Raw genomic sequence first — 56621 nt, 5'->3', positions numbered from 1 at the left:
ACGGCGAAGGAGGTCGATCTCGTGTGCGTCCTTGACGGCGCGCAGGCGATCGGACACTGGGCCGACATCGACGAAAGCGGCAGCCGGAAGCGCGGCCCGGAGCCGCGTCGCCGTGTGTTCGGTGAAGCCGTAGGAGCGGGCGTCCACGCCGAGGCGGCCGTCCGCCAGCCCGCGCCGGCGCAGCGCTTCGGCGACGACCGCGTAGGGGTCCTCGTCATCGGCATAGCCGGTCACGTCGGCGAACCAGACCGCGGCGCGGCAGGGCGGAGCGTCCAGCGCGCGGAGCACGAAGAGGGGCTCGCCCTCCAGCGGCACGATCGCCGCGCGGTACATCGTTTCCGAAACGGTGTAGCCGGTGATCCAGGCCAGCAGCTCCGCATGATCGACCAGCATGGCCGCGCAGCCCTGCGCCTTCAGCACGGCCCGGAGCGCCGCCAGCCGGGGCGCGAAGATCCCGCTCATGCCGTTTCGCAGATATCGAGGATGGTGAGGAGATAGATCCGCACCATGTCCAGGAAATCCGGAATATCGACGCGTTCGTCGGGCATGGTGTTGTAGCGTCCGCCCGGACCGCAGACGATGCCTTCCATGCCGCCGATGGCGAGGAGATGGCCGGCATCGGTGCCGTAATAGCCGGGCGGGGTGACCGCGCCGGTCGGCTGCTCGGTGCCGCGCACGCGCCGGTAGGCTTCGTTGATGGTGGTCACGATACGGCTGTCGCGCTTCACCTCGAAGGGCGGCATCGTCTGCCGGCCCTGCAGCCGCTCCGGCGTCAGCACGGTTTTCAGGCCCGGGAAGCGCTTCTCGAGGGCGTCGAGTTCCGCCTGCATGTCGGCCAGCGCCGCTTCCTCGTTCTGGCCGGGAGCGTAGCGGCCGGAGCCGGAAAGCTTCACGTAATCGGACACCTGGGCCGGGCGCCATTCCTCGAAGGCACGGCTGAGCGCGCCGCGCACCACGCCGACATGGACGCGGTTGATCTTCTCGTGCTCCGGCGACAGCGCGCCGCTGAACTTCATCGCGTTCAGCCGGGGGATCAGGTCGCAGGCCGCCATGATGGCGTCCACCGCTTCCTCGCGCTTGGAGAGGTGACGGGTGTTGCCGATCAGCTCGATGATGAAGGTAAAGGCCGCGGCGTGCATCGTCATGGCTTCGAGGTCGGTCGGCTCGGAATTGACGAAGTAATCCGCCCGCAGGCCCTGCCGCATCAGCGCGGCGGTGCCGACGCCGCCTTGCAGTTCGCCCACCACGAAGGTGAGGATCACGTCGCCCTTCAGCTTCACGCCGGCATCGACCAGTGTCTTCACCGCGCAGAAATAGGCGGCGTCACCGGCCTTCATGTTGGAAACGCCGATGCCGTAGATGAACTTGTCGTCGATCTTTCCTTCCCAGGGATCGACGGTCCAGCCTTCGGTGACCGGGTTGGTGTCGACATGGCCGTTGAAGAGCAGGCTCTTGCCGCCGCCCGTGCCCTTGAGACGGCCGACCGCGTTGACCCGCTCGCCTTCCACCGGCGTCAGCTCCGCATCCAGGCCGAGCTTGCGCATCTCCTCGGCCATGAAGCTCGCGAGCACGCGCTCGCCTTCGGTCTGGCTGTAGCTCTTGTGCTGCACCATGCGGCTCAGGAAGGCGAGGCATGCCTTCTCGTCGATGGAGCCGAGGAGTTCTTCGTGGGTCATGGGATCAACCGTTGGAAACGAGACTGGAAGACGCGGCCATCAGCTCGCGCGTATAGGGATGGGTGGAGGCGGCGCCGACATCCTCGGCGTTGAGGAGGTCCACCAGTTCGCCACCGCGGATGACGGCGAGGCGGTGGGCGATCTGGCGCACGAGGTTTAGATCGTGCGTGATGAACATGTAGGCCGTGCCATGGGCGCGCCGGAGTTCCAGCAGCAATTCGATGATGGAGGCCTGCACCGACACGTCGAGCGGCGCCGTGATCTCGTCGCAGATCACCAGCCTCGGCCGTGCGGCAAAGGCGCGGGCGATGGCGACGCGCTGCTTCTGGCCGCCGGAAAGCTGGTGCGGATAGCGCCGCGCAAAGTCGGCCGGCAGCCGCACCTGCTCCAGAAGCTTCGGCACGTCCTTCACGTCGCCGCCATAGAGACGCAGCGGCCGTTGCAGGATTTCGCCGATGGTCTGGCGCGGATTGAGCGAGGCGTCCGGGTGCTGGAAGACGATCTGGATGCCGGCGCGGTACTGCCGGTCCATCTGGCGTTCGTGCTCGACCCAGCGGCCGTCGTAGAGGATGCGGCCGGTGAAGCGGTTGATGCCGGTGATCGCCTTGGCGAGCGTCGACTTGCCCGAACCGGACTCGCCGACGAGGCCCAGGATCTCGCCCTTGCCGATGGACAGGCTGATGCCGCGATTGCCGGCGACGCGTTTGTCGCGGAAGAGCCGCTTGCGGCCATAGGTGACGGCGATGTCTTCCGCCGTCAGCAGCGGTTCGCCCCCGGCGGGTTGGTCGTCCACCAGCCGATGCTCGGGCGTCGGCACGGCGGCGACGAGGCGCTTCGTATAATCGGCCTGCGGCGCGGTGAAGATGCGGCGTGCGTCCCCCTGTTCGACGATGTGGCCACGGTCCAGCACCGCCACGCGGTCGGCCACCTTCTGCACCAGCGCCAGGTCGTGGGAGATATAGAGGCCGCCCACGCCGGTCTCGTCGCGGAGACGCCGGAAGAGCTCGAGGATGCGGTTGCCGGTGATGACGTCGAGCGCCGTCGTCGGCTCGTCGAAGATCACGAGTTCCGGCCGGCAAGCAAAGGCGGTGGCGATGCCGACGCGCTGCTTCTCGCCGCCGGAGGCCTCGTGCGGATAGCGGGCCATCAGCGCTTCGGGGTCGCGCAACTCCACCCGGCGCAGGGCCTCGACGGCCTCGCGGTGCGCCTCGGCCCGACCCATGCCGCGGTGCTGCTTCAGCACTTCCACGATCTGCCGACCGAGCGTCAGCGTCGGGTTCAGCGAAGTCGCGGGATCCTGGAACACCATGCCGATGCGCCCGCCCCGGACTTCGAGGAGCTTGGCCGGGCCCATCGCCCGCAGGTCGTCGCCGCGCAGGCGGATGGTCCCGCCATCCTCGCGCGCATTGGAAGGCAGCGCCCGCATGATCGCCCAGGCGAGCGAACTCTTGCCGGAGCCGGATTCGCCGACGAGGCCGAGGACCTCGCCCTCGCCGACGGCCAGGTCGATGGCGGAGAGAACGGTCGTTTCCGTGCCGCGCGTGCGATAGGCGAGCGAGTAGTTCGCGATGTCGAGGAGCGCCGTCACGTCTCGTTCCTCGGGTTCATGGCGTCGCGGAGACCGTCGCCCAGAAGGTTGAAGCCGATGGCCGCGACCGCGATGGCGGCGCCCGGCGCGATGATCATCCACGGCGCCTGATGCAGGTAGACGCGCGCGTCGGAGATCATCAGGCCCCAGTCTGAGGCGGGCGGCTGCGCGCCGAGGCCGAGGAAGGAAAGCGTCGCGAACAACATGATGGCGAAGGCGACGCGGATCGTCGATTCCACCACGACCGGCGCGGTGACGTTGGGCAGCATCTCACGGAACACGATCCACGCGCCGCTCTCGCCGCGTGCGACCGCGGCGTTGACGTAGTCCATGCGCCGCGCGGTCAGCGCCACGCTGCGGGTGATGCGCGTCATGCCGGGCGCGAAGGCGACGGCGATGGCGAGCATGGCGTTGAGGTCGCCCTTGCCGAGCGTGCTGACGACGAGAAGCGCCAGCAGCAGGCCGGGGATCGCCATGACCGCGTCGACCGTGCGCATGATGAACTCGTCCGCCCGGCCGCCGAGATAGGCGGAAAGCGTGCCGAGCAGGGCGCCTGCCAGCGTGCCGGCGAGCGTCGCGCCCACGGCCATGGGGATGGTGGTGCGCGCGCCGGTGAGGATGCGGCTGAAGACGTCGCGGCCGAGCTGGTCGCCGCCCAGCCAGTGCGCCGCGCCGGGTTTGGCGAAGCGGCCCATGAAGTCCATCTTCTCCGGGTTGACCGGCGCGATGGAAGGTCCGAACAGGACCACGAGGACGAGCAGCAGGATCAGGACCAGCCCGGCCAGTCCCTGCGGCGTGCGGATGAGCCGCGCGAAGGTGTCAGTCATACTGGATACGCCTGTCGAGAAGGGCGCAGACCATGTCCGCGATGAGGTTGGCGACCGCGTAGGTCGCCGCCATGATCAGCGCGCCGGCCTGAATGGCGGGCAGGTCGCGTGACTCGATCGCCACGATGAGCTGTCGCCCGATGCCGGGAAGGGCGAAGATCTCCTCCACCACGATGATGCCGCCCAGGACGTAGCCGACGTCCAGCGCCACGATGGTGACGACGGGGATCAGCGCGTTGCGGAGCGCATGGCGAACCAGCACCACCCGTTCCGGCAGGCCCTTCAGCCGCGCCGCGCGCACATAGTCGCTGTGGAGGACGTCCACCATCTCCGAGCGCACCATGCGGGAAACGTGGGCGACCAGCACCAGCGACACCGTGAGCACGGGCAGCACGAGGTGCTTCAGCCCCTCGATCGGGTGCTCGGCCAGCGGCACGTAGCCGGTGGCGGGCAGAAGCTGCAGCCAGTCGGCCAGAACGATCAGGAGCACCGTCGCCGTCACGAATTCCGGCACGGAAACGCCGAGATAGGAGATCAGCCCGACGCCGACATCGGCGGCGCGGCCGCGACGCAGCGCCGCCAGGATGCCGAGCGGCACGGCGATGACCAGCATCAAGGCCAGCGACAGGACCGTCAGGATCAGCGAGCGGCCGAGCGCGGTGAACATCATGGGGCCGACCGGCTGGCCGGTACGGATCGACGTGCCGAAATCGCCATGGAGCACGCCGCCCAGCCAATGGGCGAACTGCACCAGCACCGGCTGGTCCAGCCCCAGCTTCACGCGGAGCGCGGCGAGCGCCGCCGGCGTCGCGTTCTCGCCCAGCACCGACTGGGCGGCGTCACCCGGGAGGACCTGGGTGATGCCGAACACGACGACGGACACGATCAGCAGCGTATAGACGATCAGCGCCAGCCGCTTGAGGAACCAGGACAGCGACAAAACTCAGCCCCGCTTGGGAGCGTTCGCGCCGAGCGAGACGTAGTCCAGCCGGAACACGGCGCCGCGCGGATGCAGTTCGTAGCCTTCGACATAGTCGCGGCGCGCGGCGAGCAGGTCGAAGAAGACCGGGATGACGGAGGGCACTTCCTTGTTCATCAGCTCCTGCGCCTGGCCGTAGAGCTCCTTGCGCTTGTCCCCGTCGGAGGTGGTGCGGGCCTCGGCGATCAGGCCGTCGAACTCCTTGTTGTTCCAGCGCGTCTCGTTCCAGGCGGCGTCGGACGTGTAGAGCAGGGAGAAGATGGCGTCGGCGGTCGCCTGCATGTTGTAGAAGCCGACATAGAACGAGCCCTTCTTCCAGACCTGATCCAGATAGGTCGCGTGCGGCATGGTCTGCACGTTGATGCGGAAGCCGGCGGGCGTGGCCATTTCCCGCACCGCGATGCCGAGCTGCGTGCGCGTGCCCGGCTTGTCGGAGGCGATCAGCGTCAGGTCCACGCCATTGGGGAAGCCGGCTTCGGCCAGCAGCTGCTTGGCCTTGTCGTAATCCGGCTTCTTGAGCGGTTGCTCCTTGTAGAAGGGGTAGGCCTGGTTCAGCGGGCTGTCGTTGCCCGGCGTGCCGAAGCCCTGGGCGATGAAGCCGACCAGCGCCTCGCGGTCCACCGCGAGCGCCAGCGCCTGCCGGACGCGGACGTCGGAGAAGGGCTTCTGGTCGCAGCCCATGTTGATGTTGAGGAACTGCCCGGAGGGCACGCGCAGCGGCACCACGCCGCTGGCATTCTGGTAGCGCTGGTACTCTGCCGCGTCGGTGGAATAGACGAGGTCGATATCGCCGGAGATCAGCGCCGAGGTGCCGGCGGACTGGTCGGGGTAGACGACCACTTCCACCCGGTCGAGATGGGGCCGGCCGGGCTCGTAATAATGCTCGTTGCGCGTCACCACGATCTGCCGGTCCGGCTCGTAGGAGACGAGCTTGAAGGGGCCCGTGCCGACCGCCTCGCGGGATAGCCGGTCCAGCCCGCCAGAGATGATGGCGGCGGGCACGACCTTGGCGTTCGGGTAGGTGAGGATGACGGGCAAGTCGGCGGAAGCGCCGTGCAGCGTGATCACCACCTTGTCGTCGCCATCGGCCGCAACCGCCTCGATCGCGCTGATCCCGGCGCGGCCGGGCGAGGCGGTCTTGGGATCGAGGATCGCCTGGAAGCTCGCGACCACGTCTTTCGACGTGCAGGGCGAGCCGTCGGTAAAGACGAGGTTCGGGCGAAGCGTGAAGGTCCAGGTCTTCAGGTCGTCTGAGGCCTGCCACGACTGGGCGAGGTCGGCCTCGGCCGTCATGTCGGGCTTCAGCCGCGTCAGGCCGCTGTAAAGCAACTCGGCGACGAGGTACTCCGGATTCACGCGCACCATCAGCGGGTTAATGACGCTGACCGCCTGATCGACGGAAACGCGAAGCGTGCCGCCCTTCGTGGCGGGGGCGGGAGCGGCGGCAAGGGCCGGCAGGGAGCCGGCCAGCGGCATGGCGCCCAGGGCGCCGAGGGCTGCGGCGCTGGCCATGAAGCGGCGGCGGGAAAGGCTCAGAAAGGTCATTGCTGCGCTCCATCTTGGGCAGTCGGCATGAGGTCGGGTGCGAAGTCGGCGGCGAGATAGGCCAGGATGCTGGTGGCCAGCGCCTTCACGTCGGTCAGGGTCGTGAATTCGTCGGGAGCGTGGGTGTTGTTGTCCGGCCGGGTGAGGCCGCCAAGCAGGATTTCCCGCAGGCCGGTCCTCTGGACGAAGCCCATGTCGGAAGAGGTCGAGGATCCCCATGGCCGGAATTCGGTGAAGCCGAAGCCCTTCGCCAGCGCCGCCTGCCAGCGCGGCCAATGCGGGCCACTGGGGTCTTCCACGGGAATGAGGTGGCCGGTGGTCTCCATGTCGTAGCCGAGCGCCGGACTTGTCTCCATCGCACGGTCGATGACGTCCTGGAGCTCCGCCAGCACGTCTTCGAAGCGCTCTTCCGGCGCATAGCGACGATTGACGAGGATCTCGGCGACGGCCGGCAGGGACGAGCCCTTCTGCCCGGCATGGACGGCGGCGACGGTGAGCAGGCCGTGAAGCGGGCGTTCGCCGTAATGCGGCGGGGCCGGCATGGCGGAAGCGCGGGCCGCGACGGCCGGCTTCAGAGCATTGAGCGCGTTGAGGAGCGGCAAAGCGGCTTCCAGCGCGTTGACGCCGTTGCCGGGATCGCCGCTGTGCCCGCCGCGCCCGCGAACGCGGATAAGGAGGTCGATCGAGCCGAAGCAGCCGGCCCAGATGCGGGGCGCCGCGCCGCCATTGAAGCTGAGCAGGTGACCTTCGACGAGACCCTGCTCGGCGAGATAGCGAATGCCGGGATAGGCGCCGCCTTCCTCGTCCGTGCAGAGGAGCAGCGCCGGATCGTAGGCAAGCTCCAGCCCGGCGGCATCGGCGGCGCGGATCGCCGCGAGCGCCGCGGCGACGGTGCCCTTCATGTCGGCGGCGCCACGGCCGGTCAGCCGGTCGCCATCGCGCGTGAGGCCGAGCGGCGGCACGCTCCAGCCTTCGCCAGGAGGAACGGTATCGGTGTGGAAGTAGAGGGAGCAGACCGGTTTCCCGGTGCGGCGGGTGGCGATGAGATTGACCCGCTCGCCCCGCGCTCCCGGCGCGCGCCAGAGCTCTTCGGGCACGACGACGCGGCGATGTTCGAATCCGGCGGGCGCGGTCGCCGCCTGGATCAGATCGGCGAACGATCCGTAGTTTTCACCCGGCGGATAGCTGGTATCGACGGCCAGCATCCGGCCGAGCTCGGCCTCGACCGCCGCATCGTCATGGGCGATCAGCGCAAGGGCCTTGTCGAAGGCTGCGGAAAGGGCGGCTGGCAAGAACGGGTGCTTTCTCTTTAGGCAGGGTTAAACTATATTCTTTATATGAATGACCGGTCCAGCACTCTTGTCAATCCAGAGCGTCCCGTTCCCCTTTACGAACACGTGAAGCGGCAGGTCTCCGAAGCCATCCTGGTCGGGGAATGGCCGGCGGGCTTCGTGCTCCCGAACGAGGCGGAGCTTGCGCGGCGCTTCGGCGTGGCTGTGGGCACGCTGCGCCACGCGCTGGCCGATCTCGTCGCCGAAGGCATGCTGGTCCGCCGCCGCAAGACGGGAACGGCTGTCACCGGGCGCACGCCCGCTCACAGCCTTCGCTTCTTCTACCGGCACTTTCGGCTGCGCGGGCCGGCAGGCGAGCTTCTGCGCTCCCACACGCAGATCCTCTCCGTCGTTCGGACGCTCGCGGATGCGCGGCAGGCGGCGGCGCTGGAACTTCCGGCCGGCACGGAGCTGGTCAGCCTCACCCGGTTGCGCTCGGTGGAAGGCCGCCCCGTGATGCACGAGGAACTTTCGCTCCCGGCCGCGCGCCTGCCGGATTTCCCGGAGCGTCCGGAAGACGTGGCGGAGCTGCTCTACCTGTATCTGCTGGAGCATTACGGCATCCGCGTCACGGCGGTGCGCGAGCAGGTGACGGCGGAACTCGCCGACGCGGTCGATGCGGCGCGGCTGGACTTGGCCCTTCCCGCCGCGGTGCTTGCCATCCACGAAGTCTCGTTCGACCATACGGGTGTTCCCGTGGTGGCGGGCTGGCATCGTGCGGTGACCGACAAGTACTGCTACATCAACGAGATCAGCTGAAAGCCGGGCGCCGGTTCTAGAGCGAGGCGGCGGCCCGGCAGGACTGGTCGTAATGGCTGGAAAGCGCCCGGATATGGCTGGCGAGCTCGGACAGCATCTCGCCGGAAAATTGCGTCGCCCCGACCGAGGGAACCAGCAGCGCTTCCCGGATCCGGCCATACCGCTCGCAGGCGGCGCGGCCTTCGGCGGTCACCAGCGCCAGCTTCTCCTTGCCGCGCCGGCCGCTCTCCACCAGCTTCAGCCGCTCCAGCTTCTTCAGCGCGTAGGCGACGACATGCGTGTCCTCGATGTTGAGGACGAGGCAGATGTCGGCGAGGGTCTTCGGCTTGTCGCGATGGTTGACGTTGTGCAGCACCGGCACGTCAATCGGGGAAAGGTCCGGCACGCCGGCCGCCGCCATGCAGCGGACCATCCAGCGGTTGAAGGCATGGGTCAGCATGATGACCCCGAACTCCACCTCCGACAGTGCGGGCAGCGCGCGCGGCAAGGTGGCCGGAGGAGAGGATGGGCCCGAGCGCCGGGATTGCGTTCTCTTTGCTGTCCTCCGCCGTCATGATGGTCTCCCCTTCCGTCGAAGAACGCTCTCAGCTGGAGACAAAATGCCGACGAAGTATCGGCGTTGAGGATCTTGCGTGAGGGGAACTGCGATGACCGGCGTCTGGGATTTCTGGATCGACCGCGGCGGCACGCTCACCGATGTCATCGGCCGCGATCCCGCTGGGCGGTTGCACACCCGCAAGATGCTTCGAGGGTCAGAACGAGATCCTGCCCGGCTGCGCGCAGACGATGCTGGAAGCGGGCGAGGCGATCACCGTCATCACGCCCACCGGCGGCGGCTTCGGCGCACCCGAGGCGTGACGCATGGGCGGGCGCGGGCCTCTCCGGCTTGTTTCTTGCATCGGCCACGCCGATGCCAAACCCCGGCAATGCGCGGGGGCAACCTTCGGTTCGGAAGCCTGCAAACTCCGCCCGGCCGGAGATCCCGGTGGTTCTGAATGCGCCGGGGTGCCACCGGCCGTCGGAGGGCAGCCCGTCTTGACGTCCGGGGCGAACGCCGTCTTCCGCCGCGTAAAGGAGATGATGGTCGTGGCGCGGCGTCCGGCCTAGAAGGCTCCGCACGCAGCCGAAACGATTCGACTGCTTCGACGGACACGCGCAAGAGGGTTCATGAGCACGAGCATCGACTTCGATACGGGCTTCTTCGGGCGGCTGCGCGCCGCGGCCGGCGACGAATGGACCGGCTATGTCAGCCATCCTTTCGTGCGGGCGCTGGGGACCGGGTCGCTGCCGGAGGCCTGCTTCCGCCGCTTTCTCGTTCAGGATTATCTGTTCCTGACGCAGTTCGCCCGCGCCTATGGCCTGTCGGTCTACAAGAGCACGAACCTCGCCGATATCCGCGCCGCCGCGGCGGGCGTGGAAGCCGTGCTGGCCGAGATCCCGCTGCATGTGGGTTATTGCGCGGGCTGGGGTCTCGACGAGGCAAGCATGGCGGCCGAGCCGGAAGCGCCGGAAACCATGACCTATACCCGCTATGTCAGCGATGTCGGCCATACCGGGGATATCCTGGATCTCACGGTGGCGCTGATGCCCTGCGTCGCGGGTTACGCGGAAGTGGGCCAGCTTCTGCTCGCCGATCCCGCCACGGTGCTGGACGGCAGCCCCTATGGCGCGTGGCTTCGGAACTACGACAGCGAGGAATACAAGACGAGCGTTCGCACCGCGCTGGACAAGCTGGAGGATCTCAGCCGGCGCTATGGCGGGGAAGCCCGGTTCGAAAGCCTGTCGCGCATTTTCCTGACCGCGACGCGGCTGGAAACCGCTTTCTGGCAGATGGGCCTCGACGCCGCGCGGCCGGAGCCCCGATAACGACAATCCGACCGAGCGGAGGGACTGAGCCGTTGGTTGCCTTGGTAAGACCTCGAATGGACGCAGCCGCGGCCGCGACGCGCGATCAGACGCCGAACGGCGGGAACCCGGGCATCCGGGTCCGGGACCTGACGTTGCGTTTCGGCGCGCAGACGGTTTTCGAGAACCTGTCCTTCGAAATCTCCGGCGGCGAATTCGTGGCGTTGCTGGGCTCCAGCGGCGTCGGCAAGAGCAGCCTGCTCAAGATCATCGCCGGTCTCGCCGATGCCACCGCCGGGTCGGTCATCGGCACCGACGGCCTGCCGATCCCCGGTCGCATCGCCTATATGGGCCAGCAGGACCTGCTTTATCCGTGGCTGACGGTGATGCAGAACGTGACGCTGGGCGCGCGGCTGCGCCGCGAACCCGTCGACCGGCCATGGGCCGAGCACCTGCTTGAGCGTGTCGGTCTGTCCACCCGGCAAAAGGCGCTTCCGGCGGCGCTTTCCGGCGGCATGCGCCAGCGCGCCGCGATCGCCCGCACGCTCTACGAGCGCCAGCCGATCGTGCTGATGGACGAGCCGTTCTCGGCGCTCGACGCGATTACCCGCGCGATGGTGCAGGACTTGGCCGCCGAGCTGCTGGCGGACCGGACCGTGCTCCTCATCACGCATGATCCGCTGGAAGCCTGCCGGCTCGGCCATCATCTGATGGTGCTCTCCGGCCATCCCGCCCGGCTGGGCGAGCCGTTCACGGTGCCCGGCCAGCCGCCGCGCGCGCCGGACGATCCCGCCGTCCTCACCAGCCAGGGCCATTTGCTGCGGCTTCTCGTGGAGGCGTCGCGATGACGGCCGGACGAACCCTTCGTCTCGGCCGTGGCGGGCGTGGACTGCTGATCTTTGTCGGCCTGATCCTCATCTGGTGGGGGCTGACGCTGCTCTTCCGCGTTCCGTCCTACATGCTGCCGACGCCGGACCGTGTGGCAGTCGCGCTCTGGAACGGGCGCGGCTATCTCGCCCATAACGCGCTGATCACCATCTGCGAAATCATGCTGGGGCTCGGTTTCGGCCTGCTGCTCGGCGCCAGCCTCGCGCTCGCCATGATGTTCTCGCCGCTCTTCCAGCGCTGGATGATGCCGGTCCTCGTCGTCAGCCAGGCTATCCCGGTCTTCGCGCTGGCGCCGCTGCTCGTCCTCTGGTTCGGGTTCGGCCTCGCCTCCAAGGTCATCATGGCCATGTTGGTGATCTTCTTCCCCGTCACCGCCTCCTTCTTCGACGGACTGCGGCGGACGGAGACCGGCTGGATCGATCTCGCCAAAACCATGCGCGCTTCGCCCTACGCGCAGCTGCGGCACGTCCGGCTGGTGGCGGCGCTGCCTGCTTTCGGCTCCGGCCTGCGCGTCGCGGCGGCGGTGGCGCCGATCGGCGCGGTCATCGGCGAATGGGTCGGCTCCGCCAGCGGGCTCGGCTATGTCATGCTCAATTCCAACGCCCGCATGCAGACCGACGTCTGCTTCGCGGCGCTCTTCCTCCTGTCGCTGATGGCTGTCTTTCTCTGGCAGCTCGTCGATATCCTCCTGCGCCGGATCCTTTACTGGGTTCCCGACGCCAGCCACCCCGCCGGCAGATCCGCCTGACATCGCACACGAAGGACCGCACGATGCTGAAGAGACTTGTGCTGAATAGACTTGCTCTGGGAACGGTCGCCGCCCTCATAATGATGCAGTCGGCCCATGCCGCCGACAAGCTGACCGTCATGCTCGACTGGTTCATCAATCCGGATCACGCGCCGATCCTGGTGGCCCAGCAGATCGGCGCCTTCAAGGACGAGGGCCTCGACGTTGAGATCGTGCCGCCCGCCGATCCGAGCGTGCCGCCGCGCCTGCTCGCCGCCAAGCAGGTGGATCTCGCCCTCAGCTACCAGCCGCAGCTCTATCTCCTGGCCGACCAGGGCCTGCCGGTGGTGCGCGTCGGCACGCTGATCGACCATCCGCTGAACACGCTGCTGGCGATCGAAGGCAACGGCATCAAGGATATCGCCGGTTTCAAGGGCAAGAAGATCGGCTTCTCCGTCAGCGGCGTGGAGGACGCGACGCTCGGCACCATGCTGGCAAAGGGCGGCCTGTCCGTGAAGGACGTCAGCCTCGTCAACGTCAACTTCCAGCTGGTCAGCGCGCTTCTGTCAAAGCAGGTGGACGGTGTGATCGGCGCCTACCGCAATGTCGAGGTGAACGAGATCAAGGAGCACGGGGTCACCCCGGTGGTCTTCAACGTCGAGGATTACGGCATCCCGGCCTATGACGAACTGATCATCCTCGCCAACAAGGACAGCGCCAAGGACCCGCGCATCCCGAAGTTCCTGGCGGCGCTGAAGAAGGGAACGGACTATCTCCTCGCCCATCCCGCGGAGACCTGGGCCACGTTCGCGAAGGAACATGCGGACCTGAACAACGAGTTGAACAAGGCGTCGTGGCAGCAGACCCTGCCGATGTTCGACAAGGACCCCGCCAAACTCGACGCCGCCCGCTACGAGGCCTACGGCAAGTTTCTCTTCGACAGCAAGCTGATCAAGAAGGAACTCCCGGTCTCCGATTACGCGATCGACGTGACGAAATAATCGGCGGGGCTCGCGCCCCATTGCCGCCGGAAGAGCGAACCCCCGTGCTGGAGATTGCCTTGGCCGAGACGCTGCAGGATTTGCTGAACAAGGTCGACGAGCGGGAAGGCGAGCTGGTCGACCTGCTGACCACGCTGATCGCGTTCGAAACGCCCGCCCCGCCGGCTCGCAACACAAGCGAGGCGCAGGCCTTTATCGGGCGGCATCTCGAAGCGTCCGGCTTCTCCACGGAGACCTGGGACATCTATCCGGGCGATCCCAACGTCGTCGGCGTGCGCAAGGGCCGCCGGTCGGACGGCTTCCGCAGCCTCATCCTCAATGGCCATGTCGACGTCGCGGAAGTCAGCCCCGACGAGCCCTGGGAGACCGGGCCGTTCCAGCCTATCGTCCGCGACGGCGTGGTGATCGGGCGGGGTGCGGCCGACATGAAGGGCGGCCTGGCCGGGGCGCTTTTCGCGGTGCGCCTCCTGCATGAATCCGGTCTGGAACTTCGGGGCGACGTCACCTTCGAATCGGTCATCGGCGAGGAGGTCGGCGAGGCCGGCACGCTTCAGTGCTGCAACAAGGGCTATACGGCTGATCTCGCCGTGGTGGTGGATACCTCCGACCTCCACATGAAGGGGCAGGGCGGGGTCATCACCGGCTGGGTCACGGTGAAGAGCGCTCGCACCTATCATGACGGCACCCGGCGGCAGATGATCCATGCCGGCGGCGGCCTGCATGCCGCCAGCGCCATCGAGAAGATGACCAAGGTGATGGGCGGGCTGCGCGACCTGGAACAGCACTGGGCCGTGACCAAGAGCTATCCCGGCTGCCCGCTCGGCTCCACGACCATCAACCCCGCCGTGATCGAGGGCGGCCGCCACGCCGCCTTCATCGCCGACGAATGCCGGCTCTGGATCACCGTCCACTTCTATCCCAACGAAACGCATGAGGAGATCACGCGCGAGATCGAGGCGCATATCGCGGCGGTCGCTGCCGCCGATCCATGGCTCCGGGAAAACCCGCCCACCTTCGTCTGGGGCGGCAAGTCGATGATCGTCGATCGCGGCGAGATCTTCCCGTCGCTGGAGGTCGATCCCGGGCATCCGGGCGTCCAGCTTCTGGCAAGCCATCATCTGGGCGTCACGGGCACCCGGCCGGAGATGGACGTCTCGTCCAGCGTCACCGATGGCGGCTGGTTCGGCGCGGCGGGCATTCCGGCCGTGATCTATGGACCGGGCGAACTGCGGCAGGCCCACTCGGTCAACGAGCAGGTTTCGATCGAACAGCTGAAGACCTTCACGAAAGTGCTGCTCGGCTTCATCCACGACTGGTCGAACACGCCCCGCTGAGGCCCGTCGGACCTCCGGGGAGCTTCAGTCCCACATGCCCTCGTGCAGGGCGGCGGCTTCCTCCACCAGCAGCGGGCCGATCACCTCCACCGCGCGCTGGCCGGCCTCGAACACCGCGCGGCAGGGCAGGTCCAGCGTCGGGTTCTCCGGGTGGTCGCCGGTGATCGCCTTGAGCTGCTTCTCACTCAAGCCGTAGACCACGCGTCTGATCCCGACCCAGTAGGCCGCGCCGGCGCACATCGCGCAGGGCTCGGCCGACGTGTACATGCTGCATTCCTTCAGAAAAGCCGCGTCATAGGTCTTGGAGGCGCGCGTCATCAGTACGCGTTCGGCGTGGCCGGTCATGTCGTGGTCGGGCTGGAAGGCATTCTGCTGCTCCATCAGAACGGTCCCGTCCGGCCCGACCAGCACCGCGCCGAAGGGGTGGGTGCCGGCTTCGCGCGCCTCGCGGGCGACCCGGAATGCCTCCCTCAGCAGCGCCTCGTGATCGGACATCTTTTCCATCGCGATCTCCCGGGGTTCATCTCGCGTTCCGTCGCGTCGATCCTAGCTGCCCGGCGCTGCCCGGCCAACCGTATCGCGGAAGCCAGGCCGTGCCCGGAGATTTCCAACAGAAGAAACCTGAAATCTGAATTCTACTATTGACGTCGCTCGCCGCTGTCTTCAAAGTTGACGTCAAGAGTTGACAATGTCGCACGCATCTTCACCCCCTCCCACGCCGCCGCTGCACCCGCGAGAGCACGGATCTCCGCGCGAGATCGCATCGGACGCCCTCCTGGGCGGCCGGCGCGAACTGGTGATCATGCATGGCTCGGAGCGCTACGTGCTCCGCCAAACGCGGCAGGGAAAGCTCATTCTCACGAAGTGACGGGCAGGCTTCCATGACGGACATCAGGGGTATCGGGGGCAGCGCGCCCAAGGCGTTCTTCCAGAGCGGGATGCGGTCGCGCGACCTCGCGGCGGAGATGGGCATTTCCGAAGCGGAGCTGCTGGCCGATCACGAAGGCCCGGAAGTGTCGCCGCTTCGCCTCGACGCGCCGGCGCTGCTGGCGGCGCTGCCGACGCTCGGCGAGGTCATGTGCCTGACGCGCAACGAAGTGGCCGTGCATGAGAAGGTGGGCACCTTCGGCGTCACCAGGCTCAGCGACCATGCGGGTTTCATGCGCAACGGCGAGCTCGATCTCCGTCTTTTCCCCAAGGTCTGGAGCGCGGCCTTTGCCGTGGAGCTTCCCGGCGATGGCGGCCCGCGCCGCAGCCTGCAGATCTTCGACCGCCATGGCGACGCCGCGGTGAAGGTTCATCTCCGCCCGTCCTCCGATGTCGCCGCCTTCGACGAGATCCGCCTGCGCTTCGCCATTGCGGCGCCGCTGCGGCTGGATCTCTCGCCCGCGCCGGTCGCACCGCTGGCGGTGGCCCAGCCGGAAGACCCGGAGGGCTTCCTCCGCTCCTTCCAGGCGATGACCGACGTCCACCAGTTCTTCCCGCTGCTGAAGCGTCACGATCTCGCGCGGCGGCAGGCGCTTTCGCTGCTCGATGGCACCTATGCCGCGCGGCTCACGGAGACCGCGCCGCGCCTGCTGATGGAGCGCGCGGCCGGGCGGGGACAGCCGATCATGTGCTTCGTCGGCAGTCGCGGCTGCATCCAGATCCACAGCGGTCCGATCCAGACGGTGAAGCCGGTCGGACCCTGGCTGAACATCCTCGACCCCGGGTTCAACCTGCATCTGCGCGAGGACCTCGTCGCGGAGGCCTGGCGCGTTCGCAAGCCCAGCCGCTTCGGCTTCGTCACCTCCGTGGAGCTCTATGACGCGGCCGGCAGTCTGGTGACGCAGTTCTTCGGCGTGCGCGACGAGGACAAGGCGGAAGACCCGAACTGGAACGCGCTGGCGGAAAGCCTGCCGGAGATGCCGCGTTGAGACCGTCCGCCAAGGAATCGGTCCGGCTCGTTGCCCTCACTGTGTTGTGGATCGGCGCGGCCCTGCCGGTTCGCGCGGAGACGGCGCATATCGTCCGGGATGCCGCCGGGCGACAGGTGACCGTCGATGACCTCTCCCGCATCGTGTCCGTCGGTGGTGCCACGACCGAAATCCTCTACGCCCTCGGCCTGCGGGATCGTATCGCGGCGGTGGACACGACCAGCCTCTTCCCGCCGCAGGCGCTGAAGGACAAGCCGAATGTCGGCTACATGCGCCAGCTTTCGCCGGAAGGCGTGCTGTCGCTGCGGCCGAGCCTGATCCTGGCGGAAGAAGGCTCCGGGCCTGCCCCGACGATCGCGTTTCTGGAGAAAGCGTCCGTGCCCTTCGTCCTCGTGCCGAGCGAGCAGGATGCGGCCGGGGTGGCGAAGAAGATCCGCTTCATCGCCGACGTCGCGGGCGAGAGCGCGAAGGGCGAAACCTTCGCCAAAACCGTGGAGGCCGATCTCGACCGGGTGGAAAAGGCGGTGGCCGAGGTGCCCTCGCGCGCCAGGGTGCTCTTCGTGCTGAGCCAGCGCGGCGGCCGGGTCATGGCGGCGGGGCAGGGTACGGCAGCCGATGCCATGCTGAAGCTTGCCGGGGCGGAAAACGCGATCCATGGCTATGACGGCTACAGGCAGCTCAGCACGGAGGCGCTGCTCGCCGCCGCTCCCGACGCCATCGTCGTGATGGGCAATGGCGGCGACGGCCTGAACGCGGAGAGCATCAAGTCTGACGCCGCGCTGGCGGCCACACCCGCGGTCCGCAACGACCGGATCGTCGTCATGGACGGCCTTTATCTTCTCGGCTTCGGCCCACGTATCGCCTTCGCGGTCCGCGATCTCGCCGCCGCGCTTTATCCCGACCTCGCTCTGCCTGAACTGGAGGCGCGTCCCTGGATGAGCGCCGGCCGATGATGGCGGAGGGCTTCCTGCCCCTGCCGTTTCGACGCGGCGAGGGCGCGGCGGAGGTCATTGCCGGTGACCGCGCGCCGCTCGGGCGGCTGGTGGCCGGGCTGCTTGTCCTGATTCTGATCGCGACGATCCTGATTTCGGTGGCGACCGGCCCCACCGGCTTTCTGCCCGGCCGTGCGATCACTCTGCCGCTCGCCCGGCTCGCGGGCGTCACCGATGCGCTCGCCGCGCGCGACTGGCTGATCCTTTACGAGATCCGCCTGCCACGCGCGGTGCTGGGCGGATTGATCGGCGGCGTGCTCGCGATTTCCGGCTGCGTGATGCAGGGGCTCTTTCGCAATCCTTTGGCAGATCCCGGTCTCGTCGGCGTCTCCTCCGGCGCGGGGCTTGCGGCGGTCGCGGTCATCGTCCTGGGCGATGCGCTGTTCGGCGGCCTCGACCTGCCCGTCGGTCTGCTGTTGCCGGTCGGCGCCTTTGTCGGCGCGCTCGGCACCACACTGCTGCTCTACCGGATCGCGACGCGGGACGGCCAGACCTCGATCGCCATGATGCTGCTGGCCGGCATCGCCATCGCGGCCCTTTCCGGCGCGCTCACCGGCCTCCTCGTGCTGGCCAGCGACGATCGCCAGCTTCGCGATGTCACCTTCTGGACCATGGGCAGCCTCGGCGGCGCAAGCTGGACGGCGGTGGCCGCCATGCTGCCCTTCGCGCTCGCGACATTCGCGATCCTCCCGGCGATTGCGCGTGGACTGGACGCCATGCTGCTCGGCGAGAGCGAGGCCCAGCATCTCGGCTTTTCCGTGCAGCGGCTGAAACGCATCGCCATCTTCGCCGTGGCTGCTTCCGTCGGCGGCGCGGTGGCGCTGGCCGGGCCGATCGGCTTCATCGGCATTCTCGCTCCCCACCTGCTGCGGCTGGTGATCGGCCCGCGCCATGCGCTGCTGCTGCCGGCATCCGGCCTGCTCGGGGCGGTGCTCCTGATCGGTGCCGACACGATCTGCCGCACCGTCATCGCACCGGCCGAACTGCCGATCGGCATCGTGACGGCGCTGATCGGGGCGCCCTTCTTTCTCTGGCTCCTGCTCGGTCGCCGCAGCCTGCTGGCCGCCGCATGATCCGCGCGGAAGGCCTTTCGGTCGCGCTTTCCGGCCGCAAGGTGCTGGAGAACATCGACCTGCAGCTTCGCGCCGGCGAACTCTGCATCGTGATCGGACCGAATGGAGCGGGAAAGTCGACGCTGTTGAAGGCGTTGACCGGCACGCTCGCACCCGCGACCGGCCGTGTGCTCTTCGACGGGCGCGATCTCGCGGACTGGCCGCGGCGGCAACTGGCGCAACGCCGCGCCGTGCTGGCGCAATCCACGGAGGTCGGCTTTCCCTTCACTGTCTATGAGGTCGTGTCGCTTGGCCTGACCGTGGCGGATACGCTCCAGCCCGAGGAGAGGCGCCGCATACCCCTCGCCCTGCTTTCCCGCGTCGGGCTCGATGGCTGCGGGGGCCGGCTTTATCGCCAGCTTTCCGGGGGAGAGCAGCAGCGCGTGCAGATCGCCCGGATCCTGGCCCAACTGGAATGCGGCGGCTCCCCCGCATCCGAGCGCTGGCTTTTCCTCGACGAGCCAACCGCCAGCGTCGACATTCGCCACCAGTTCACCATTCTCGACATTGCGCGCGACCACGCCCGGCAAGGCGGCGGCGCACTGGCGATCCTGCACGACCTCAACATCGCGGCGCTCTACGCCGACCGGCTGGTCGTCCTCTCCGGCGGCCGGATCGTGGGAGAGGGCGCGCCGGTCGACATCATGACCGAAGGCCTGATCGAAAGCGCGTTCGGCGTGCGCCTCCAGGTCCAGCTTCACGGCGGCACCGGCCGGCCCGCGGTGCTGCCGCATGCCCGCCGGTAACGGGTCCGGCGCGCGTTGAAGCCACGCAGCGAGAGTTCATGCGCGCCGCCGGAAGCTTCAAGGACTTTCAATGCTTTTCGGCGATCCTGCACAACGACGAACGACAGGAAGGGCGGCGATGGAAGCCAGGATCAGTGTCAGGGACCTGCATTACGAGCCGGATCACGAGAACCGTGAGAAGGCCTGCATGGACGTCATGGTTCGCTCGGAAGACCGGGTCTTCAACTTCGCGTTTTCCTTCCAGCTCCGCGAACAGACCGGTAACGTAGACGCCACACTGCAGGAAGGCCGCGAATGCCTGATCGACCTGTTCCGCGCGGCGCTGGATGACCTCGAGTCGGCGCAGCTGCAAACGGAATAGTCCGGCCGCCTTCACATCGTGCGGATCTTCGTGCGGCACTATGACGTTTGGTCGGAAAACAATCGTGATGAATTGATGATCCTGTTCGCGGATTACCGCGGGAGACCATGATGCTTGCCGCCATTCGTGACTTTCTCACCTCCCTGTCCGGCCCGGCAGACCGGCATTTCGGAGAGGACGATCAGCGGCTCGCGCTGGCGGCCCTTCTCGTTCACGCCATGTCGGTGGACGGCAAGATCAGCGAGCCCGAGCGTGACAAACTGCGGGATATCCTGGCCTCGCAATTCCGGCTGAGCGACGAAGATCTCGAGGCGCTTGTCGCCGATGCCGTCGCCGCGGAAGGCGAAGCGGTCGATCTTTATCGCTTCACCAGCGTCCTGAAGCGGCATTTCACCCAAGAGCAATGCCGGCGGGTGGTGGAGGATCTCTGGGAGATCGTCTTCGCCGATGGGGTCGCGCATGAATTCGAGGAGAACCTCGTCTGGCGCGTGGCCGAGCTTCTGGCCGTGTCGCGCGAGGATCGCCTTGCGATCAAGGCCAAGGTGGCCGAAAAATTGCTAGGGTGATTCGACCGACGGTCGAGGCACACTCCGCCCGGCCATCCTTTCGCCTTCTCAGCCCTGCATTCCGCACACGCCATGACCGCCGCACCGAAGATACTGATCGTTCTTCACCAGGAAACGTCGAGCCCCGGAAAGCTGGGGCAGATGCTGGTTCGCAAGGGATTCACCCTGGATATCCGGCGGCCGCGCTTTGGCGATCCGCTGCCGGACACGATGGCGGGCTATTCCGGCGCGGTGATCTTCGGCGGTCCGATGAGCGCCAACGACAATGACGACTTCGTCCGGCGCGAGATCGAGTGGATCGGTGTCTGCCTCCGCGAGGGGGCGCCGTTCCTCGGTATCTGCCTGGGCGCGCAGATGCTGGTGAAGCATCTCGGCGGCGATGTCTGCACTCATTGCGACGGCGCGGTGGAGATCGGCTTTTACAAGCTGGAGCCGACCGAGTCGGGTCGCCAGTTCATCGACTGGCCGCGCATGGTCTATCAGTGGCACCGCGAGGGGTTCGACATGCCCACCGGCTGCGACTTGCTGGCGCGCGGCGAGTTCTTCGAAAACCAGGCCTTCCGCACGCAGGACACGGCCTTCGGCCTCCAGTTCCACAGCGAACTCACCTATGCGATGGCCTGCCGCTGGACGACGCATGGCGCGTCGCGCATGTCTCTGCCGCAGGCGCGGCCCCGTTCCGACCATCTCGGCGGCTGGTTCCGGTACGATCCCGTGGTGCGGGAATGGCTCTGGGGCTTCCTCGACCTGTGGCTGGCGCAGGATCGCCGGGCGCTGGCCGGCAACATCCGCGCGGCCTGAGCCGTTCAGCCTTCGCCGGATACGTCGGACGGCGCGCTTGCGAACAGCGTCGCCTCCACCCAGTCGACCACCTCGCCGACGCTTTCCGCCACTGGACCTTCCGGCGCTTTCGGTCGGCTGACCAGCACGATCGGCAGGCCGAGATTGCGCGCGGCGACGATCTTCGCGCCGGCCCGGCCGCCGGAATCCTTGGAAACGATCCACTCGACGCGGTGCTTCCTGAGGAGCTCCGCTTCCTCCCGCCAATCGCTGGCAGGCCGCCCCAGGACCAGTTCGCCCGGCGGCAGCGGTTCGCCGAAGGCCGGTGCTTCGATCATGCGAACCAGGCACCAGAGATCCGGGCGTGCGGCAAAGGCGGCGGCCTCCCGACGCCCTGCCGCCACGAAGACGCGCGCGCCGGAAGGCAGCAGCGCGACCGCATCGCCGATGCTGCTGGCGTCGTGGATCGTGTCGCCTGTCAGGCGCTGGAAGGGTGGCCGCACCAGCTTGAGGCGCGGAACGCCGGCGCGCTCAGCCGCTTCCGCCGCATGGGCGGCGATGCGGGCGGCGAAGGGATGGGTGGCGTCGATCAGCGCGTCGTAACGGTCGTTTGTCAGCGTCGCGGCGAGCCCGTCGGGTCCGCCGAAGCCGCCGCGCCTCGTGCGCCCGGCAACCGGCGTCGGCAGCTGCGTCAGCCCGGCAAGCGACGTCACCGTGTCGAGCCTGTTGTCGCCCGCGAGCCTTGCCGCGATTTCGGCGGCCTCGGCCGTGCCGCCCAGAAGAAGAATTCGTGCCATCACGCGTCCCGGTCGAAGCCGCTCTCGGCCAGCACCTCACCGGCCCGGCCGACCACCAGCACGTTAACACGAACCGGGCCATCGCCGAGCACGGAACGCGCGGTATCCCGTGCCTTCAGGCCGACGATGGCCGCGAGCGGCACGCCCGCCGCATCGGCGCGGGACAGAGCCTCGGCCGCCGTGTTCACGCCTTCCAGCGCTTCGATGAGGCCCGGCGGCGCGCCATGCTCGCGGGCAAGCGTCGCGAGATAGCTCTTGTCCACCTGCGAGCGCGCGGAATGAAGGTCCAGCGCGCCTTGCGCCAGCTTTGTGAGCTTGGCGAAGCCGCCGGAAATCGTCACCTGCGGGACGGGATGGGTACGGAGATATTTCAGCATGCCGCCGGCGAAATCGCCCATGTCGATCAGCGCGGAAACCTCCAGGCCGTAGCGGTTCTGCACCGCCTGCTCGGACATATTGCCGGTCGAGCCCGCGACATGGGCGAGGCCGCCCGCGCGCGCGACATCAATGCCGCGATGGATGGAAGCGATCCAGGCGGCGCAGGAGAAGGGCACCACGATGCCCGACGTTCCGAGCACCGAGAGGCCGCCGACAATGCCGAGACGCGGGTTCCACGTCTTCTCTGCCAGTGCCGCCCCGCCGACGATGGAAATCTCGATTTCCGCATCCGGCGCGACGCCGATCTCGGAAAGAGCCTCGATCATCATGGCGCGCGGAACGGGATTGATCGCAGGCTCGCCCGGCGGGATCGGCAGGCCGGGCCGGGTCACCGTGCCGACGCCCGCGCCCGCGCGAAAGCGGATGCCGGTGCCGGTTTCGCCCCGGCGCACGGTCGCGACCACCTCCGCGCCATGCGTCACGTCGGGATCGTCGCCCGCATCCTTGATCACGGAGGCGCTGGCCCAGTCAGCTCCCCGATCCGTGCGGGCGAGAGCAAAGGCCGGCGTCTCGCCGCGCGGCAGGCGGATGGTGACGGGATCGGGGAAATCGCCCGTCAGGAGCGCATTCCATGCGGCCTTCGCCGCGGCCGTGGCGCAGGCGCCCGTCGTCCAGCCGCGGCGGAGCGGCCGGTCTTCCCCCCGGTTGGGGCGTCGTGCTCCGTCGTCGGGCGAGTGGGGAGGCATGCCCCTCTATAGAGACTGCGACGGCCGTCACCAATGCGCTTTTGCACAACCGTCTTCGCGGCTAAAAGGAGCGCATGGATTCCCCCGCTCGCAACCCTCTCCTTGCCGATCTCCCGGTCTTCGAACCCGGATGGGTGTGGCTCGTGGGAGCGGGCCCGGGCGATCCCGGCCTGTTAACCCTGCATGCCGCGAACGCGATCTCGCAGGCCGACATCATCGTCTATGACGCGCTGGTGGACGAACGGATCATGTCGCTCGCGCGGCCCGGGGCAACGGTGGAATATGCGGGAAAACGTGGCGGCAAGCCCTCGCCGAAGCAGCGGGACATCTCGCTCCGGCTGGTGGAACTCGCCCGGTCCGGCAAGCGCGTCTGCCGCCTGAAGGGCGGCGATCCCTTCGTCTTCGGGCGCGGCGGCGAGGAAGCGTTGACGCTGGTGGAAGCGGGCATTCCGTTCCGCATCGTGCCCGGCATCTCCGCCGGCATCGGCGGGCTCGCCTATGCCGGCATCCCCGTGACCCACCGCGACGTCAACCAGGCGGTGACGTTCCTGACCGGCCACGACCAGACCGGGCTCGCGCCATCCTCCATCGACTGGGCGGCCATCGCCAAGGGCTCTCCGGTCATCGTCATGTACATGGCGGTGAAGCATCTCGACCAGATCACGGGCGCGCTGATGGCGGCGGGCCGCAAGGCGGATGAAGCCGTGGCGATCGTTTGCGATGCGACGACGGAGAAGCAGCGCGTGCTGGAGACGACGCTTGGCCGCGCCGCCGACGATCTCCGCGCCAGCGCGCTGGAACCGCCGGCAATCGTGGTGGTGGGCGAGGTCGTGCGGCTGCGCGCCGCGCTGGACTGGATCGGCGCGCTCGACGGCCGCACGCTGGAAAGCGATCCCTTGGGCACGCGCCACGCCGCGACGGAAACGCGCCTGGCGTGACGGTGGACCCCACGCCGCGCGGGCTGCTCGTCGCCGCCGCCTCCAGCCATTCCGGCAAGACCACGGTCACGATCGGTCTCATCGCCGCCCTGCGGGAGCTCGGCCTCTCGGTCGCGGCGGCGAAATGCGGGCCGGACTATCTCGATCCGCGCTTTCTGGAAGCCGCCAGCGGCGGCGTGGCGATCAATGTCGATCCCTGGGCGATGGGCCCGGACAGGGTGCGCGTCCGGCTCGCCGCCCACGCGGCGGCAACGGACATTCTCGTCGTGGAGGGCGTGATGGGCCTCTTCGACGGCGGTGCGCACGGCGCGGGATCGACGGCCGAACTGGCGCGGATCACCGGCCTGCCGGTGCTGCTCGTTGTTTCCGCGCAAGGCATGGCGCAGTCGGCGGCGGCGATCGCGGAAGGGTTCGCGCGCATGGCGGACGGCATACGCATCGTCGGGGCCGTGGTGAACGGGGTCGGCTCCGAACGCCACGCGCGGCTGATCCGCGAAGGTTTCGCCAGAGCCTCAGTGCCGCTCGTCGGCCTTGTCCGTCGCGATCCCGGCGTGGCGCTGCCATCGCGGCACCTCGGTCTGGTGCAGGCGGAAGAGCATGTCGATCTCGCGTCGCGCGTCGCGCTGGCCGGCCGGCTCGTGGCTGACGGGTGCGATCTCGATTCGATCATTGGCTCGGCCGATCGGATCCTGCCGGCAGCCCGGGCCGAAGCGTCCGCCGGTCGGCTCGTCCCGCTTGGGCAGCGCGTCGCCGTGGCGCGCGACCGCGCATTCGGCTTCGCCTATCCGCATCTCCTCTCCGACTGGCGCGGGCAGGGGGCGGAAATCCGGTTTTTCTCGCCGCTGGCCGACGAGCCGCCGGACGCGGAGGCCGACGCGGTCTTCCTGCCGGGCGGCTATCCCGAACTGCATGGCGGCACGCTCGCGGCTGCGGATCGGTTTCGCGCGGGCATGGGGGCCGCGGCGGGGCGCGGTGCGCTGATCTACGGCGAGTGCGGCGGCTACATGAGCCTCGGTGAAAGCCTCATCGATGCGGAGGGGCGGGAGCATCGGATGCTCGGCCTGCTGCCGCTCTCCACGAGCTTTGCCCGGCGGAAGCTGCATCTCGGCTATCGCCGGTTGATGCCGCTGGCCGACCTCCCGTGGCCATCGGAACTGCGCGGCCACGAATTCCACTATGCGACGATCCTGCGCGAGGGCGACGCGGAGCGACTCTTCGCGGCGGAAACCTCCGATGGCGAGGATCTCGGCGCGATGGGGCTCAGGCGCGGCCGCGTCATGGGCTCCTTCGCCCATGTCATCGACGCCGCCCCGCTGTAATCGCGCCCTCAGTCGGGCTTGGACTTGCTGGCCTTCGGTTTTCTCGGAGGCGGGCGCAGCACATGGCTATGCGCAGCGTCGTAAAGCGCGGAGTCGCGGAAATCCTTCTTCTCCAGCGCTTGCCCGACCAGAACCAGAGCCGTGCGCGTGAGCTTGGCCTCGCGAACCTTGTCGCGGATATCGGCCAGTGTGCCGTGGATGAAGCTCTCGTCCGGCCAGCCGACCCGATAGGCGACGATCACGGGGCAGTCCGGCCCGTAGAAGGGGGTCAGCTCCCGCTCGACCGCCAGCAGGTTGCGGATCGAGAGGTGAATCGCCAGCGTGGCGCGCGAGCGGCCGAGCGTCGCCAGGTCCTCGCCCTCCGGCATGGCGGAGGACTGCATGGCCGTGCGCGTCAGGATGATGGTCTGGCTGACCTCGGGGATCGTCAACTCGCGGCCAAGCGCGGCGGCGGCTGCCGCAAAGGCGGGAACGCCGGGCGTGATGTCGTAGGCGATATCCAGCGCGTCGAGCCGTCGGATCTGCTCGGCGATTGCGCCGTAGATCGAGGGATCGCCGGAATGGACCCGCGCCACCTCCTGCCCGGCAGAGACGGCGCGCCGCATCTCTTCGAGGATTTCGTCGAGATGCATGGACGCGGTGTCGAGAACCCGCGCACCGGCCGGAGCGGAAGCGACGATCTCGGTCGGCACCAGCGAGCCGGCATAGAGGCAGACCGGACAGCGCTCGATCAGCTTCAGCCCGCGCACCGTGATGAGATCCGGCGCGCCGGGGCCGGCACCGATGAAATGCACCTTCGGGGCATCGAGTTCTGCGGGCACTGGGGCGTTCATGAGGCGATCCGTTTCTTCTCGTAGCCGCGTGGCGTGTAGGTCCAGGTCCGCCCGGCGGCCGTCACCTGCCGGGTGCTTGATGCGCCGACGACGACGACGGTCAGCATGTCGACGGCTTCGATGTCGAGATCCGCGAGGGCGACGGTCTCCACCCGCTCGCCATCGCGTCCGAGATTGCGGGCGAGGATGACAGGCGTGTCCGGTGGCCGGTGCGCGAGCAGGATCTCACGCGCGGCCGCCAGCTGGGTGCGGCGGCGCTGCGAAACCGGGTTATAGAAGGCGACGACGAAATCGCCTTCCGCCGCCGCGCGCACGCGCCGCTCGATGGCGTCCCAAGGCGTCAGCAGGTCGGAGAGCGAAATGGCGCAGAAATCGTGACCGAGCGGCGCGCCGGCGCGGGCCGCTGCCGCCTGCATCGCGGAAATGCCGGGGGAAACCAGGATCTCGGCGCGCTTCGTACCGTCGGAAACATCACCGGCATCGAGACATTCGAAGGCGAGCGTCGCCATGGCATAGATGCCCGCGTCGCCGGATGAAACCAGCGCCACGTTCCGCCCCTCGCCGGCCAGCGCCAGCGCCTTCCGCACGCGCGCTTCCTCCGAGCCGAGATCGGAATCGAAGCGCTCGGCCCCGGTTGCTATGGCGTCTATGAGGTCAAGATAGAGAGAATAGCCAACGATGGCGTCCGCCTGCCCCAGCAGCCGCCGCGCTTCGGGCGTCAGCCAGTCATGCGTGCCGGGGCCGATGCCGATGATGGCGAGGCGTCCGCGGGCGCGTCCTGTCGCGGCCGGGTCGAGGACTTCCGGGGCAACGGCGATGGCGCAGGTCGCGCGCCGGCTCTTGCGCTTTTCCACCACGAGGCTGCCGAGCGCGCCAACGGCGGCGAGGGCCGCGCCTTCGGCCACGCCGTGGCAGCCGATCTCGCGGAAAACGATCTCGGACGGGTTGGCGAGACGCGCGGCTTCCGCCTCCAGTTCTTCCGCCGGGTAGAAGCGGGCCGGCACGCCGAAATGCGCGGCGGCGGCATGGATCGCCGGCTCGTCCGCCTTCAGATCGACGGATACGATCGCGGCAACCGACTGGCTGGCGAGCCCGGCGCTGGCGAGCGCCTCCTGCGCCAGCGCGATCACCTCCTGCGGCTCGGCGTTGCGTTCGCAGCCAAGCCCCAGTGCCAGCCGGCGGGGATGAAACACCAGCGTGCGTTCGTCGCCTGCCACATCCGCCGTGGTCGCGACGAGGCGAATGGGCCCGCTCTCGCGGAGCGGCAAGTCACTGGCGGCGAGCCAGTCGGCGTCGCCCTCCAGCCGCCCCTCCGCGCCGGCCAGAAGCGCGGCCATGACCGGCTTCGCATCGGCGGGATTGGCAAGGCTCCAGCCCTCCGGGGGCTGGTCGAGCGCGATGCCGAAGCTGACGTCGCCGGCGGTCGTGATCGCCGGGTGGGCGCCCAGCCTGTCGGCAAGCCTGCGCGCAAGATCGTTGGCGCCGTGATGGCCTCCGAGCAGCGGCACGACGGCCGAACCGTCCTCCGCAACGGTCAGCACCGGCGCGTCGGTATGCTTGTCGGTGAGCACCGGCGCGAGAATACGGATCAGGATCCCCGCCGCGCAGATGCCGACGATGGGGCGACCTTCGGAGAAGAGCGCGCGGAGATGCGCGGCCGTGTCGGTGAAGCTACGGTCGGCCGCGAGCGGCGCCTTGGCATGAACTTCGCCGCCGAGCGAAGCGGTGCCGCGACGGGCGAGCGCGACGCCGGCTTCGGTGAGGGCGACGAAGACCGGGGAGGGGGTCACGATTTCGATCTTTCCGGCAACAGGATCATGGAAAAATAGGGAGCGTCGGGGGCGGCCAATTGCGCGAGCGGCCTGACGCGCTGGTCGGGCCGGGTGGCGCGTTCGACATAGAAGGCACCTTCGATGCGGCCGAGACGCTCCAGCAGGGCGCGAATGCGGGCCAGGTGACGGCCGACCTTCATGATCGCGGCGGCATCGGCGTTCGCCAGCCGCGCTTCCAGGGACGGGTCGTCCAGCGTTGCCGGGAGCACGGTCAGCGTCGCGTCGCGCCGGACCAGCGGCACGGCGGCCGCGGCCGCGCAGGCGGTGATCGAGGCTATCCCCGGCACGATCGTGCAGGGAAACCGGCCGCCGAGCCGGTCGTGCAGATACATGAAGGAGCCGTAGAAGAAGGGATCGCCTTCGCAGAGCACGGCGACATCGCGACCGTCTTCGAGGTGTGCCGCGATCTCGCCGGCGGCCTTGTCGTAGATCTCCACGGGCTCGCGTCCCGGCCGCATCGGCATGGCGATGGCGATTTCGGTACGGCCGGCGGGGATGAACTCCGCGGCGATCGCGCGGGCGCTGGAATCGCCGCCTTCCGGGCCGAGATAGGCGACGACCGCAACGCGATCGAGGAGCCGCACGGCCTTCAGCGTCATCAGTTCGGGATCGCCCGGCCCGACGCCGATTCCGTAGAGATGTCCGGGCTGCGTCATGGCTTCACCCAGGCCCATTGCGTGACGGGCATGGCCGGTCGCCAGCCCTGGAAGGGACCGACAGGCTCGGCGCGGGCGACCTGGAGGCGCACGAGTTCGCCGCCATGCCCGGCGTAGGCGGCGAGCAGCGTGGCCTCCGTTTCCAGCGTCACGGCATGGGCGACGAGGCGACCGCCGGGCGTCAGGGCACCCAGGGATGCGGAGATCGTCGCGGCCGAGATGCCGCCACCGAGAAAGATGGCGTCCGGTGCAGGCAAACCGGCCAGCGCCTCGGGAGCATGTCCATCGCGGATCTGCAGTGAGGGAACGCCGAGCGCGGCGGCGTTGCGCGCGGCGAGGTCGCGCCGGGCAGGTTGTGGTTCCAGCGCGATGGCGATGGCGCGATCGGCGGCGCGCATCCATTCCACGGATATCGAGCCGGAGCCCGCGCCGACATCCCAGAGGAGCGCTCCCGGATGCGGCATGAGCTTCGCCAGCGCCAGCGCGCGCACCTCGCGCTTCGTCATCTTGCCGTCGTGGACGAAAGCCTCGTCCGGGAGACCGGCCGTGCGTGGCCACCAGCGCGCGCCGGGACCGGCGACGCATTCGACCGCGAGCGTGTGGAGATCCGGCGCGTCACTCCGCCATTTCGAAGCGAGGGCCTCGATCCGCGCTTCCGAAGCGCCTCCCATGTGGCAGAGCGCCGTCATGCGGCTTTCTCCGAAGCCATGCGTGACCAGCCATGCCGCGACCTTCGCCGGGGCGGATGCCTCCGACAGCGCGAGAAGGCGCGCGCCGGGATGGACGTGCAAAGCGAGGCTCTCGACCGGACGTCCGTGCAGCGTCAGCGTCGCCACGGCGGGGAGCGGCCATTTCAGCCGCGCGGCGGCAAGGGAAAAGGCGGAGAGATGTGGCAGGACCGTCATCTCCCCGGCCGGGAGATGGCGCAGCAGGGTGGCGGCGATGCCGAAGTTCAGGGGATCGCCGCTGGCCAGAATCACGGTTCGTTTCCCCCTGAGGGGGCCGATTCGTTCTACCAGAACAGACAGGGGACTCGGCCAAGCCATCCGCTCCGCGGAGCCCGCGTCCGGCACCATCGCAAGGTGGCGCTCGCCGCCGATCAGGATCTCGGCCTCCCCGACCAACACGCGGGCAGATTCGGAGAGACCGGCGAGACCGTCCTCGCCGATGCCGACGACCGAAAGCCAGGGGCCGCTCATGCGTCGGCCCCGCCGAGGATCAGGGCGTTCACGGCGGCCGATGCCATGGCGCTGCCGCCGCGCCGGCCGTTCAGCGCGATGAACGGAATGCCGAATTCGTTCGCCGCCAGTGCGGCCTTGGATTCCGCCGCGCCGACAAAGCCCACCGGGAAGCCCAGCACGAGCGCGGGCCGGGGCGCGCCTTCGGCCACGAGTTCGAGCAGCCGGAAAAGCGCGGTCGGCGCGTTGCCGATCACCACGATGGCGCCGTCGAAGCGCTCGGCAAGGCGTTCAAGCCCGGCGGCCGTTCGGGTCAGGCTGGTTTCCGCAGCGAGCTTCGCCGCGCCCGGCTGGTCGAGCGCCACGACCACCTCGTTGCCGGCCGTCAGGCGCGCCTGCATGATGCCGGCGGCAACCATGCGCACGTCGCAAAGAATCGGCGCACCGGCGGCGAGCGCGCCCAGTCCGGCCTGCCCCGCGCCGGCGGAAGAGACGAGATCGGCTGCAACCTCCGGCATGCCCGAGGCATGGACGACGCGGAGCGCGAGCGGGGCGACATCCGGCGGCAGCGCGGATACGTCCAATTCGGAGCGGATGATCTCGAAGGAGCGGCGGGTGATCTCGCCGGGCGCGCGGATGTAATCGTAAGGCGGTCGCGACGGGGGCCGCGATCGGGTGGGCTTCGATGGCGGCGCCAGCTCGCTCCGGGGATGGCCGAGGATCCAGCCTTCTTCCTCGACGATCTCGCGGCGGAGTTCGGCATCGGTGACGCCGGGCAGCTCGAAGCAGCTTGCAAGCGCTTCGCGCCCGTCGAGCGCCGCAAAGTGCTCCGCCATGGCGATCACCTGCGTCCGATCCAGCGGCACGCCGGCTTCGCGGGTCACGCTGACGAGCGCGGGGTAGATCTCGGCCAGCACGATCGGCGCATTCGGCGGAACGGACAGGCCGGTCTCGAACGGCCAGATACGGATCGCCTCGCGCAGGCGCGGGTCTGCCCGGAGCCGTTCGAGAAAGGCGATGCCGACGAGAGCCTGCCCGCCGACGCTGCCGGCCCCCGCGAGCTGCCACTCCGTCTTGGCACCCCGGACATCTTCTTCGACACGCCGGCGCTGCGGCGGGTGTTCGGCCCGGAGCGGCGGCTTCGTGGGTGTCAGACCCGGGTAGACGTGCTGTTGCGGATGGCCCCAGAACGGGCCCTCGCCGGGAAAGCCGGCGTTGAGTTCCGCCGCCACCGCGAAGCGGTTGTTCCGGTTGTCGGGGCCGTCCTCGACCATTGCGGCGAGCTTCGTCCAGAGGCTTGCCCAATCGGCCTTGCCGGTCAGGGCCGTCGCCGTGCCGCGCGGATAGCCGAACGGGAAGTCGAAGCCGGCCAGCACGCGGCGTCCGGCCTCGCGTTCCGCCGCGAGCAGGTCGGCGATCTGTTCGCAGGCCTGCGCCCGCGTCGCGGGATTGCCGGTCACCACTGTCGCGGCGGCTTCCGGAACGTCGCGACGAAGCGCCCACCAGACGCTGTTCTCGCCGCGCGTCGGTGTCCCGGCGGCGCTCCAGTCCACCATCAGGTAGCTGTCGAACAGGGGCATTCTCAGTCGCGCTTCATGGAGCGCGGCCCGAGCGGATGGTCGGCATGGGGATAGGGGTGATGGTGATGCTCATGCCCATGCTCATGCCCATGCTCATGCTCATGCGCATGATCAGGCCCGTGATCATGCGAGTGCCCGTGATCGTGTGAATGTCCTGGGGCATGGTCGTGTCCATGATCATGCGAGTGTCCGTGCGAATGGTCATGGCCGGCGCCGTGGAAGACCGGCGTTCCGCCCGTGCCGATCCCCTCGACATGGTGGTGATGGCTCTCCTGCGGCATGCCGATCTCGGCTTCGAAACCCAGCACCTGCTCGCGATATTTGCACATGGCGCAGTTCATCAGGTTCTGGCCTTCCAGGATCTCGTTCACCCGGTCGACGAAGGTCTCGATGACCAGCGGATGGTCGTTGAGATAGGGTGCCTTCACGAACTCGATCTCGGGATGGCGGGCGGCGACCGCGTCCGTCATGTCGTAGATGCGCCGGACGAGGATGCCGGTGAAAAGGAAATACGGGAAGACGATCACCCGCCGGAAGCCGAGGCGCGTCGCCTTTTCGAGCGCGGGCTCGACCAGCGGGAAGGTGACGCCGGAATAGGCGGTTTCGGCCCAGCCGAAGCCGAAGCCTTCCCAGAGCATGCGGGTGACCTTCGCCACGTTGGAATTGGCGTCGGGATCGGACGCGCCACGGCCCACCACCACCAGCAGCGTTTCGTGCAGCGGCACCTCGGGCGCGGCGTCCAGCGCCTCCTGGATGCGCGCGCCGGCTGCCCGGAGCATCCGGGTGTCGATGCCGAGTTCGCGGGCATATTCCACCGTGAGGCCCGGATGGGTCGCGGCATAGGTGTTGAGGACGGAGGGAATGTCGTTCTTGGCGTGCCCCGCCGCGAACAGCATGCCGGGCACGGCGAGAACGTGCCGCACGCCTTGCGCCATCAGCCGGTCCAGCCCGTCCCGGATCACCGGGGTCGCGAATTCCAGATAGCCGTAATCGACCGGCCAGTGCGGAAAGGCCTGCTTCAGGTGCGCGGAAAGGGTGGCGAACTCGGCGACGGCCGCCTCGTCGCGGCTGCCGTGGCCGCAGACCATGACGCCGATCTTGCCCAAGGCGCTCTCTGTCGGGGCGCTCTCGGTCGTAGCCGCGCGGAAGGCTGCCCCGGCGAAGAGGCTGGCGGAAGAAACGGACGAGGAAAAACGGGGCTTTGGCATGCGACCTCCTTCAGGACCAGAAGATCGCCAGCACCCGGCCTTGCCGATTGCTCGCCTTAGACGGCCCCGGTTTGACCCCCGGTTTGGGTCGGTCGCAGCGGGATCGTTTCAGCCCCTCGCGAGGGCGACCATCCGGGGCCGGTGTAGCCGCGGCGGCCCCGCCGCGTCAATGCGGTCTCTCTCCGCCCGGCGATCTCCCCGGTCGATCCAGAGGGATCAGGCGACGGCGGGCTCGGGCGTGCGGAGCGTCTCGGCCAGGAGCCGGCCCTCGACCTCGCGGCTGGAACCGGCGCGCCAGACCACGACCACCTTGCGGCAGGGCGCATGTTCCAGCGGCCGCACCACGACAGGCGCAAGGCGGGTGAGCCCCGCTTCCACCGCCATGCCCGGCAGCAGCGTAATGCCGAGGCCCCAACCCACCATCTGCAGCGTCGTGTGGAGGGAGGTGGTCGCGACCGTGGTTTCGGCGTCGTCGGCTTGCGGGGCCGCCTGCAGGCCGCAGGCCGACAGCGCGTGCTCGCGCAGGCAATGCCCGTCCTCCAGCAGGATCAGGTTTTCCCCGTCCATGGCCCCTTGAGGAATGCGCGTCATCTCCGCCAGCCTGTGCCCGGCGGGAACGGCGGCGACGAGTTCGTCGGAGGAGACCTCCGCATGGTCGAGCCCCGTGATATTGGCGGGCAGCGCGATCAGCGCCGCATCGATCGTCCCGGCCTTCAGCATGGCGACGAGGCGGGTGGTGAGATCTTCCCTCAGCACCAGCCGCAGCTGCGGATAACGGCGCCGCAGGCGCGGCAGCACTTGGGGCAGCAGGAAGGGAGCGATGGTCGGAATGACGCCCAGGCGGAAGGTGCCGACCAGCGGCCGGCCGGAGCGACCCGCCGCCTGCACCAGATCGTCGACCTGCGCCAGGATCTCCTCGGCCCGCCGCGCCACCTCGCGGCCGACGGGCGTCAGGATCAGCCCCGAACGTCCCCGGTCGACGACATTGGCGCCCAGGATCTTTTCCAGCTCGTTGATCCCGGCGGAGATCGTGGGCTGCGTGACATGCGCAGCCTCCGCCGCACGGCTGAAGGAGCCGTGTTCCACGAGAAGCTTGAGGTAGTGCAGCTGGCGCAACGTGGGAAGCATGAGCGCTCTATAAGCCGGCTCTATTGCACCTGCAAAGACAATCAATTTGCCTTTGCTGCGACGCAGCGTATCCCTTGTTCATCCCATCCAGAGGAGCTGCAAATGCTGTGCGTCGGAGAGAAGCTGCCTGACTTCAAGGTGACGGGCGTGAAGCCCGGCTTCAACAATCATGAAGAGAACGGCCTCAGCGCCTTCGAGCCGGTCACCCAGGATTCCTTCGCGGGCAAGTGGAAGGTGATCTTCTTCTATCCCAAGGACTTCACCTTCGTCTGCCCGACCGAGATCGCCGAATTCGCGCGCCTCGCCTCCGATTTCGAGGACCGTGACGCGGTCGTCCTCGGCGGTTCGGTCGACAACGAGCATGTGAAGCTCGCCTGGCGCCGCAACCACCCCGACCTCGACAAGCTGCCGATCTGGAGCTTCGGCGATTCGGGCGGCAAGTTCGCCCGCGCCCTCGGCGTGCTCAACGAGGAAGAGGGAGTTGCCGTCCGCGCGACCTTCGTCGTCGATCCCGACAACACCATCCAGCACGTCTACGTCACCAACCTCAACGTGGGCCGCAACCCGTCCGACACGCTTCGCGTCCTCGATGCGCTGCAGACGGACGAGCTCTGCCCGTGCAACCGCCAGGTCGGCGGCGAGACCCTCAAGGCGGCGTAAGCCCCTCGAACGCATCTCGCTGCCTCGGGCGCGTGCTCCCTGCCGATCCTCCCGGCAGGTGAGCGCGCGCCTTCGACTTTCACGAACATCAGGAGAAGCGATGTCGCTCGACACGCTGCGCCGGGCACTGCCGGCCTATGCCAAGGATCTGAGCCTCAATCTGTCCTCGCTCGCCAACGAGACGACGCTGACGGACCAGCAGAAGTGGGGCGCGTTCCTGGCGTCCGCCTTCGCGGTGGGCCAGCCGGCGGTGATCCGCGAGATCGAGAACGCCGCCGCCAGCCTTTCCGACGAGGCGAAGACGGCCGCCAAGTCCGCCGCCGCGATCATGGCGATGAACAACGTCTATTACCGTTCGCTGCACCTGATGCAGAATGCGGAATACCGGACGCTGCCGGCCAAGCTGCGGATGAACGTCATCGCCAATCCGGGCGTGGAAAAGATCGATTTCGAGCTCTGGTGCACGGCTGTCTCCGCCATCAATGGCTGCGGCATGTGCCTGGACGCCCATGAGGGCGAACTGCGCAAGGCCGGCATGTCGACGACCAACATCCAGGCCGCGATCCGTATCGCCGCCGTCGTCAATGCCGTGGCCCATGTGCTGGCGGCCGAGGAAGCCACCCAGTCCGGCGAAGCCGCTGCCGCCTGAGGCTCCGGCCCTCTCTGAAACGACAAAGGGCGGGTCCGTGACCCGCCCTTTGCTTTGCCTCGTTGCGTGCGTTCAGTCGGCGAGGGCGCGGAAGCGCTCCACCAGGCCGCGCGTGGATGCGTCGAGCTTCTCCGTGGATCCGCCGTCTCGCACCACCGGGAGAAGCCGGCTGGCGAGCGCCTTGCCCAGCTCCACCCCCCACTGGTCGAAGGAGTTGATGTCCCAGACCGCGCCTTGCACGAAGACCTTGTGCTCGTAGAGTGCGATCAGCATGCCCAGCGTTTCCGGATCGAGCTGGCGGTAGATCAGCGTGTTGGTCGGCCGGTTGCCGGGGAAGACCTTGTGCGGCGCCAGCGCGTCGATATCGGCGTCCGACATGCCGGAGCCCGCCAGTTCGTCGCGCACTTCCGCTTCCGTCTTGCCGAAGGCCAGCGCCTCCGTCTGCGCGAGGCAGTTGGCGGCGAGCTTGGCGTGGTGATCGCCCAGCTGTTCGTGCGGCCGTGCGGCCAGCAGGAAATCGGCCGGGATAACGTCCGTCCCCTGGTGGATCAGCTGGAAGAAAGCGTGCTGGCCGTTGGTGCCGGGCTCGCCCCAGATCACCGGGCCGGTCTCGTAGTCGACACTGTCGCCGTCGCGCGTCACGCGCTTGCCGTTGGACTCCATGTCGAGCTGCTGGAGATGGGCGGCGAAACGGGCGAGGCGCTGGTCGTAGGGCAGGATCGCGTAGCTGCGGAAATCCCAGACGTTGCGATACCAGACGCCGAGCAGGCCCATGAGGACGGGAATGTTTTCAGCCAACGGCGCGGTGCGGAAATGTTCGTCCATGAGGTGGGCGCCGGCGAGGAACTTGCGGAAGTTCCCGAAGCCGATCGCCAACGCCACCGGCAGGCCGATCGCGGCCCAGACGGAATAGCGTCCGCCGACCCAGTCCCAGAAGCCGAAGACCCGGTCCATGGCGATGCCGAACTCGCCGACCTTGGCGAGGTTGGTCGAGATCGCCGCGAAATGCGCGCCAACCGCGTCTTCGCCGAGCTTTCCGGCGATCCACGCCCGCGCCGTGCCGGCATTGGTCATGGTTTCCGAGGTCGTGAACGTCTTGGACGCGACGAGGATGAGGGTGGTCGCGGGATCCAGCGTCGCCAGCGTGTCGGCGATGTGGGCGCCGTCGACATTGGAGACGAAATGCACGCGCGGGCCATCGCCGCGATAGGGGCTGAGCGCCATCGCCGCCATGGCTGGGCCGAGATCGGAACCGCCGATACCGATGTTGACCACATCGGTGAAGCGCTTGCCGGCGGACGAGGTGACGGAGCCGTCGCGCACGCCGTCGACGAAGCGTTCCATCGCGGCAAGCACGTCGTGGACGCCCGGCATGATGTTTTCGCCGTCCACCGCGATGCTCTGACCGGCGGGAGCACGTAGCGCCGTATGCAGGACGGCGCGCTTTTCCGTGATGTTGATCGCGTCGCCGCCGAACATCCGGTCCCGCAGCGCTTCCAGCTCGGCGCCTTCAGCCAGAGCGATCAAAAGCGGCAGCGTTTCCGCCACGATGCGGTTCTTGGAGAAATCGAGCGTGAAGTCGCCGAGGGAGACGGAGAACCGCTCGAAGCGCTGCGGGTCCTCGGCGAAGAGATCGCGGAGGTGGCGGCCTTCCAGATCGGCCTTGTGGGCCTGGAGCGCCTGCAGCGCCTGCCGTGCGGCGGCCTTCATTTCGCGGCTCTAAGCTGCGAGGCGGCGCGCGCCAGTTCCTCGATCCTGCCCCAGTCGCCGGCCGCAACCGCTTCCTTCGGCGCAACCCAGGAGCCGCCGACGCAGATGACGTTGGGCAGCGCGAGGTAGGTCGGCGCGTTCTGCAGGCTGACGCCGCCCGTCGGGCAGAAGCGGATCGCCGGCAGGGGCGAGGAGAGCGCCTTCAGGTAATTGACGCCGCCCGCCTGCTCGGCCGGGAAGAACTTGCAGATGCGGTAGCCGTGCTCCAGCAGCCGCATCGCTTCCGACGCCGTGGCGATGCCCGGCAGCAGCGGCACGTTGAACTCGTTGGCGGCATCGAGGATGTGGTCGGTCGCGCCGGGCGACACCGCAAATTTCGCGCCCGCCTTCTCCGCCTCTGACAACTGCGCGCGTGAAAGCACCGTGCCGGCGCCGGGGAAGGCGCCTTCGACCTCCGCCGCCACGGCGCGGATCGCGTCCATGGCCGCCGGGGTCCGCAGCGTGATCTCGATTGCCGGCAGGCCGCCGGCGACGAGGGCGCGCGCCAGCGGCACGGCGGATTTGACGTCCTCGATAATCAGGACGGGAACGACCGGGGCCGCGGTGAGGATAGGCTCGACGGCTTCGTTACGGCTCATGCGGCAACTCCAAAGTGAATGACGCCGCCGCCGATCTCGGCGGAACCGGCCACGGCGCGGAAGGCGGCGAAGAGTTCGCGCCCCGTGCCGAACTCGTTGCCGGAAAGGTCCGCAGTCGCGAGCTCGCGGGCGGCCCATTCGGCCGGGTCGACGAGAACTTCCAACCTGTTGGCATCGGCATCGAGCCGGATCATGTCGCCGTCGCGGATCTTGGCGATGGCGCCGCCGTCCTTGGCTTCGGGCGTGACGTGGATCGCCGCCGGAACCTTGCCGGACGCGCCGGACATGCGGCCGTCGGTGACGAGCGCGACCCTGAAGCCGCGGTCCTGCAGGATGCCGAGCTGCGGAGTGAGCTTGTGCAGTTCCGGCATGCCGTTCGCCTTCGGTCCCTGGAAGCGCACGACCGCCACGCAATCGCGGTTCATCTCGCCTGCCTTGAAGGCATCGATCATCGCGTTCTGCGAATGGAAGACGATCGCGGGGGCCTCGATCACATGCCGGTCCGGCTTGACGGAGGAGATCTTGATCACCGCGCGGCCGATATTGCCGTCGAGCACCTTGAGGCCGCCCGTCGCCTGGAAGGGCTCGGTCGCGTCGCGGAGCACGTTGCGGTCACCGGAAACGGCCGGGGCGGGGCTCCAGCTCGCTTCGCCCTGCGCGTCGAGCTTCGCCTCGGTGCGGTAGCCCTCCAGGCCCGTGCCCGCAACGGTGCGCACGTCCGGGTGCACCAGTCCGCCATCGAGCAGTGCGCCGATCAGGAAGCCCATGCCGCCGGCGGCGTGGAAATGGTTCACGTCGGCCATGCCGTTCGGATAGATGCGGGTGAGCAGCGGCACCAGTTCCGAAAGGTCGTTGAAGTCGTCCCAGGTGATCTGGATGCCGGCAGCGCGGGCAATCGCGATCAGGTGGATCGTGTGGTTGGTCGAGCCGCCGGTCGCGTGCAGTCCGACGATGCCGTTGATGATCGCCTTCTCGTCGATGATCTCGCCGACGGGCGTGTATTCGTTGCCGAGCGCGGTGATCGCCAGCGCGCGCTTGGTGGCGGCGCGGGTCAGCGCGTCACGCAGCGGCGTATTCGGGTTGACGAAGGACGCGCCCGGCAGATGCAGGCCCATGATCTCCATCAGCATCTGGTTGGAGTTGGCCGTGCCGTAGAAGGTGCAGGTGCCGGGGCCGTGATAGGACTTCGATTCCGATTCCAGCAGTTCCGCGCGGCCGATCTTGCCTTCGGCATAGAGCTGGCGGGTCTTGGCCTTCTCGTCGTTGGAGATGCCCGAGGTCATCGGTCCGGCGGGCACGAAGACGGCGGGCAGGTGGCCGAAGGACAGCGCCGCCATCATCAGGCCGGGAACGATCTTGTCGCAGATGCCGAGATAGACGGCGGCGTCGAAGGTGTTGTGCGAGAGCGCCACGCCCGTCGACATGGCGATCACGTCGCGGGAGAAGAGCGACAGGTCCATGCCCGTCTGGCCCTGCGTGACGCCGTCGCACATGGCGGGCACGCCACCGGCGACCTGCGCCACGCCGCCCGCCTCGTGCGCCGCCTGACGGATCACGTCGGGGAAGCGCTCATAGGGCTGGTGGGCGGAAAGCATGTCGTTATAGGCGGTGACGATCGCGAGGTTCGCCACCGTGTTGCCCGAAAGCGCGGCCTTGTCGAAGGGCGAGCAGGCGGCGAACGAATGGGCGAGGTTGCCGCAGGCCAGCGTGGAACGGTGCGGACCGGCATCGCGGGCGGCGTGGATGCGTTCCAGATAAGCGGGACGGCTCTGACGGGAGCGCTCGATCACGCGCTCCGTCACAGCCATGATTTCGGATCGCACGGACATGGGAAACTCCGGATCTCGGGTTGGACGCGGCGGAAGGGGTCCGGGTCGGGCCGAGCCCGTCGCTCGTGTCGCTTAGATAGTACGTCCCGGCGCGAAATAGAACCTCCGCGCCGGGTCTCGCTCAGCAAGGGGTCAGGAAATGTCCTCGTGCCAGTTGCGGCCGTCGCGCTCGATCATGGCAACGGCCGACGACGGGCCCCAGGTGCCGGCCGTATAGGGCTTCGGCGCGGTGGAGGAGCGCTCCCAGCATTCCTTGATCGGGTCGATCCACTTCCATGCGGCCTCGACCTCGTCGCGGCGCATGAACAGGGTCTGGTTGCCGCGGATGACGTCCAGCAGCAGCCGCTCGTAGGCGTCGGGATTGCGGACCTGGAAGGCCTCGGCAAAGGTCATGTCGAGCGGCACGTGGCGCAGGCGCATGCCGCCCGGGCCCGGATCCTTGATCATGATCCACTGCTTCATGCCTTCGTCGGGCTGCAGGCGCAGCACCAGCCGGTTGGCCTGGATGTTGCCGGAGCCCTTCGGGAAGATCGAGTGCGGCACCTGCTTGAAGAAGATGACGATCTCCGACATGCGGGAGGGCAGGCGCTTGCCGGTGCGCAGATAGAAGGGCACGCCCGCCCAGCGCCAGTTCGCGACCTCGGCCTTGATGGCGACAAAGGTTTCCGTCTCGCTGGCGTGGTCGGTGACCTCGTCGAGGTAACCCGGCACCGATTTTCCATCGATGATACCCGCGCGATACTGCCCGCGCACGGTGATGATGGAGCTGTTCTCGTCGTTGATCGGCCGCAGCGCCTTCAGCACCTTAAGCTTCTCGTCACGCACCGAATTGGCGTCGAGCGTATCCGGCGGTTCCATGGCGACGAGGCAGAGGAGCTGCAGGAGGTGGTTCTGCACCATGTCCCGCAACGCGCCGGAATGGTCGTAATAGTCGCCGCGCGAGCCGACGCCCACAGTCTCCGCCGCCGTGATCTGCACATGGTCGATCATGGCGGAGTTCCAGACGGGCCCGTAGAGAACGTTGGCGAAGCGAAGCGCCATCAGGTTCTGGACGGTTTCCTTGCCGAGATAATGGTCGATGCGGAAAATCTGGTCTTCCGAGAAGACGCGGCCGACCGACTCGTTCACCCGCCGGGCGGAATCCAGATCCTTGCCGAGCGGCTTCTCGATGACGACGCGGGTCTGCGGCGTCACCAGTCCGTGCTTGCCGATGTTCTCGCAGATCGGGTCGAAGATGTCGGGGCCGACCGCCAGGTAGAAGGCGCGGATGCGGTCGGGCTCGAGTTCCAGCCGCTCGCGGAGTTCGTCCCAGCCACCCTCGCTGGCGGCGTCCACAGGAACGTAGGACACCATCTGCAGGAACCGGCTGACGACCGCCTCGTCGAAGTCCACCGGCGCCAAGAATTCCTTCAGCGCCTCGGAGGTCATCGTCCGGTACTCGTCGTCGGTCATCTCGCGCCGGGACGCGCCGATGATGCGGCTTCCTTCCAGGATCTGCCCGTCTTTCAGGCGGAAATAGAGGGCCGGAAGCAGCTTGCGGCGGGCAAGGTCGCCGGTGCCGCCGAACACGACGTAATCGAAAACCGGAACGGGGATAACGCGGTAGGTCAAGGACGGCACCTCCTGCTGACACGGCAGAGGAGTTAGCGACACATTCAGAGCGAAGCGTCAAGGATGCGGCGCCGCAACATTTCGTTTTTGCGCGCCGGGCTGCGGGGAAGGGGGCGGAAACCGACGGTTTACCCGCCTGCGCCTATTCCCTGCCTTGAAAGCCGATCCGAGATGGGCCAGAACCGCAGGGCATGACTGCGGCTGCGGAGGACAAGAGATCCCGGCCCGGCATGGAACCAGGACCCCGCCCTGACGTTCTGTTGCGGGTTGTTTTGGCCCGTCCGCCTTTGAACAGGGTTCATCGATGTCGCTTGTTGCAAATACCGCGCCCCACCTGCCTTATCTCCGCCGCTTCGCCCGCGCCCTGACCGGCGGCCAGAAGAGTGGCGACAATTACGTCATCGCGGTGCTGGAAGCGCTCGTTGCGGACCCGGAATCCTTCAACGCGGACAACGATCCCCGCGTTGAGCTCTTCAAGGCGTTCTGCCGCTACTGGAATTCCATCGAGGTGAACCTCGCCAGCGATAATTATTCCGGCGAGGAACTCGACAACGCGACACGTCGTCTCGAGGCGATCACCCCGCTTCCGCGGCAGGCCTTCCTGCTGATGGCGGTGGAGGATTTCTCCAAGCAGGAGATCGCCTACATCCTCGGCAAGAGCGAGCCGGAAGTGACCGAACTGGTCGATCAGGCCGGCCGCGAAATCGCCCAGCAGGTTGCCACCGACGTTCTGATCATCGAGGACGAGCCGCTGATCGCCATGGACATCGAGAGCCTGGTGAAGTCGCTCGGCCATAATGTGAGCGGCATGGCGCGTACCCATTCCGAAGCGATCCAGGCCGTCGAGCAGCATCGTCCCGGCCTCGTCCTGGCCGATATCCAGCTCGCCGACGGCAGCTCGGGCCTGGATGCGGTCAACGAGATGCTGCAGTCCTTCTCCGTCCCGGTCGTGTTCATCACCGCCTATCCCGAGCGGCTCCTGACCGGCGAGCGCCCGGAGCCGGCCTTCCTCATCACCAAGCCGTTCCAGCCGGAGACGGTGAAGGCGGTGATCAGCCAGGCGCTGTTCTTCGAGAAGCGCGCGGGGAACTGAGGCTTCGTTCCGGTCCGAGGCCGGCCGGCACTGTCCGGACGGAACCGGCTTACCGGCTCGGCGTTCGAAGAAGCAGATCCACTACCGGCGAAATCATGGCAAACGGGCGTTCTTCCGACACGAGTTGCATTCCCGGATTCCGATTTCGCCGGAGCAGCCTGATCCCGGCCCTGACGCGGTCGTTCGCGGCGCTGTCCCAAGGATCCGCAAATGCCGACCGGTCGCATTCTGCGGCCGCGAGACAATGGTCGCCGCGCCTGTTCTCCCGGGAAGGGCGACGCGATTTTTCGGAAGTGGAACCGGGCACAGGCATGCCGGTTAGAACACCGGCCGCGGCCGGTTCGAAGCGAGGTGGATGAGCGCTCAGCAATGTCGGCAAACGAACAGAACGACATCCGACTGTCTGACGACGCCAGCTCCGTTGCGCTGCAAGCATCCTGGCTGCGTTGCGAAACGGCGCTGCAGGACTCTCGGATCACCATCTTCGCCCAGGATCTGGACGGTATTTATACCTGGATCTTCAACGCTCCGCCCGGTCTGGAGCCAAGCGACTACATCGGAAAACGCGATCGCGAGATTCTTTCGCCCGCCATGGTCGATCTGGTCCAGAGCGCGCGTGAAGCGGTGCTCGCGACCGGCGAGACGCGGGAATACGAGCTTCAGCTCGACGGCGAGAGGACGCGCTGGTTCGACGCCAGCGCCCGCGCGGAGCGTGCCCCCGGGGGCACCATCACCGGCATCGTCACCTCGCTGATCGACATCACCGACCGCAAGGTGCAGGAAGAACATCTCCGCATCCTGCTGCGGGAACTGGCGCACCGTTCCAAGAACCTGCTTGCGGTCATCCAGGGCATCGCCCGGCAGACGGCGGAAAGCGCCAGCTCGACCTCGCAGTTCGTCAGCCGCTTCAACGGTCGCATCTATTCCCTGTCGCGTGCTCACGACGTGCTCACCGACGCCGACTGGCGCGGTGCCCGCATCTTCGATCTCGTGCGATCCCAGATCGCGCTCTATGCCGAGCAAAGGTTGTCCAGCGTCTTCCTGGAAGGGGAGAACGGCTTCCTGCGCCCCAACGCCGCCCAGTACATCGGCCTGGCGCTGCACGAGCTCACCACCAACGCCATCAAGTACGGGGCGCTTTCCACACCCCAGGGCCGCATCACGGTGCGCTTCGAGAAGTGCGATTCCGGAGCGAGCTATCGCTTCTCCTGGATCGAGGAAAGCAGCGCCGTCGTCCGGGAGCCGAAGGGGCGCAGCTTCGGCCTGATGATGCTGGGCGAAGTCGTTCCCACATCCGTCAGCGGGTCGGCACGGCTGGTCTTTGCGGAGACGGGGCTCTCCTACGAACTGGACATTCCAAAGGCGCAGCTCGTTCCCTGATCGGGCCCTCGTTTGTTCCCCCCCGGGCCTCGCGGCGTTGCGGCCCTTGTCCCGATTCGCCAGTTAAATCGGTCTATCTGTCGCGAAACGTTGACATAAAACCTGTTTTTCCTGTTCCTGACGCAGCGGTCACGAACAGGCTCATTCGAGCTCTGGCTGCGGCAATGGAGTTCTGAATGACGAATTGGCAGAGATACGGGCGGATTGACGGCGCAGTTTTAATCGTGGGCTTCGGCTCGATCGGGCGCGGTGCTCTCCCTCTCATCCTCCGCCACTTTGAGGTTCAGCCGTCCCAGGTCGTCGTGCTCGACCCGGACGACACGCATCGATCCACCGCCGAGGGGCAGGGCTGCCGCTTCGTCAAGGCGGCCATCACCCGGGATAATTACCGGGAACTCCTGACCCCGCTGCTGAAGTCGGAGGGCGGGCAAAGCTTCATGGTCAACCTGTCGGTCGACGTCTCGTCGATGGCGATGATCGAGTTCTGCCAGGATCTGGGCGTGCTCTATGTTGACACCGTCGCGGAGCCTTGGGCCGGCACTTACACCGACCCCACGCTGACGCTGTCGCAGCGCTCCAACTATGCGCTTCGCGAGCAGATGCTGGAGCTTCGCCGCCGGCGTCCGGGCGGTTCCACCGCCATCAATTGCTGCGGCGCCAATCCCGGCATGGTTTCCTGGTTCGTCAAGCAGGCGCTGATGGAAATCGCCGGCGATCTCGGCATGAACCCCGCGGAGCCGCAAAGCCGCGCGGAATGGGCGGCGTTGATGCAGGCGGTCGGCGTGCAGGGCATCCACGTCGCCGAGCGCGACACCCAGCGCGCGCGCGAGCCGAAGCCCATGGGCGTCTTCGTCAACACCTGGTCCGTGGAGGGCTTTGTCTCGGAAGGGCTGCAGCCGGCCGAACTCGGCTGGGGCACGCATGAGAAGGCGCTGCCGCCGGAAGGACGGCGGCACGATTTCGGCAACGGCGCCGCCATCTATCTGGAGCGGCCGGGCGCGGGCACGCGTGTCCGCAGCTGGACCCCGACCGCGCGAGCCCAGCATGGCTGGTTGATCACGCATAACGAGGCGATCTCCATCGCCGACTATTTCACCGTGCGCGACGGGGAAGAGGTCGTCTACCGCCCGACCTGCCACTATGCCTACCATCCGAATGACGACGCGGTGCTGTCGCTGGACGAGATGGCCGGCCGGCAATGGGAGCCGCAGAGCCGCTTCCATATCCTCGACGAGAGCGAGATCGTGGACGGTGCCGACGAACTGGGCGTGCTGCTCTATGGCCATGCCCGCAACGCCTACTGGTTCGGGTCGCAGCTCACCATCGAGCAGACGCGCAAGCTTGCGCCCGACCAGAACGCGACGGCACTGCAGGTGACCTCGGCGGTCCTGGCCGGCATGGTCTGGGCTCTGGAAAACCCGAACGAGGGGCTGAAGGAGGTCGACGAGATCGACTATCGCCGCTGCCTGGACGTGCAGCGCCAGTATCTCGGGCCGGTGGTCGGCGTCTACACCGACTGGACCCCCGTGGAAGGCCGTGGCCAGCTCTTCCCCGAGGACCTCGACCGCGAGAGCCCGTGGCAGTTCTCCAACGTGATCGTCAGGTAGGTCGGTGACCCCGGGCATCCTGCTTGCGACGGCATTGGCCGGCTTCGTCTACGGGATCACGCCCGGCCCCGGCGTTCTCGCCGTCTTCGGCATCGGCGCCGACCGGGGCCGCCGCGCGGCGGCCTCGTTTCTGCTCGGCCATCTCGCCGGCGACGTCCTCTGGTCGACGCTGGCACTGGTGGCGATCATCGGCGTCACCTCGTTCGGGACGGTGGTTTTCGACCTGCTCGGCATCCTGAGCGGACTTTATCTGTTCTGGCTGGGCTGGCGGGCGGTGCGCACCAGCCGCAGCGCGCTGGCGGATGGGGAGGGCGCGATGCGCTCGCCGCTCCGCCATGGGCTGGTCTTCGGGGCCACAAACCCCAAGGCCTACCCGGTCGCCCTCGCGACCCTGACGGCACTGCTTTCGGCGAAGGCGGCGCTGCTCGGCTGGGGCATGCTGCCCGCGCTGGTGCTGGCGAGCTGCCTCGGCGGTCTCGCCGGTTATTTGATCCTGGTGCTGCTTGTGGGCGCCGCGCCGGTGCGCCGCTTCTATCGCCGGCACCAACTGATGATCACACGCCTTTCAGGGCTGCTCTTCATCGGCTTCGCCGCGCACGTGCTCGCGCATTCCGTTTCCGGACTGGCGCGCGCTCGCGGCTAACGACCGGATGCCTGCTGCTTCAGCGCTCGGTTCCGGGCGCCAGCGACACTTCCAGGCCGTTCAGCTCGGGCGTCACGAGAATTTGGCAGGACAGGCGGGAATCGTCGGTCACGTCGAAGGCGTCGTCGAGGCGGTCGATTTCCTCGTCCGTCGGCGCGGGCAGCTGGTCCTTCCAGACGGGCGCGACATGGACGTGGCAGGTCGCGCAGGCGCAGGCGCCGCCGCACTCGGCCTTGATGTTGAGGCCCCAGTCGCGGATCACTTCCATCACGCGCCAGCCTTCCTCGGCCGGCAGGCGGTGCTGCACACCGTCCTGATCGTTCACGAGAATGACGAGCGCCGCATCGACGCCTTCGGCATAGTCAATCTGCTGGACGGCCTCGGCGCTCATCCTGCTTCCTTCTTGTTCTCGTTGTGCTTCCGCCAGGAATGGCGCCGATGTCAAGCCGCAGGAAGTCGCGCCGCCGGAAGGCGCGCCCAGGGGCGGGTTCCCGCCGGCACCTCCGCATCGCTCTGCACCGGCTGGTAATAGTGCCGGACCTCGACGGAATGATGGGCAAGAAGGGCCCGGCGCGTCGGTTCGTGCTTCACGGCGAAGGAAACGATGCCGCAACGCCTCATCAACGGGATCTGGTCGATCAGCACGTCGCCGGTGGCGCGAAGCTCGCCGGCATAACCGAAGCGTTCCCGCAGGAGCCGCGCGGTGGAGTAGTTCCGGCCATCGGCGAATTTCGGGAACTCCAGCGCGATCAGCCTGAGATCGCCGAGATAGGGGACGAGCGGGTGCACGTCCTCGCCTGCCCCGACGAGCACGCCGATATCGCCGTCGCGCGCGGTGTATCGGCCGGCCTCGGCCAGGAACTCGGCCAGCGGCACGAGAATGGGAGCGGGATCGGCGGGAAGCTCGGTCTCGGCCGATACGGCGACCCACGCGTCCGCGCCGAAGGAGCCGTCCTTCCAGATCGGCAGTTGCGCCTGTGCGTCGCTCATCGCTTGATATCCGTCAGTACCGCCGAAAGCCCGAGATGGATGCCGCATTCGGACTTGGCCTTGCCGCGCCAGCGCCCGGCGCGGTCGCTTTCGCCTTCCGCCACCTTGTCGGTGCAGGGCATGCATCCGATCGAGCGATAGCCTTCCGCCACCATCGGGTGCTCCGGCAGGTCATGCTCGCGGACATAGTCGGCGATGGTCTCGCGCGACCAGTTGGCCATGGGGTTGATCTTGACCTGCCGCCCGTCGGATTCCGCCAGCGGCATGGAGGACCGCATGCCGCCCTGAAAGCGCTTGCGACCGGAAATCCAGGCGTCGAAACCGGCGAGTGCGCCGGCGAGCGGAGCGACCTTGCGAATGGCGCAGCAGCGATCTGAATCCTGCATCCAGAGGTCGGATTCCGGATCCTGGCGGGCAAGGGCTTCAGCATCCGGCTGGGCGAGGCGCACGTCGGTCAACCCGAAGCGCTCCGTCAGCTCGCGGCGATAGCGATGCGTGGAGCCGAACATCTTGCCGGTATCGACGAAGATCACCGGCGTGGACGGATCGACCGAGGCGACGAGGTGCAGCAGCGCGACGGAATCGGCGCCGAAGGAAGAGACCAGCGCGATGCGGCCGGCGAATTCATGGCCGATGGCTTCCTGGAGGACCTGCCGGGGCGTCATCGGCTCGTATCGCCGGGCCAGGAGGGCTGCGCGTGCATCCATCGGGAGGGACGGGAGCAGGTCGTTGGCGGCAACGTCACGCAGTGCCATAAAGCGCCTCCTTGAAGGGAGCGGGGCCAAGCCGGCGATAGGCGGCAAGGAAGCTTTCCTCGCTGCTTTCGCGGTGCACGATGTACGTGTCGACGATCTGCTGCACAGCGTCAACGACCTCGTCCGTCGAAAAGCCGCGCCCGACGATCTCGCCGATGGAGGCGGTTTCGTCGCCGGAGCCGCCCAGCGTGATCTGGTAGAACTCCTCACCCTTGCGGTCGAGACCGAGGATTCCGATGTGGCCGGCATGGTGATGGCCGCAGGCATTGATGCAACCGGAGATCTTGATCTTGAGCGGCCCGATTTCCTGCTGACGCTCGGGATTTCCGAAACGCTCCGAGATCCGTTCGGCAACGGGGATCGAGCGAGCGGTGGCGAGGGCGCAGTAGTCCAGCCCCGGGCAGGCGATGATGTCCGTGACGAGGCCCGCATTGCCGGTGGCGAGGCCGGCGGCGGCGAGTGCGTCGTAGACGGCCTTTACGTCTTCCAGTGCAACGTGCGGTAGCACGAGGTTCTGCTCGTGGCTGACGCGGATCTCGTCGGCGGAGAAGCGTTCGGCAATGTCCGCGACGGCGTCCATCTGGTCCGCCGTGGCGTTCCCCGGCACGCCGCCGATGGGCTTCAGGGAAACGGTCACGATCGCGTGACCGGGCGCGCGGTGGGGCGAGACGTTGTTGCCGACCCAGCGGTCGAAGGCGGGATCGGCGAGGCGCGCCCGTTTGAAGGGAACGCTCTCGGAGGCTCGGGTGGGGTAATCCGGGGCCGCGAAATAGGTCTCGATCCGCCGGATTTCGTCGTCGGGCAGGCGCAGCACGCCGTAGCGGATCTCGTTGAATTCCTGCTCGATCTCCGCCGCGATGGTCTCCGCGCCACCTTCGTGGATCAGGATTTTCAGGCGTGCCTTGTACTTGTTGTCGCGCCGTCCGTAGAGATTGTAGATGCGGACGATCGCTTCGCTATAGGCGAGGAGGTCCGCTTCCGGCAGGAAGTCGCGGATCTGGTAGCCCACCATCGGGGTGCGGCCCATGCCGCCGCCGATCCACACCGCGAAGCCGAGCTCGCCGGCCTCGTTGCGCTTCACCTGCAGGCCGATGTCGTGGAAGCGCACCGCAGCGCGGTCGGCATCGGCTCCTGTCACGGCGATCTTGAACTTGCGCGGCAGGAACAGGAATTCCGGGTGGATCGTCGACCATTGCCGCAAGATTTCCGCATAGGGACGCGGATCGGCGACCTCGTCGGCGGCGACGCCGGCGAAATGGTCGGCCGTCACGTTGCGGATGCAGTTGCCGGACGTCTGGATGGCATGCATCTCCACGTCGGCCAGATGTCCGAGGATCTCCGGGACGTCCTTCAGCGCCGGCCAGTTGAATTGCAGGTTCTGGCGCGTCGTGAAGTGGCCGTAGCCCTTGTCGTAGTTGCGCGCGATAAAGGCGAGCTTGCGCATCTGCCGGGAGCTCAGCGTGCCATACGGCACGGCGATGCGCAGCATGTAGGCATGAAGCTGGAGATAGACGCCGTTCTGCAGGCGGAGCGGCTTGAACTGCTCCTCGTCCAGATCGCCCGCGAGGCGCCGCGCCACCTGGTCGGAGAACTGCGCGACGCGCTCGCGCACGAAGGCTTCGTCGAATTCGTCGTAGCGATACATGGCTGTCGTCCTCAGGCCGCTTGGACCTGCAGATGGAGGTCCTTGGAATGGCCGACCGTCGGCCCCTGCGCGCGGATGCGCTCGCGGAGCTTGGTCGGGGTGAGGCCCTGCGCCCGGCGTTCGACATCCACGGGATAGGGTTCCACGATGATGCTGGCTTCCGCATCCGCCGCGGCGCGGGCGAGGGCCGCCGCGACGCTTTCCTTGCCTTCCAGCGCCTGCGCCTCGGCAATTCGGGTGCTCCAGCCGCTCGCGGTCAGGAACACGACGGCGCCGTCGCTCAGGCGGTTTGCGGTGATGATGTCCATGACGGTTCCGATCTCAGGCGGCAGCAAGGCTTTGCCGCGAAAACAGGGCTTCGGCGAAAAGGGGCTCGGCGTCGGCAAGGGCGCCGGCCGCTATGCTTTCGCCGATCAGGATCAGCGCGGGGCCGTCGAGATCGGTGCGGGATGCAAGGGCGGCCAACCCGGCAAGGGTGCCGGCGAGCAGGCGGCGATCCGGCTGGGTGGCCCTTTCGATGACGGCAACCGGCGTGGAAAGCGGCAGTCCGGCTTCGGCCAGCCGTTCAGCCACCCGCGCGGCGACGCTCCTGCCCATATAGACCGCGACCGTCGTGCCGGAGAGCGCCAGACCGGCCCAGTCGGGCAGGGTGTCGCCGTCTGCATCCTGGCCAGTGGCGAAGACGAGGCTTGAGGCGACGCCGCGCAGCGTCAGCGGGATCTCCGCTTCGGCTGCCGCCGCCAGCGCCGAGGTGACGCCGGGCACGACCTCAAAGGCGATGCCGGCGGCACGCAGAGCGGCCATTTCCTCGCCGGCACGGCCGAAGACGAGCGGATCGCCGCACTTCAATCGCGCGACGCGACGGCCGGCGGACGCCTCGCGGACGAGGATCGCGTTGATCTCGTCCTGCGAGACCGAATGACGGCCCTTGCGCTTGCCGACCGCAATGCGATGGGTATCGCGGCGGCCCATGGAAATGACGGCTTCCGGCACCAGCGCGTCATGGACGATCACGTCGGCTTCCTGCAGCACGCGCTGGGCGCGGAGCGTCAGCAGATCTTCCGCGCCGGGTCCGGCGCCGACCAATGAGACGAAGCCGCGCCGCTCGCCGTCTTCTTCGGTCAGCAGGCGGGAGGCGAGACGGCGTGCGTCGCCGTTCCGCCCGGAATAGCAGGCATCGGCCACCGGACCTTCGAAGAAGGACGACCAGAAGCGGCGGCGCGGTTGGCCCTTGGGCAAGATCTGGTCGGCCGCGGGGCGGAACGTCGCCGCGAGCGACGCCAGCGCGCCCAGCCGCACCGGCAGCATCGCCTCGATGCGGCCGCGGATCTTCTGGGCAAGGATCGGCCCGGCGCCGGTGGAAGTGATCGCGATGGCGATCGGTGCGCGGTTGACGATGGCGGGCGTGTAGAAGTCGCAGAGATCCGGCACATCGACGGCGTTGGCGGGGACGTTGCGTTGGCGCGCCGCAGTCACGACCGCCTCATCCTCGCCCCGCTCGCCACTGGCTGCGAAGGCCAGCACGGCGTCGTCGAGATCGGCGGGGCGGAAGCCGCGCGGCCGGTGCTCCAGATCGTGGGCGATGACGAGGGCGGCCAGTTCGTCGCTGGGGGAAGCGGCGACGAGGCGGATCGAGGCACAGGTCTGCGCCAGCAGCCGCACCTTGGCGGCCGCCTCGCTACCCTCGCCTACGACGAGGACGATGCGGTTTTCAACCTTGTGAAAGGCAGGGAAGACGGAAAGCCGGTCTGCCATGAGAGCCCCGATCGCAGAGTACTGGACTCTAATATGGAGCCGGGGAGGGCTCCGACCGAGGCATGCCGTATCGAAGAAGCGGTGAGGCGGCGTAAATTATTCCACTTGGGACAACACCCGCCGCACGATGTTCCGTCCGCTTTCCCACCTTCGGCCCCGCCGAGACGGAGCCGAAGGACGAACTCGGGGCCGCTCAGCCGCCGGAGCGGATCAGTGCGACGGGGAAGTCGCGAAGGATCTCCGAAACGCGCAGATCGCCGGCAACGTCGCGGTTGAAGATCGCGTCGGTCAGCTGGCCGGTTTCGATTCCGTCCGGCAGGACCACGCGCGTATCGCCCCAGTCCTCGGCCGGGATCAGCGGCAGGTCGACGCCTTCCATGAGCGCCATGGGAAGGCGCGGCGCGATCACGATCACCGCTTCGCTACCCCGACGACGGGCAAAGGCGACGATGTGCCCGGCCCTGGCGCCCGTCACCTCCAGCGGCAGGTACTCGCCTTCGCCGAAAAGCTCCGAATGCCGCTGCCGCAGGTCCAGCCCGGCGGAGAGAATACGCATCTTCGGCGAACCGGCCTTCCAGTCGGCGATCAGGTCTTCGGGCGAGCGCTCCGCGATCCCGTCCAGCATCCGGCGACGGAGGGCGAAATCCACCGGGCGACGATTGTCCGGGTCGACCAGCGAGAGGTCCCAGAGTTCGGTGCCCTGGTAGATATCGGGAACGCCGGGCGCCATCAGCTTCACCGCCAGCTGGGCAAAGCTCACCACCGCGCCCGCGGTGCAGATCGGCTCTATGGTCGCGGCGAAATTGGGCAGGAAGCCGCGATCCGCCTCGAAGGCGCAACCGACGAAGTGCTTCACCGCGTTTTCGTAGTCTTCCACCGGCGCGGTCCAGCTCGTCCGCGCCTTGGCCTCGCGCACGACCTTGATCATGTAGGCGCTCATGCGCTCCTTCAGCTCGTCGGTTCCGGCCTTGTCGCTGGCCGCCATGCCGGCCGGCCAGGCGCCCGCCATGGCCTGGTAGAAGAGCCATTCCAGCTCCGGCTCCGGCGCGACGCCGTCCTCGAGTTCGGTGCGGAACGAGCCGTTCATGTCGGACCAGCGGCCGACCGCCTCGCGCCAGAGCGCAGGAATCTCGCTGATCGTGTAGAGACGGGCGCGGCCGTCCTCGCCGCGCTTGGTGTCGTGCGTGGAGGTCGCGGAAAGGCCAAAGGGCTGTTCCTTCAACCGGTCATGCATGGCGGCGTGGAAGGCCGCGGGCGTGGCGCCGAAGCGGTCCGGCTCGCCGCCCACTTCGTTGAGCGCGACGAGGCGATTGTAGCGATAGAAGACGGTGTCCTCGAGCGCCTTCGCCATGACGGGGCCGGTGGTCTGCTGGAAGCGCGCGGCGAATTCCAGCGCCGTGGCCTGGTCCTCCGGATTGGGGAAGTCCAGCTTCATCATCTTGGAGATGAACGCCAGCGCGCCCTCGTCGTCGACCTGCCGGGCGAGCCGCGCGGCCTCGACGGCGCCGTCGATCAGTTCGATATCCTCCGGCTGGACGCCCTCGATGTTGACGTAGGTGCGATAGACCGGCAACGCCGCCGCTATCTCAAGGATGGCGCGGCGAAGGCTGTCGGAACCCACGTCGCGGGTATAGGGATCGCGCTCGGAGAGGCGATGCGCCATCTCCTTCAGCACTTCCAGCTCGCCCGCCAGATTGCGCGCCAGGATGGAGCGCTTGGTGGTCTGCACCATCGCCTTGTAGTCGGAGGGTTGACCGAGGAACGCCTGATAGGCTTCGTCCATCGGCGCCTCGCCGGCGGGATCGACGAAGATCGCGACCAGCGCCTGCATGAACTCGTAGCCCGTCGTGCCTGCGATCGGCCAATTCTGGCGCACGGTTTCGTCGGGACCGAGGATCTTCTCCACGACGAGGTAGAAGGGGTCTTCCGAGCCGATCGCCTCCTGCAGCTTGTTCAGGTAGGCCTTGGGGTCCGCAAGCCCGTCGATGTGATCGAGGCGGACGCCTTGAACCTGCCCGGCGGCGATCATTTCCAGGAGCAGCCGGTGCACGTCGTCGAAGACACGTGGCCGTTCCACCTTCACACCGACCAGATCGGCGATCTCGAAGAAGCGGCGATAGGTGAGACCCTCGCGGGCCGCGCGCCAATAGGTCAGCCGCCAGGCCTGCGCCTCGTGGATCTCGTGCAGGGCGTTGCGGTCGCCCAGCGTGTCGGCCAGCGCCCGGTCGAGCTGTTCCTGATGCTCCGGGTTTCCGGCCAGCGAGGCGAGCTCGGTCTTCAGGGGCTCGACGCTCTCCGGCCGCGCAATGGCGAAACGCCGGGCGAGTTCTGGGAACGGCTCCGTCTCGATGCGGCCGAGGATACGGGCATAGGTCGTGGGATTGAGCGGCAGCCGGTTTTCGAAATAGGCGAAGGAGATCGAGCCTTCCTCACTGTCGAAGATGAGGCCGAACATGTCGGAGGAGAGTGCTTCGCCGTAGGGCTGGCCGAGCACCGGGATGACCAGCTTGGGGGCCGACCAGTCGATGTCGAAATGGTCGGCGTAATCGCTGGCCTGGCCCCATTCCAGCACGCTGCGCCACCAGGGATTATACACACTCGCGCCCATGTGGTTGGGCACGAAGTCCAGGATCATTCCGATATCCTGCGCGCGGAGGGCCTCGGAGAGCGCGTCGAAACCCGGCTTGCCGCCGAGTTCCGGCTCGACCTCGTTGAAGTCCGAAACGTCATAGCCGTGAGTGGAGCCCGGCGTGGCGGTGAAGATCGGCGAGGCGTAGAAGTGGCTGACGCCCAGCTTCCTGAAATAGGGAGCGAGCCCGGCGGCCTCCCCAAGATCCATGTTGCCACGGAATTGCAGACGATAGGTGGCCGTCGGTTGCGCCATCAATGCCTCGGTCTCTCACGGGAAACCGCGCCGATGATAGCGCGGAACAACGGAAGTTCCGGGAGACGTTCCAGTTCCACCGGCAGTTTGTGCTGCCAGTTTCTGTGCTCGTCGGTGGTGCCGGGCAGGTTCATCTGCTCCGTCATGCCGGTCAGGTCCTCCACCGCCACGACGAAGAGGCGCGACGGCGTCGAGGCCATCAGCTGGTAGAGGCCGACGGCGACGTCGTAGGGCAGTTCCGCCGGCGCTGCTTCCTCGGCATGCATCACCGCCAGCAGCCGCTCCGGCAGCAGCCCGTTGTCGGAAAGCACGCCCAGCAGGCGGCGCTGCTCGTGGGCGCGATAGGCGCGGGCGGCCGGCATGTCCTCCGGCGTGATCATCCCGATCCCGGCGCGCACCTCAAGGTCGTGCCCGCCCCACCAGCCGGCGAGCGGCGGCAGATCGTGGATCGTGATGCAGGCGAGCGCCTCGCGCGGGTACTTGGCCGGCGGGATGAAATACTCGTTATCGTCCTTCTCGAAGAAGAAGACGCGATAGCCCTCGATCTTCATGGCTTCCATGACGTCGCGGAAGCCGGGCGGCACGACGCCGAGATCCTCGCCGATGACGATCGCCCGTCGGTCGTTGGAGACCTCCGAAAGGCTCCTCAGCATCTCCTGGAAGGGATAGCGGATGTAGAGCCCATCGCGGGCCGCGAGGCCTTCCGGGATCCAGAAAAGCCGATAGAGGCTCATCGCGTGATCGATGCGCACCGCGCCGCCGAAGCGGAGCACGGCATCGAGCGATTCCCGGTAGGGCTGGAACTCGCGGGCTTCCAGCGTGGCGGGGGACAGCGGCGCGAGGCCCCAATCCTGGCCGGCGGCGTTGAAGTAATCCGGCGGCGCCCCGATCCGCGCGGAGGGGATCGTCAGCTCGCGCTCCGACCATGTGGCCGATCCGTCGGAAGAGACGCCGACCGCGAGATCGAGATAGAGGCCGATCCGCATGCCGGCGGCGCAGGCCCGGTGCTGAGCCTCGCCCAACTGGCGATCGGCGTGCCATTGCAGCCAGACGTGGAAGGCCACGCGCTCGGCCTGCTCCTCGGCGAAGGCGCGAACCGAATCGCTGCCGGGGTGGCGATATTCCTCCGGCCATCCATACCAGCCGGCGCCATGGCCCTGCTGGACCATGAACTCCGACAGGGTCTCGAACAGCGCATGAAGGTAGAGCGGCTGCCCGAAATGGGCCGAGAATGTCTCGAAGCTCTCCGCTTCCGGTTCGTCGCCGCGTTCCGCCCGGGCACGAAAACGCTCGAAAAGGTGGATCAGCGCCGGCTTCTTGAGCGCCGCCACCGCGCGGTAATCGACGGTCTCGCAAGCGCGGGCATGGGCGAGGAGTTCTTCGTCGACCTCCAGTTCGTCGGCGCCGTCGATCCGGTCCACGGCGATGTAGAGCGGGTTCAGGAACTGGCGGTTGGAGGGTGAGAAAGGGCTGAAATGCTCCGGCCGCGCGAAAAACAAGGCGCTGAGCGGATTCACGCCGACGAAATCGGCTCCGTGTTCCGCCGCGATCTCGGAATAGCGGGCGAGGTCCTCGAAGTCGCCCATGCCCCAGTTCCGCTCCGACCGCAGGCTGTAGACCTGGGTGCTGACCCCCCAGGTGCGGTCGAGCCAGTCCGGCATGAAGCAGGTCACGCCATTTTCCAGCGCCTTCATCTCGCCGACATGCACCGCTCGCGCCACCGAGAGGGAGGCCTCAATGTCCTCGTCGGTTTCCGTGGCGACCCCCATCGCCCGGAGAGCCGCCCGCTTGCCGAGTTCGGTGGCGTGGCGGATCGTGCCGTTCAATTCCCTGAATTCGAGCTCGATGCCGTAACGAGTCGCAAGTTGGTCGAGCTTTTCGCTCATGCAGTATTCCTCGAGGGTTCTGCGTTTTCGTCGAAGAGGAAGACCAGCGACTGCGCCGGCAGGCTTCCGGCAATCAGGTGCTCGGCCGCGCCCGGCGTGCTTTCAAACAGCACGCGTCCCTCCGGGGCGACCAGCACGGCGGCGTTGTCCTCGCCGGCGTTGAAGTACATCGCGAAGCGGCCGCGCTTTCCGACTTGCCAGTGCACCACGAAGCCCTTGTCGCCCAGCATGTCGTAATGCCCGGCATGACCGGCAATCCCGGACATGCGGGGGGCGATCTCGGCCGCGCGGATCGACAGGAGCCGTTTCACGAGGTTCAGCCGCTCGCGGTGATAGGGCTGGTCGAGCTTGGTCCAGTCGAGCTTGGAGGCCTGGAAGGTCTCGATCGCGTTGGGATCGGGCACCTGCCGCTGGTGCGGATCGTTGGAGAAGCCCGTCCAGTGCCGGAACTCCTCGCGCCGCCCCTGCCGCACGGCTTCGCCGAGGTCGCCGTGGAAGTCGGTGAAGAAGTAGAACGGGTTCGTCTCGCCGTATTCCTCGCCCATGTAGAGCAGCGGAATATGGGGCGAGAGCAGCAGCGCGGCGGTCATGATCTCCATCGTCTGCGGCTCGCTCAGCGCGGTCAGGCGCTCGCCGAAGGCGCGGTTGCCGATCTGGTCGTGGTTCTGCAGGAAATCGACAAAGGTCGCCGGCGGCAGATGCGCGCTGCCGAAGCCGCGTTCCTTGCCGGTGGAGGGCGAGGTCTCGCCCTGATAGACGAAGCCGGTGGCCAGCGCCCGGGCGAGCTGCCGCATCGGGTCGTCGGAATAATCCCGGTAATAGACCTCGCTCTCGCCGGTGGCGATCGTGTGGAAGCAGTGGTGCACGTCGTCGTTCCACTCGCCGCTGAACTTCGCGATCTGCCCCTTGGGACCGCGTTCGTGCAGCGTCGTGATGTTGCGCGCGTCCTCCGTCGTCAGGTGAACGTGCCGATCCGTGATGCGGGCGCGGATCTCGCGCGCGAACTCCTCCAGGAGCGGCTCTTCCGACTGATCGTCGATCTGGTCGATCGCATCGAAGCGAAGGCCGTCGAAGCGGAACTCTTCCAGCCAATAGAGCGCGTTCTCGATGAAGAAGCGGCGGACCGGATCCTTCTCGTAGGCGATCGCCGCGCCCCAGGGCGTCTTGCGCTCGAAATGGAAGAAGTCCGGCGCGAAGAGATGGAGATAGCTGCCCTCGGGTCCGAAGTGATTGTAGACCACGTCGAGGAACATCATCAGGCCGCGCTCATGGGCGGCGTCGATGAGTTTCTTCAGGTCGTCCGGCGTGCCGTAGTCGACA

Annotated in this window: 53 protein-coding genes and 1 pseudogene (2 of these 54 cut by a window edge); 23 read left to right on the top strand and 31 right to left on the bottom strand. The window is 67.6% G+C overall.

Annotated elements, in window-relative coordinates; genetic code table 11:
* The 7 genes in view from BMY25_RS15275 to BMY25_RS15245 are tightly spaced (at most 4 nt apart) and all read right to left on the bottom strand, a layout consistent with a single transcriptional unit that may run on beyond the window.
* On the bottom strand, nt 1-462 hold the 5' portion of the coding sequence (locus BMY25_RS15275) for a M24 family metallopeptidase (RefSeq protein WP_092498066.1). The gene continues 651 nt to the left of window position 1, outside the view; only the first 462 of its 1113 coding nucleotides appear in the window; it begins with the start codon at nt 460-462; the stop codon falls past the left edge of the window.
* A complete protein-coding gene (locus tag BMY25_RS15270) occupies nt 459-1676 on the bottom strand; it encodes a M20 family metallopeptidase (protein WP_092498064.1) in 1218 nt (405 codons plus the stop codon). The genes BMY25_RS15275 and BMY25_RS15270 overlap by 4 nt, the downstream gene beginning before the upstream one ends.
* Before the next feature lie 4 nt (nt 1677-1680).
* A complete protein-coding gene (locus BMY25_RS15265; protein ID WP_092498063.1) occupies nt 1681-3264 on the bottom strand; it encodes an ATP-binding cassette domain-containing protein in 1584 nt (527 codons plus the stop codon).
* The gene (locus BMY25_RS15260; protein ID WP_092498061.1) at nt 3261-4091 is read right to left on the bottom strand and encodes an ABC transporter permease; all 831 of its coding nucleotides are present in this window, start codon (nt 4089-4091) and stop codon (nt 3261-3263) included. Before BMY25_RS15260 ends, BMY25_RS15265 begins: the two co-directional genes overlap by 4 nt.
* A complete protein-coding gene (locus BMY25_RS15255) occupies nt 4084-5031 on the bottom strand; it encodes an ABC transporter permease (RefSeq protein ID WP_092498059.1) in 948 nt (315 codons plus the stop codon). The genes BMY25_RS15260 and BMY25_RS15255 overlap by 8 nt, the downstream gene beginning before the upstream one ends.
* A 3-nt stretch (nt 5032-5034) precedes the next feature.
* A complete protein-coding gene (locus BMY25_RS15250) occupies nt 5035-6615 on the bottom strand; it encodes an ABC transporter substrate-binding protein (RefSeq protein ID WP_092498057.1) in 1581 nt (526 codons plus the stop codon).
* A complete protein-coding gene (locus tag BMY25_RS15245) occupies nt 6612-7907 on the bottom strand; it encodes a M20 family metallopeptidase (RefSeq protein WP_238858364.1) in 1296 nt (431 codons plus the stop codon). The genes BMY25_RS15250 and BMY25_RS15245 overlap by 4 nt, the downstream gene beginning before the upstream one ends.
* Nucleotides 7908-8012: 105 nt before the next feature.
* Here BMY25_RS15245 and BMY25_RS15240 point away from each other — a divergent pair, with 105 nt between their 5' ends.
* Nucleotides 8013-8705 carry a GntR family transcriptional regulator gene (locus tag BMY25_RS15240; RefSeq protein WP_238858363.1) on the top strand — a complete coding sequence of 231 codons (693 nt, stop codon included), beginning with the start codon at nt 8013-8015 and terminating at the stop codon, nt 8703-8705.
* Between the two features lie 16 nt (nt 8706-8721).
* Here BMY25_RS15240 and BMY25_RS15235 read toward each other — a convergent pair whose 3' ends face one another.
* A complete protein-coding gene (locus BMY25_RS15235) occupies nt 8722-9144 on the bottom strand; it encodes a winged helix DNA-binding protein (RefSeq protein WP_346432149.1) in 423 nt (140 codons plus the stop codon).
* Between the two features lie 208 nt (nt 9145-9352).
* On the opposite strand from BMY25_RS15235, the pseudogene BMY25_RS21375 reads away from it, so the two are divergent.
* The 6 genes and pseudogenes from BMY25_RS21375 to BMY25_RS15205 form a co-directional block, all read left to right on the top strand.
* Nucleotides 9353-9451: pseudogene (locus BMY25_RS21375) on the top strand (hydantoinase/oxoprolinase N-terminal domain-containing protein); the annotation flags it as partial.
* Between the two features lie 421 nt (nt 9452-9872).
* Nucleotides 9873-10571, top strand: coding sequence for a TenA family protein (locus tag BMY25_RS15225; RefSeq protein WP_092498051.1), 699 nt, complete (start codon nt 9873-9875; stop codon nt 10569-10571).
* 56 nt (nt 10572-10627) lie between these two features.
* Nucleotides 10628-11398: an ABC transporter ATP-binding protein gene (locus BMY25_RS15220; protein WP_092498049.1), complete on the top strand. Its 771-nt coding sequence runs from the start codon at nt 10628-10630 to the stop codon at nt 11396-11398.
* A complete protein-coding gene (locus BMY25_RS15215; protein ID WP_092498047.1) occupies nt 11395-12186 on the top strand; it encodes an ABC transporter permease in 792 nt (263 codons plus the stop codon). The genes BMY25_RS15220 and BMY25_RS15215 overlap by 4 nt, the downstream gene beginning before the upstream one ends.
* 23 nt (nt 12187-12209) lie before the next feature.
* Nucleotides 12210-13166: an ABC transporter substrate-binding protein gene (locus tag BMY25_RS15210; protein WP_238858362.1), complete on the top strand. Its 957-nt coding sequence runs from the start codon at nt 12210-12212 to the stop codon at nt 13164-13166.
* A gap of 44 nt (nt 13167-13210) precedes the next feature.
* Complete coding sequence (locus BMY25_RS15205) at nt 13211-14500, top strand: acetylornithine deacetylase (RefSeq protein ID WP_304529034.1); 1290 nt, start codon at nt 13211-13213, stop codon at nt 14498-14500.
* A gap of 24 nt (nt 14501-14524) precedes the next feature.
* On the opposite strand, the gene BMY25_RS15200 is transcribed toward BMY25_RS15205, so the two are convergent.
* The gene (locus tag BMY25_RS15200) at nt 14525-15004 is read right to left on the bottom strand and encodes a nucleoside deaminase (RefSeq protein ID WP_428976974.1); all 480 of its coding nucleotides are present in this window, start codon (nt 15002-15004) and stop codon (nt 14525-14527) included.
* A 184-nt stretch (nt 15005-15188) separates the two neighbouring features.
* On the opposite strand from BMY25_RS15200, the gene hemP reads away from it, so the two are divergent.
* The 8 genes from hemP to BMY25_RS15160 all read left to right on the top strand — a co-directional run bounded on the left by hemP (nt 15189) and on the right by BMY25_RS15160 (nt 20994).
* Nucleotides 15189-15368 (top strand): hemin uptake protein HemP, encoded by a 180-nt coding sequence (hemP, locus tag BMY25_RS21320; protein ID WP_092498045.1) that lies wholly within the window; start codon nt 15189-15191, stop codon nt 15366-15368.
* A gap of 13 nt (nt 15369-15381) precedes the next feature.
* Nucleotides 15382-16416 carry a hemin-degrading factor gene (locus tag BMY25_RS15190; RefSeq protein ID WP_177176881.1) on the top strand — a complete coding sequence of 345 codons (1035 nt, stop codon included), beginning with the start codon at nt 15382-15384 and terminating at the stop codon, nt 16414-16416.
* A complete protein-coding gene (locus tag BMY25_RS15185) occupies nt 16413-17369 on the top strand; it encodes a heme/hemin ABC transporter substrate-binding protein (protein ID WP_092498041.1) in 957 nt (318 codons plus the stop codon). Before BMY25_RS15190 ends, BMY25_RS15185 begins: the two co-directional genes overlap by 4 nt.
* Complete coding sequence (locus tag BMY25_RS15180) at nt 17369-18481, top strand: FecCD family ABC transporter permease (RefSeq protein WP_238858370.1); 1113 nt, start codon at nt 17369-17371, stop codon at nt 18479-18481. Before BMY25_RS15185 ends, BMY25_RS15180 begins: the two co-directional genes overlap by 1 nt.
* Nucleotides 18478-19266 (top strand): heme ABC transporter ATP-binding protein, encoded by a 789-nt coding sequence (locus tag BMY25_RS15175; protein ID WP_092498037.1) that lies wholly within the window; start codon nt 18478-18480, stop codon nt 19264-19266. The genes BMY25_RS15180 and BMY25_RS15175 overlap by 4 nt, the downstream gene beginning before the upstream one ends.
* 70 nt (nt 19267-19336) lie before the next feature.
* Nucleotides 19337-19627, top strand: a complete 291-nt coding sequence (locus BMY25_RS15170) for a hypothetical protein (RefSeq protein ID WP_143061988.1) — start codon at nt 19337-19339, stop codon at nt 19625-19627.
* A gap of 107 nt (nt 19628-19734) precedes the next feature.
* Entirely contained in the window at nt 19735-20193 is a 459-nt protein-coding gene (locus tag BMY25_RS15165; RefSeq protein WP_238858361.1) for a tellurite resistance TerB family protein, read from the top strand.
* A 72-nt stretch (nt 20194-20265) separates the two neighbouring features.
* Nucleotides 20266-20994: a glutamine amidotransferase gene (locus BMY25_RS15160; RefSeq protein WP_092498033.1), complete on the top strand. Its 729-nt coding sequence runs from the start codon at nt 20266-20268 to the stop codon at nt 20992-20994.
* Between the two features lie 5 nt (nt 20995-20999).
* Here the strand turns inward: BMY25_RS15160 and BMY25_RS15155 are convergent, their stop codons facing one another.
* Together BMY25_RS15155 and BMY25_RS15150 are read right to left on the bottom strand one after the other, a co-directional pair.
* On the bottom strand, nt 21000-21770 hold the full coding sequence (locus BMY25_RS15155) for a cobalt-precorrin-6A reductase (RefSeq protein WP_092498031.1): 771 nt from the start codon (nt 21768-21770) through the stop codon (nt 21000-21002).
* Nucleotides 21770-22894, bottom strand: coding sequence for a cobalt-precorrin-5B (C(1))-methyltransferase (locus BMY25_RS15150; protein ID WP_092498029.1), 1125 nt, complete (start codon nt 22892-22894; stop codon nt 21770-21772). The genes BMY25_RS15155 and BMY25_RS15150 overlap by 1 nt, the downstream gene beginning before the upstream one ends.
* Before the next feature lie 74 nt (nt 22895-22968).
* On the opposite strand from BMY25_RS15150, the gene cobA reads away from it, so the two are divergent.
* Both cobA and BMY25_RS15140 read left to right on the top strand, forming a co-directional pair.
* The gene (cobA, locus tag BMY25_RS15145) at nt 22969-23832 is read left to right on the top strand and encodes a uroporphyrinogen-III C-methyltransferase (protein ID WP_092498027.1); all 864 of its coding nucleotides are present in this window, start codon (nt 22969-22971) and stop codon (nt 23830-23832) included.
* On the top strand, nt 23829-25151 hold the full coding sequence (locus tag BMY25_RS15140; RefSeq protein WP_238858360.1) for a cobyrinic acid a,c-diamide synthase CobB: 1323 nt from the start codon (nt 23829-23831) through the stop codon (nt 25149-25151). The genes cobA and BMY25_RS15140 overlap by 4 nt, the downstream gene beginning before the upstream one ends.
* Nucleotides 25152-25159: 8 nt before the next feature.
* Here BMY25_RS15140 and cobM read toward each other — a convergent pair whose 3' ends face one another.
* The 7 genes from cobM to BMY25_RS15105 form a co-directional block, all read right to left on the bottom strand.
* Complete coding sequence (gene cobM / locus BMY25_RS15135; protein WP_092498025.1) at nt 25160-25984, bottom strand: precorrin-4 C(11)-methyltransferase; 825 nt, start codon at nt 25982-25984, stop codon at nt 25160-25162.
* Complete coding sequence (gene cobJ / locus BMY25_RS15130) at nt 25981-27774, bottom strand: precorrin-3B C(17)-methyltransferase (RefSeq protein WP_092498023.1); 1794 nt, start codon at nt 27772-27774, stop codon at nt 25981-25983. Before cobJ ends, cobM begins: the two co-directional genes overlap by 4 nt.
* Entirely contained in the window at nt 27771-28472 is a 702-nt protein-coding gene (cobI, locus tag BMY25_RS15125) for a precorrin-2 C(20)-methyltransferase (RefSeq protein WP_177176880.1), read from the bottom strand. The genes cobJ and cobI overlap by 4 nt, the downstream gene beginning before the upstream one ends.
* The gene (gene cbiE / locus BMY25_RS15120) at nt 28469-29671 is read right to left on the bottom strand and encodes a precorrin-6y C5,15-methyltransferase (decarboxylating) subunit CbiE (protein ID WP_092498021.1); all 1203 of its coding nucleotides are present in this window, start codon (nt 29669-29671) and stop codon (nt 28469-28471) included. The genes cobI and cbiE overlap by 4 nt, the downstream gene beginning before the upstream one ends.
* The gene (locus BMY25_RS21215) at nt 29668-30348 is read right to left on the bottom strand and encodes a precorrin-8X methylmutase (RefSeq protein WP_428976975.1); all 681 of its coding nucleotides are present in this window, start codon (nt 30346-30348) and stop codon (nt 29668-29670) included. Before BMY25_RS21215 ends, cbiE begins: the two co-directional genes overlap by 4 nt.
* An 884-nt stretch (nt 30349-31232) precedes the next feature.
* Nucleotides 31233-32318: a sirohydrochlorin chelatase gene (locus BMY25_RS15110; RefSeq protein ID WP_238858368.1), complete on the bottom strand. Its 1086-nt coding sequence runs from the start codon at nt 32316-32318 to the stop codon at nt 31233-31235.
* A 336-nt stretch (nt 32319-32654) separates the two neighbouring features.
* Nucleotides 32655-33566 carry a hydrogen peroxide-inducible genes activator gene (locus tag BMY25_RS15105; RefSeq protein ID WP_092498017.1) on the bottom strand — a complete coding sequence of 304 codons (912 nt, stop codon included), beginning with the start codon at nt 33564-33566 and terminating at the stop codon, nt 32655-32657.
* Nucleotides 33567-33668: 102 nt separating this feature from the next.
* Between BMY25_RS15105 and BMY25_RS15100 the strand changes: the two genes are divergently transcribed.
* Together BMY25_RS15100 and ahpD are read left to right on the top strand one after the other, a co-directional pair.
* On the top strand, nt 33669-34226 hold the full coding sequence (locus tag BMY25_RS15100; protein WP_092498015.1) for a peroxiredoxin: 558 nt from the start codon (nt 33669-33671) through the stop codon (nt 34224-34226).
* A gap of 100 nt (nt 34227-34326) precedes the next feature.
* The gene (gene ahpD, locus BMY25_RS15095) at nt 34327-34875 is read left to right on the top strand and encodes an alkylhydroperoxidase, AhpD family (protein ID WP_092498013.1); all 549 of its coding nucleotides are present in this window, start codon (nt 34327-34329) and stop codon (nt 34873-34875) included.
* A gap of 72 nt (nt 34876-34947) precedes the next feature.
* On the opposite strand, the gene pgi is transcribed toward ahpD, so the two are convergent.
* From pgi to zwf, 4 genes are all read right to left on the bottom strand, one after another.
* Nucleotides 34948-36585, bottom strand: coding sequence for a glucose-6-phosphate isomerase (gene pgi, locus BMY25_RS15090; RefSeq protein WP_092498011.1), 1638 nt, complete (start codon nt 36583-36585; stop codon nt 34948-34950).
* On the bottom strand, nt 36582-37223 hold the full coding sequence (locus BMY25_RS15085; protein ID WP_092498009.1) for a 2-dehydro-3-deoxy-phosphogluconate aldolase: 642 nt from the start codon (nt 37221-37223) through the stop codon (nt 36582-36584). The genes pgi and BMY25_RS15085 overlap by 4 nt, the downstream gene beginning before the upstream one ends.
* Nucleotides 37220-39052, bottom strand: a complete 1833-nt coding sequence (edd, locus tag BMY25_RS15080) for a phosphogluconate dehydratase (protein WP_092498007.1) — start codon at nt 39050-39052, stop codon at nt 37220-37222. The genes BMY25_RS15085 and edd overlap by 4 nt, the downstream gene beginning before the upstream one ends.
* A 132-nt stretch (nt 39053-39184) precedes the next feature.
* Complete coding sequence (gene zwf, locus BMY25_RS15075; protein WP_092498005.1) at nt 39185-40663, bottom strand: glucose-6-phosphate dehydrogenase; 1479 nt, start codon at nt 40661-40663, stop codon at nt 39185-39187.
* 304 nt (nt 40664-40967) lie between these two features.
* On the opposite strand from zwf, the gene BMY25_RS15070 reads away from it, so the two are divergent.
* From BMY25_RS15070 to BMY25_RS15055, 4 genes are all read left to right on the top strand, one after another.
* The gene (locus tag BMY25_RS15070) at nt 40968-41756 is read left to right on the top strand and encodes a response regulator (protein WP_092498003.1); all 789 of its coding nucleotides are present in this window, start codon (nt 40968-40970) and stop codon (nt 41754-41756) included.
* 369 nt (nt 41757-42125) lie between these two features.
* Complete coding sequence (locus BMY25_RS15065) at nt 42126-43136, top strand: sensor histidine kinase (RefSeq protein WP_177176879.1); 1011 nt, start codon at nt 42126-42128, stop codon at nt 43134-43136.
* A gap of 176 nt (nt 43137-43312) precedes the next feature.
* Nucleotides 43313-44743, top strand: a complete 1431-nt coding sequence (locus BMY25_RS15060) for a homospermidine synthase (protein ID WP_092497999.1) — start codon at nt 43313-43315, stop codon at nt 44741-44743.
* A 4-nt stretch (nt 44744-44747) separates the two neighbouring features.
* Entirely contained in the window at nt 44748-45386 is a 639-nt protein-coding gene (locus tag BMY25_RS15055; protein WP_092497997.1) for a LysE family translocator, read from the top strand.
* 19 nt (nt 45387-45405) lie between these two features.
* Here the strand turns inward: BMY25_RS15055 and BMY25_RS15050 are convergent, their stop codons facing one another.
* From BMY25_RS15050 to treZ, 9 genes are all read right to left on the bottom strand, one after another.
* Nucleotides 45406-45777, bottom strand: coding sequence for a 2Fe-2S iron-sulfur cluster-binding protein (locus tag BMY25_RS15050; RefSeq protein ID WP_092497995.1), 372 nt, complete (start codon nt 45775-45777; stop codon nt 45406-45408).
* 50 nt (nt 45778-45827) lie between these two features.
* Entirely contained in the window at nt 45828-46376 is a 549-nt protein-coding gene (locus tag BMY25_RS15045) for a DUF934 domain-containing protein (protein ID WP_092497993.1), read from the bottom strand.
* On the bottom strand, nt 46373-47131 hold the full coding sequence (locus BMY25_RS15040) for a phosphoadenylyl-sulfate reductase (RefSeq protein ID WP_092497991.1): 759 nt from the start codon (nt 47129-47131) through the stop codon (nt 46373-46375). The genes BMY25_RS15045 and BMY25_RS15040 overlap by 4 nt, the downstream gene beginning before the upstream one ends.
* Nucleotides 47118-48776 carry a nitrite/sulfite reductase gene (locus tag BMY25_RS15035; RefSeq protein ID WP_092497989.1) on the bottom strand — a complete coding sequence of 553 codons (1659 nt, stop codon included), beginning with the start codon at nt 48774-48776 and terminating at the stop codon, nt 47118-47120. Before BMY25_RS15035 ends, BMY25_RS15040 begins: the two co-directional genes overlap by 14 nt.
* Before the next feature lie 11 nt (nt 48777-48787).
* Nucleotides 48788-49084 (bottom strand): DUF2849 domain-containing protein, encoded by a 297-nt coding sequence (locus BMY25_RS15030; RefSeq protein WP_092498122.1) that lies wholly within the window; start codon nt 49082-49084, stop codon nt 48788-48790.
* Between the two features lie 13 nt (nt 49085-49097).
* Complete coding sequence (cysG, locus tag BMY25_RS15025; RefSeq protein ID WP_092497987.1) at nt 49098-50531, bottom strand: siroheme synthase CysG; 1434 nt, start codon at nt 50529-50531, stop codon at nt 49098-49100.
* 193 nt (nt 50532-50724) lie between these two features.
* The gene (treY, locus tag BMY25_RS15020; RefSeq protein WP_092497985.1) at nt 50725-53415 is read right to left on the bottom strand and encodes a malto-oligosyltrehalose synthase; all 2691 of its coding nucleotides are present in this window, start codon (nt 53413-53415) and stop codon (nt 50725-50727) included.
* A complete protein-coding gene (malQ, locus tag BMY25_RS15015; RefSeq protein WP_092497983.1) occupies nt 53415-55301 on the bottom strand; it encodes a 4-alpha-glucanotransferase in 1887 nt (628 codons plus the stop codon). Before malQ ends, treY begins: the two co-directional genes overlap by 1 nt.
* On the bottom strand, nt 55298-56621 hold the 3' portion of the coding sequence (gene treZ, locus BMY25_RS15010; RefSeq protein ID WP_238858359.1) for a malto-oligosyltrehalose trehalohydrolase. Its footprint extends 575 nt past the window's final position; the window shows 1324 of its 1899 coding nt (coding positions 576-1899); its start codon lies beyond the right edge, outside the window; the stop codon is at nt 55298-55300. Before treZ ends, malQ begins: the two co-directional genes overlap by 4 nt.

The organism is Faunimonas pinastri (assembly GCF_900110915.1).
Classification (GTDB): domain Bacteria; phylum Pseudomonadota; class Alphaproteobacteria; order Rhizobiales; family Afifellaceae; genus Faunimonas; species Faunimonas pinastri.
This window is presented reverse-complemented; position numbering and strand designations above follow the sequence as displayed.

Bases quoted from the DNA above. Each gene is read 5' to 3' on its own strand.
- BMY25_RS15045 (WP_092497993.1), bottom strand. From the start codon at position 46,376: ATGAGCGACGCACAGGCGCAACTGCCGATCTGGAAGGACGGCTCCTTC.
- BMY25_RS15260 (WP_092498061.1), bottom strand. From the start codon at position 4,091: ATGACTGACACCTTCGCGCGGCTCATCCGCACGCCGCAGGGACTGGCC.
- BMY25_RS15035 (WP_092497989.1), bottom strand. From the start codon at position 48,776: ATGTATCGCTACGACGAATTCGACGAAGCCTTCGTGCGCGAGCGCGTC.
- BMY25_RS15060 (WP_092497999.1), top strand. From the start codon at position 43,313: ATGACGAATTGGCAGAGATACGGGCGGATTGACGGCGCAGTTTTAATC.
- BMY25_RS15155 (WP_092498031.1), bottom strand. From the start codon at position 21,770: ATGGCACGAATTCTTCTTCTGGGCGGCACGGCCGAGGCCGCCGAAATC.
- pgi (WP_092498011.1), bottom strand. From the start codon at position 36,585: ATGAAGGCCGCCGCACGGCAGGCGCTGCAGGCGCTCCAGGCCCACAAG.
- BMY25_RS15200 (WP_428976974.1), bottom strand. From the start codon at position 15,004: ATGGAAAAGATGTCCGATCACGAGGCGCTGCTGAGGGAGGCATTCCGG.
- BMY25_RS15065 (WP_177176879.1), top strand. From the start codon at position 42,126: ATGTCGGCAAACGAACAGAACGACATCCGACTGTCTGACGACGCCAGC.
- BMY25_RS15270 (WP_092498064.1), bottom strand. From the start codon at position 1,676: ATGACCCACGAAGAACTCCTCGGCTCCATCGACGAGAAGGCATGCCTC.
- BMY25_RS15050 (WP_092497995.1), bottom strand. From the start codon at position 45,777: ATGAGCGCCGAGGCCGTCCAGCAGATTGACTATGCCGAAGGCGTCGAT.
- BMY25_RS15180 (WP_238858370.1), top strand. From the start codon at position 17,369: ATGGCGGAGGGCTTCCTGCCCCTGCCGTTTCGACGCGGCGAGGGCGCG.
- BMY25_RS15220 (WP_092498049.1), top strand. From the start codon at position 10,628: ATGGACGCAGCCGCGGCCGCGACGCGCGATCAGACGCCGAACGGCGGG.
- BMY25_RS15165 (WP_238858361.1), top strand. From the start codon at position 19,735: ATGATGCTTGCCGCCATTCGTGACTTTCTCACCTCCCTGTCCGGCCCG.
- BMY25_RS15250 (WP_092498057.1), bottom strand. From the start codon at position 6,615: ATGACCTTTCTGAGCCTTTCCCGCCGCCGCTTCATGGCCAGCGCCGCA.
- BMY25_RS15085 (WP_092498009.1), bottom strand. From the start codon at position 37,223: ATGAGCCGTAACGAAGCCGTCGAGCCTATCCTCACCGCGGCCCCGGTC.
- BMY25_RS15040 (WP_092497991.1), bottom strand. From the start codon at position 47,131: ATGGCACTGCGTGACGTTGCCGCCAACGACCTGCTCCCGTCCCTCCCG.
- BMY25_RS15110 (WP_238858368.1), bottom strand. From the start codon at position 32,318: ATGGTCTGCGGCCACGGCAGCCGCGACGAGGCGGCCGTCGCCGAGTTC.
- BMY25_RS15070 (WP_092498003.1), top strand. From the start codon at position 40,968: ATGTCGCTTGTTGCAAATACCGCGCCCCACCTGCCTTATCTCCGCCGC.
- BMY25_RS15150 (WP_092498029.1), bottom strand. From the start codon at position 22,894: ATGCCTCCCCACTCGCCCGACGACGGAGCACGACGCCCCAACCGGGGG.
- cysG (WP_092497987.1), bottom strand. From the start codon at position 50,531: ATGGCAGACCGGCTTTCCGTCTTCCCTGCCTTTCACAAGGTTGAAAAC.
- BMY25_RS15175 (WP_092498037.1), top strand. From the start codon at position 18,478: ATGATCCGCGCGGAAGGCCTTTCGGTCGCGCTTTCCGGCCGCAAGGTG.
- BMY25_RS15215 (WP_092498047.1), top strand. From the start codon at position 11,395: ATGACGGCCGGACGAACCCTTCGTCTCGGCCGTGGCGGGCGTGGACTG.
- cbiE (WP_092498021.1), bottom strand. From the start codon at position 29,671: ATGAGCGGCCCCTGGCTTTCGGTCGTCGGCATCGGCGAGGACGGTCTC.
- edd (WP_092498007.1), bottom strand. From the start codon at position 39,052: ATGTCCGTGCGATCCGAAATCATGGCTGTGACGGAGCGCGTGATCGAG.
- BMY25_RS15225 (WP_092498051.1), top strand. From the start codon at position 9,873: ATGAGCACGAGCATCGACTTCGATACGGGCTTCTTCGGGCGGCTGCGC.
- cobI (WP_177176880.1), bottom strand. From the start codon at position 28,472: ATGACGCAGCCCGGACATCTCTACGGAATCGGCGTCGGGCCGGGCGAT.
- BMY25_RS15030 (WP_092498122.1), bottom strand. From the start codon at position 49,084: ATGGACATCATCACCGCAAACCGCCTGAGCGACGGCGCCGTCGTGTTC.
- BMY25_RS15190 (WP_177176881.1), top strand. From the start codon at position 15,382: ATGACGGACATCAGGGGTATCGGGGGCAGCGCGCCCAAGGCGTTCTTC.
- BMY25_RS15235 (WP_346432149.1), bottom strand. From the start codon at position 9,144: ATGCTGACCCATGCCTTCAACCGCTGGATGGTCCGCTGCATGGCGGCG.
- BMY25_RS15100 (WP_092498015.1), top strand. From the start codon at position 33,669: ATGCTGTGCGTCGGAGAGAAGCTGCCTGACTTCAAGGTGACGGGCGTG.
- BMY25_RS15105 (WP_092498017.1), bottom strand. From the start codon at position 33,566: ATGCTTCCCACGTTGCGCCAGCTGCACTACCTCAAGCTTCTCGTGGAA.
- cobM (WP_092498025.1), bottom strand. From the start codon at position 25,984: ATGAACGCCCCAGTGCCCGCAGAACTCGATGCCCCGAAGGTGCATTTC.
- cobA (WP_092498027.1), top strand. From the start codon at position 22,969: ATGGATTCCCCCGCTCGCAACCCTCTCCTTGCCGATCTCCCGGTCTTC.
- ahpD (WP_092498013.1), top strand. From the start codon at position 34,327: ATGTCGCTCGACACGCTGCGCCGGGCACTGCCGGCCTATGCCAAGGAT.
- BMY25_RS15210 (WP_238858362.1), top strand. From the start codon at position 12,210: ATGCTGAAGAGACTTGTGCTGAATAGACTTGCTCTGGGAACGGTCGCC.
- treY (WP_092497985.1), bottom strand. From the start codon at position 53,415: ATGGCGCAACCGACGGCCACCTATCGTCTGCAATTCCGTGGCAACATG.
- malQ (WP_092497983.1), bottom strand. From the start codon at position 55,301: ATGAGCGAAAAGCTCGACCAACTTGCGACTCGTTACGGCATCGAGCTC.
- hemP (WP_092498045.1), top strand. From the start codon at position 15,189: ATGTCGCACGCATCTTCACCCCCTCCCACGCCGCCGCTGCACCCGCGA.
- BMY25_RS15170 (WP_143061988.1), top strand. From the start codon at position 19,337: ATGCTTTTCGGCGATCCTGCACAACGACGAACGACAGGAAGGGCGGCG.
- BMY25_RS15160 (WP_092498033.1), top strand. From the start codon at position 20,266: ATGACCGCCGCACCGAAGATACTGATCGTTCTTCACCAGGAAACGTCG.